Annotated in this window: 53 protein-coding genes; 37 read left to right on the forward strand and 16 right to left on the reverse strand. The window is 37.4% G+C overall.

Features of this window, described 5'->3' with window-relative positions:
• Window positions 1–137: 137 nt before the first annotated feature.
• Window positions 138–809 carry a LytTR family DNA-binding domain-containing protein gene (locus B3D94_RS00830; RefSeq protein WP_291753585.1) on the reverse strand — a complete coding sequence of 224 codons (672 nt, stop codon included), beginning with the start codon at window positions 807–809 and terminating at the stop codon, window positions 138–140.
• Window positions 810–1,023: 214 nt separating this feature from the next.
• Between B3D94_RS00830 and aceA the strand changes: the two genes are divergently transcribed.
• Entirely contained in the window at window positions 1,024–2,307 is a 1,284-nt protein-coding gene (gene aceA / locus B3D94_RS00835) for an isocitrate lyase (protein ID WP_291753591.1), read from the forward strand.
• 103 nt (window positions 2,308–2,410) lie between these two features.
• Window positions 2,411–4,009: a malate synthase A gene (gene aceB, locus B3D94_RS00840; protein WP_291753849.1), complete on the forward strand. Its 1,599-nt coding sequence runs from the start codon at window positions 2,411–2,413 to the stop codon at window positions 4,007–4,009.
• Window positions 4,010–4,233: 224 nt separating this feature from the next.
• Here aceB and B3D94_RS00845 read toward each other — a convergent pair whose 3' ends face one another.
• The gene (locus B3D94_RS00845; protein WP_291753594.1) at window positions 4,234–4,899 is read right to left on the reverse strand and encodes an O-methyltransferase; all 666 of its coding nucleotides are present in this window, start codon (window positions 4,897–4,899) and stop codon (window positions 4,234–4,236) included.
• Window positions 4,900–5,029: 130 nt separating this feature from the next.
• Between B3D94_RS00845 and B3D94_RS00850 the strand changes: the two genes are divergently transcribed.
• The 6 genes from B3D94_RS00850 (at window position 5,030) to B3D94_RS00875 (ending at window position 10,081) form a co-directional block, all read left to right on the forward strand.
• Window positions 5,030–5,920: a LysR family transcriptional regulator gene (locus B3D94_RS00850; RefSeq protein ID WP_291753851.1), complete on the forward strand. Its 891-nt coding sequence runs from the start codon at window positions 5,030–5,032 to the stop codon at window positions 5,918–5,920.
• A gap of 73 nt (window positions 5,921–5,993) precedes the next feature.
• Window positions 5,994–6,389: a GntR family transcriptional regulator gene (locus B3D94_RS00855; RefSeq protein WP_193833549.1), complete on the forward strand. Its 396-nt coding sequence runs from the start codon at window positions 5,994–5,996 to the stop codon at window positions 6,387–6,389.
• A 4-nt stretch (window positions 6,390–6,393) separates the two neighbouring features.
• Complete coding sequence (locus tag B3D94_RS00860) at window positions 6,394–7,488, forward strand: DUF1648 domain-containing protein (RefSeq protein ID WP_069479689.1); 1,095 nt, start codon at window positions 6,394–6,396, stop codon at window positions 7,486–7,488.
• A 73-nt stretch (window positions 7,489–7,561) separates the two neighbouring features.
• Window positions 7,562–8,233: a response regulator transcription factor gene (locus B3D94_RS00865; RefSeq protein WP_069479690.1), complete on the forward strand. Its 672-nt coding sequence runs from the start codon at window positions 7,562–7,564 to the stop codon at window positions 8,231–8,233.
• A complete protein-coding gene (locus B3D94_RS00870; RefSeq protein WP_291753605.1) occupies window positions 8,230–9,603 on the forward strand; it encodes a HAMP domain-containing sensor histidine kinase in 1,374 nt (457 codons plus the stop codon). The genes B3D94_RS00865 and B3D94_RS00870 overlap by 4 nt, the downstream gene beginning before the upstream one ends.
• A gap of 73 nt (window positions 9,604–9,676) precedes the next feature.
• Window positions 9,677–10,081, forward strand: coding sequence for a hypothetical protein (locus tag B3D94_RS00875; protein WP_069479692.1), 405 nt, complete (start codon window positions 9,677–9,679; stop codon window positions 10,079–10,081).
• Between the two features lie 52 nt (window positions 10,082–10,133).
• Here the strand turns inward: B3D94_RS00875 and B3D94_RS00880 are convergent, their stop codons facing one another.
• Entirely contained in the window at window positions 10,134–12,053 is a 1,920-nt protein-coding gene (locus B3D94_RS00880; protein WP_291753608.1) for an SEL1-like repeat protein, read from the reverse strand.
• A 166-nt stretch (window positions 12,054–12,219) separates the two neighbouring features.
• Here B3D94_RS00880 and B3D94_RS00885 point away from each other — a divergent pair, with 166 nt between their 5' ends.
• The 4 genes from B3D94_RS00885 to B3D94_RS00900 all read left to right on the forward strand — a co-directional run bounded on the left by B3D94_RS00885 (window position 12,220) and on the right by B3D94_RS00900 (window position 16,027).
• Window positions 12,220–12,927 carry a glycosyltransferase family 2 protein gene (locus B3D94_RS00885; RefSeq protein WP_069479693.1) on the forward strand — a complete coding sequence of 236 codons (708 nt, stop codon included), beginning with the start codon at window positions 12,220–12,222 and terminating at the stop codon, window positions 12,925–12,927.
• Between the two features lie 92 nt (window positions 12,928–13,019).
• Window positions 13,020–13,280, forward strand: a complete 261-nt coding sequence (locus B3D94_RS00890; RefSeq protein WP_004233098.1) for a metal-sensitive transcriptional regulator — start codon at window positions 13,020–13,022, stop codon at window positions 13,278–13,280.
• Window positions 13,281–13,497: 217 nt separating this feature from the next.
• Window positions 13,498–14,637 (forward strand): transglutaminase domain-containing protein, encoded by a 1,140-nt coding sequence (locus B3D94_RS00895; protein WP_291753658.1) that lies wholly within the window; start codon window positions 13,498–13,500, stop codon window positions 14,635–14,637.
• A gap of 85 nt (window positions 14,638–14,722) precedes the next feature.
• Entirely contained in the window at window positions 14,723–16,027 is a 1,305-nt protein-coding gene (locus tag B3D94_RS00900) for a transglutaminase domain-containing protein (protein WP_254664211.1), read from the forward strand.
• 25 nt (window positions 16,028–16,052) lie between these two features.
• Here B3D94_RS00900 and B3D94_RS00905 read toward each other — a convergent pair whose 3' ends face one another.
• The 7 genes from B3D94_RS00905 to B3D94_RS00935 form a co-directional block, all read right to left on the reverse strand.
• Window positions 16,053–17,000: an N-acetylglucosamine kinase gene (locus B3D94_RS00905; RefSeq protein WP_291753662.1), complete on the reverse strand. Its 948-nt coding sequence runs from the start codon at window positions 16,998–17,000 to the stop codon at window positions 16,053–16,055.
• A complete protein-coding gene (gene argH / locus B3D94_RS00910) occupies window positions 16,997–18,511 on the reverse strand; it encodes an argininosuccinate lyase (protein WP_069479697.1) in 1,515 nt (504 codons plus the stop codon). The genes B3D94_RS00905 and argH overlap by 4 nt, the downstream gene beginning before the upstream one ends.
• A gap of 27 nt (window positions 18,512–18,538) precedes the next feature.
• A complete protein-coding gene (locus B3D94_RS00915) occupies window positions 18,539–20,260 on the reverse strand; it encodes an ABC transporter permease (RefSeq protein WP_291753665.1) in 1,722 nt (573 codons plus the stop codon).
• Window positions 20,261–20,272: 12 nt separating this feature from the next.
• Window positions 20,273–21,343: an ABC transporter ATP-binding protein gene (locus B3D94_RS00920; protein WP_291753667.1), complete on the reverse strand. Its 1,071-nt coding sequence runs from the start codon at window positions 21,341–21,343 to the stop codon at window positions 20,273–20,275.
• 95 nt (window positions 21,344–21,438) lie between these two features.
• Complete coding sequence (locus B3D94_RS00925) at window positions 21,439–22,545, reverse strand: extracellular solute-binding protein (RefSeq protein WP_069479700.1); 1,107 nt, start codon at window positions 22,543–22,545, stop codon at window positions 21,439–21,441.
• 199 nt (window positions 22,546–22,744) lie between these two features.
• The gene (locus B3D94_RS00930; protein ID WP_291753671.1) at window positions 22,745–23,659 is read right to left on the reverse strand and encodes an EamA family transporter; all 915 of its coding nucleotides are present in this window, start codon (window positions 23,657–23,659) and stop codon (window positions 22,745–22,747) included.
• Between the two features lie 18 nt (window positions 23,660–23,677).
• The gene (locus tag B3D94_RS00935) at window positions 23,678–24,241 is read right to left on the reverse strand and encodes a GNAT family N-acetyltransferase (RefSeq protein WP_069479702.1); all 564 of its coding nucleotides are present in this window, start codon (window positions 24,239–24,241) and stop codon (window positions 23,678–23,680) included.
• Between the two features lie 145 nt (window positions 24,242–24,386).
• On the opposite strand from B3D94_RS00935, the gene B3D94_RS00940 reads away from it, so the two are divergent.
• From B3D94_RS00940 to B3D94_RS00960, 5 genes are all read left to right on the forward strand, one after another.
• Window positions 24,387–25,334: a carbohydrate kinase family protein gene (locus tag B3D94_RS00940; RefSeq protein ID WP_291753675.1), complete on the forward strand. Its 948-nt coding sequence runs from the start codon at window positions 24,387–24,389 to the stop codon at window positions 25,332–25,334.
• Window positions 25,335–25,354: 20 nt separating this feature from the next.
• Window positions 25,355–25,786, forward strand: a complete 432-nt coding sequence (locus tag B3D94_RS00945; RefSeq protein ID WP_291753677.1) for a protein-tyrosine phosphatase family protein — start codon at window positions 25,355–25,357, stop codon at window positions 25,784–25,786.
• Window positions 25,787–26,015: 229 nt separating this feature from the next.
• Window positions 26,016–26,219, forward strand: a complete 204-nt coding sequence (locus tag B3D94_RS00950) for a PLD nuclease N-terminal domain-containing protein (RefSeq protein WP_083244583.1) — start codon at window positions 26,016–26,018, stop codon at window positions 26,217–26,219.
• A complete protein-coding gene (locus tag B3D94_RS00955) occupies window positions 26,216–27,100 on the forward strand; it encodes an ABC transporter ATP-binding protein (RefSeq protein ID WP_069479705.1) in 885 nt (294 codons plus the stop codon). Before B3D94_RS00950 ends, B3D94_RS00955 begins: the two co-directional genes overlap by 4 nt.
• Window positions 27,097–27,879, forward strand: coding sequence for an ABC transporter permease (locus tag B3D94_RS00960; protein WP_069479706.1), 783 nt, complete (start codon window positions 27,097–27,099; stop codon window positions 27,877–27,879). Before B3D94_RS00955 ends, B3D94_RS00960 begins: the two co-directional genes overlap by 4 nt.
• A gap of 250 nt (window positions 27,880–28,129) precedes the next feature.
• Here B3D94_RS00960 and B3D94_RS00965 read toward each other — a convergent pair whose 3' ends face one another.
• Window positions 28,130–28,489, reverse strand: a complete 360-nt coding sequence (locus B3D94_RS00965) for a GNAT family N-acetyltransferase (RefSeq protein WP_254664348.1) — start codon at window positions 28,487–28,489, stop codon at window positions 28,130–28,132.
• A gap of 1,133 nt (window positions 28,490–29,622) precedes the next feature.
• Window positions 29,623–30,342: a hypothetical protein gene (locus tag B3D94_RS00970; protein ID WP_291753682.1), complete on the reverse strand. Its 720-nt coding sequence runs from the start codon at window positions 30,340–30,342 to the stop codon at window positions 29,623–29,625.
• A gap of 991 nt (window positions 30,343–31,333) precedes the next feature.
• On the opposite strand from B3D94_RS00970, the gene B3D94_RS00975 reads away from it, so the two are divergent.
• Window positions 31,334–32,038, forward strand: coding sequence for a CBS domain-containing protein (locus B3D94_RS00975; RefSeq protein ID WP_069479708.1), 705 nt, complete (start codon window positions 31,334–31,336; stop codon window positions 32,036–32,038).
• Window positions 32,039–32,056: 18 nt separating this feature from the next.
• Here the strand turns inward: B3D94_RS00975 and B3D94_RS00980 are convergent, their stop codons facing one another.
• Window positions 32,057–32,776, reverse strand: coding sequence for a DUF421 domain-containing protein (locus tag B3D94_RS00980; protein ID WP_083244584.1), 720 nt, complete (start codon window positions 32,774–32,776; stop codon window positions 32,057–32,059).
• A 105-nt stretch (window positions 32,777–32,881) separates the two neighbouring features.
• On the opposite strand from B3D94_RS00980, the gene B3D94_RS00985 reads away from it, so the two are divergent.
• Window positions 32,882–34,087 (forward strand): MFS transporter, encoded by a 1,206-nt coding sequence (locus tag B3D94_RS00985; protein ID WP_069479709.1) that lies wholly within the window; start codon window positions 32,882–32,884, stop codon window positions 34,085–34,087.
• A gap of 176 nt (window positions 34,088–34,263) precedes the next feature.
• On the opposite strand, the gene B3D94_RS00990 is transcribed toward B3D94_RS00985, so the two are convergent.
• Window positions 34,264–34,950 (reverse strand): universal stress protein, encoded by a 687-nt coding sequence (locus tag B3D94_RS00990; protein WP_012292434.1) that lies wholly within the window; start codon window positions 34,948–34,950, stop codon window positions 34,264–34,266.
• 565 nt (window positions 34,951–35,515) lie between these two features.
• Here B3D94_RS00990 and B3D94_RS00995 point away from each other — a divergent pair.
• From B3D94_RS00995 to B3D94_RS01040, 10 genes are all read left to right on the forward strand, one after another.
• Window positions 35,516–37,927 carry a Na+/H+ antiporter subunit A gene (locus B3D94_RS00995; RefSeq protein ID WP_291753692.1) on the forward strand — a complete coding sequence of 804 codons (2,412 nt, stop codon included), beginning with the start codon at window positions 35,516–35,518 and terminating at the stop codon, window positions 37,925–37,927.
• On the forward strand, window positions 37,917–38,339 hold the full coding sequence (locus tag B3D94_RS01000; protein ID WP_069479711.1) for a Na(+)/H(+) antiporter subunit B: 423 nt from the start codon (window positions 37,917–37,919) through the stop codon (window positions 38,337–38,339). The genes B3D94_RS00995 and B3D94_RS01000 overlap by 11 nt, the downstream gene beginning before the upstream one ends.
• A gap of 3 nt (window positions 38,340–38,342) precedes the next feature.
• Entirely contained in the window at window positions 38,343–38,681 is a 339-nt protein-coding gene (locus tag B3D94_RS01005) for a Na(+)/H(+) antiporter subunit C (protein ID WP_291753696.1), read from the forward strand.
• Window positions 38,674–40,179: a Na+/H+ antiporter subunit D gene (locus B3D94_RS01010; protein ID WP_069479712.1), complete on the forward strand. Its 1,506-nt coding sequence runs from the start codon at window positions 38,674–38,676 to the stop codon at window positions 40,177–40,179. The genes B3D94_RS01005 and B3D94_RS01010 overlap by 8 nt, the downstream gene beginning before the upstream one ends.
• Window positions 40,179–40,661 carry a Na+/H+ antiporter subunit E gene (locus B3D94_RS01015; RefSeq protein WP_069479713.1) on the forward strand — a complete coding sequence of 161 codons (483 nt, stop codon included), beginning with the start codon at window positions 40,179–40,181 and terminating at the stop codon, window positions 40,659–40,661. Before B3D94_RS01010 ends, B3D94_RS01015 begins: the two co-directional genes overlap by 1 nt.
• On the forward strand, window positions 40,661–40,945 hold the full coding sequence (locus B3D94_RS01020) for a Na(+)/H(+) antiporter subunit F1 (protein ID WP_025116881.1): 285 nt from the start codon (window positions 40,661–40,663) through the stop codon (window positions 40,943–40,945). Before B3D94_RS01015 ends, B3D94_RS01020 begins: the two co-directional genes overlap by 1 nt.
• The gene (locus B3D94_RS01025) at window positions 40,923–41,282 is read left to right on the forward strand and encodes a Na+/H+ antiporter subunit G (protein ID WP_036122161.1); all 360 of its coding nucleotides are present in this window, start codon (window positions 40,923–40,925) and stop codon (window positions 41,280–41,282) included. The genes B3D94_RS01020 and B3D94_RS01025 overlap by 23 nt, the downstream gene beginning before the upstream one ends.
• Before the next feature lie 313 nt (window positions 41,283–41,595).
• Window positions 41,596–42,393: a transporter substrate-binding domain-containing protein gene (locus B3D94_RS01030; RefSeq protein WP_193833793.1), complete on the forward strand. Its 798-nt coding sequence runs from the start codon at window positions 41,596–41,598 to the stop codon at window positions 42,391–42,393.
• A 200-nt stretch (window positions 42,394–42,593) separates the two neighbouring features.
• A complete protein-coding gene (locus B3D94_RS01035) occupies window positions 42,594–43,253 on the forward strand; it encodes an amino acid ABC transporter permease (protein ID WP_031418079.1) in 660 nt (219 codons plus the stop codon).
• Entirely contained in the window at window positions 43,246–43,968 is a 723-nt protein-coding gene (locus B3D94_RS01040) for an amino acid ABC transporter ATP-binding protein (protein ID WP_069479714.1), read from the forward strand. Before B3D94_RS01035 ends, B3D94_RS01040 begins: the two co-directional genes overlap by 8 nt.
• A gap of 75 nt (window positions 43,969–44,043) precedes the next feature.
• On the opposite strand, the gene B3D94_RS01045 is transcribed toward B3D94_RS01040, so the two are convergent.
• Together B3D94_RS01045 and B3D94_RS01050 are read right to left on the reverse strand one after the other, a co-directional pair.
• The gene (locus B3D94_RS01045; protein ID WP_291753712.1) at window positions 44,044–45,114 is read right to left on the reverse strand and encodes a saccharopine dehydrogenase NADP-binding domain-containing protein; all 1,071 of its coding nucleotides are present in this window, start codon (window positions 45,112–45,114) and stop codon (window positions 44,044–44,046) included.
• Entirely contained in the window at window positions 45,111–45,815 is a 705-nt protein-coding gene (locus tag B3D94_RS01050) for a class I SAM-dependent methyltransferase (RefSeq protein ID WP_291753714.1), read from the reverse strand. The genes B3D94_RS01045 and B3D94_RS01050 overlap by 4 nt, the downstream gene beginning before the upstream one ends.
• A gap of 96 nt (window positions 45,816–45,911) precedes the next feature.
• On the opposite strand from B3D94_RS01050, the gene B3D94_RS01055 reads away from it, so the two are divergent.
• The 8 genes from B3D94_RS01055 to B3D94_RS01090 form a co-directional block, all read left to right on the forward strand.
• Entirely contained in the window at window positions 45,912–46,958 is a 1,047-nt protein-coding gene (locus B3D94_RS01055; protein ID WP_291753717.1) for a helix-turn-helix transcriptional regulator, read from the forward strand.
• Window positions 46,959–47,238: 280 nt separating this feature from the next.
• On the forward strand, window positions 47,239–48,378 hold the full coding sequence (locus tag B3D94_RS01060; protein WP_291753719.1) for a hypothetical protein: 1,140 nt from the start codon (window positions 47,239–47,241) through the stop codon (window positions 48,376–48,378).
• 1 nt (window position 48,379) lies between these two features.
• Window positions 48,380–48,775, forward strand: a complete 396-nt coding sequence (locus B3D94_RS01065; RefSeq protein WP_291753722.1) for a hypothetical protein — start codon at window positions 48,380–48,382, stop codon at window positions 48,773–48,775.
• 17 nt (window positions 48,776–48,792) lie between these two features.
• Window positions 48,793–49,257, forward strand: coding sequence for a GNAT family N-acetyltransferase (locus tag B3D94_RS01070; protein WP_291753724.1), 465 nt, complete (start codon window positions 48,793–48,795; stop codon window positions 49,255–49,257).
• An 18-nt stretch (window positions 49,258–49,275) separates the two neighbouring features.
• Window positions 49,276–49,788: a phage tail protein gene (locus tag B3D94_RS01075; protein WP_291753726.1), complete on the forward strand. Its 513-nt coding sequence runs from the start codon at window positions 49,276–49,278 to the stop codon at window positions 49,786–49,788.
• Between the two features lie 16 nt (window positions 49,789–49,804).
• Entirely contained in the window at window positions 49,805–50,305 is a 501-nt protein-coding gene (locus tag B3D94_RS01080; RefSeq protein ID WP_291753728.1) for a phage tail protein, read from the forward strand.
• A gap of 14 nt (window positions 50,306–50,319) precedes the next feature.
• Window positions 50,320–50,862, forward strand: coding sequence for a phage tail protein (locus B3D94_RS01085; RefSeq protein WP_291753732.1), 543 nt, complete (start codon window positions 50,320–50,322; stop codon window positions 50,860–50,862).
• Window positions 50,863–50,867: 5 nt separating this feature from the next.
• Window positions 50,868–52,100: InlB B-repeat-containing protein (locus B3D94_RS01090; RefSeq protein WP_291753735.1), on the forward strand; the 1,233-nt coding region annotated here is incomplete at its 3' end.

Here is a 52,100-nt window from a genome sequence, read left to right on the forward strand (position 1 = left end):
GCCGATGGTAGTTGGGGGCTTCCCCCTGTGAGAGTATGACGTCGCTAGGCAATAGAAAGACCAGAGAATTTTTTCTCTGGTCTTTTTTCATTTTCAACAGAAAAATCAAAGCTGCCCTCTTAAGACAGCTAATATATTTAAAACTCAAGCGCATTTCTCAAGTTATTGATATATGATTGACTCACTGGTAATTCACTACCATCCACTAATGTAATAATAAAGTTTGATGTCAAATCACGCGCCATTTTTTTTATAAAATAAATATTTACGATATAGGATCTATGAATACGAATAAAGTATGATGGTAATCTTATTTGAAGTTCTTTAAGGGTGATATTCGTTTTAAATTGTTCGCGCTCTACATAAAACCATGTCTTTTTTTGAAGACTTTCGATATGCGATACTTTATTAATGGCTACAGGATTCCATTCTTCATCTTGTTTTCCTGTTATAAACTCAAATGGTTCTGTCTTTTTAATAGAGAAAGTAGATGGCAGTATGACTACTAGAGCTGCTGGTTCATCTTGAATGAGTATCGGATAGCCGATACCGTAAAAGGGTATATCGAATGACAAATTATCTAAAATTGTTTCTGTTTTTTTCTGTGTACGCAATACTTGATCGGCAATACTTCCAGGTAACACTTGTTGACCCATTTCTAAATGGATACTAGGATGCCCTGATTGAATAAAGATATAAGAATTATCAACGGCAATTGCAATGGATGAATCAGTAGGAATCCAATCGCTCAACATTGAAATATATTGTTCTGAAATATCTTTTGTGCAAGAATTTAACTCATTATTCATTGTGAATATCCCCCTTGTTTGTAAATAACCATCCAAATTTCGTCGCAAAAAAGAATAGCTTTGTCATGAAAATTTGGTCTTTTATCAAAAAATAATGAAAATTCAAATACTCTGTTATATATTAATTTACAACAAATAAACCTGTTATGGAACAGTGATTTAAAAGTTTTTTAACAGAGTATATTGTACACAAAGGGGAAGGTGGAATTTCAATATGTCAACTCGTCAAGAAAGAATCGGAGCATTAGAGAAACAATGGACTGAAAACCCACGCTGGGCTGGTATTGAACGCACATATTCGGCTGAAGAGGTTATTAAATTACAAGGTACTGTAGTAATTGAACAAACTTTGGCAAAAAAAGGTGCTACTCGACTATGGAATTCATTACATGAGGAGCCGTTTATTAATGCATTGGGGGCATTAACCGGTAATCAGGCGGTACAGCAAGTTAAAGCTGGACTCAAAGCTATCTATCTATCAGGCTGGCAAGTAGCTGCGGATGCAAACCTTTCGGGTCAAATGTATCCAGATCAATCACTATACCCAGCCAATTCTGTACCAGCAGTAGTTAAACGAATTAATCAAGCACTTCAACGCGCAGATCAAATTGATCATGCTGAAGGACGTGTCGATCAATTTGACTGGTTTGCTCCAATTGTAGCAGATGCAGAGGCAGGTTTCGGAGGACCTCTTAATGTATTTGAGCTTGTTAAAGGCATGGTTGAAGCAGGAGCAGCTGGTGTTCACCTTGAAGATCAGTTAGCTTCAGAGAAGAAATGTGGTCATCTAGGCGGTAAAGTTTTACTTCCAACACAAAATGCTGTTCGTAATTTGGTAGCTGCGAGATTAGCAGCTGACGTTATGGGTGTTGATACAATTCTAATTGCTCGTACAGATGCTGATGCTGCAGATATGGTTACTTCAGATATCGACCCACGTGATGCAGAGTTTATTACTGGCGAACGTACTCCTGAAGGTTTCTTCCGTACAAAGGCAGGCATCAAACAAGCAATTGCTCGGGGCTTAGCTTACGCACCATACGCTGATTTAATTTGGTGTGAAACTTCTAAACCATCTCTTGAGGAAGCTCGAGAATTTGCAGAAGCTATTCATGCAGAATTCCCAGGTAAAATGCTTGCATACAACTGTTCACCTTCATTTAACTGGAAAGCAAATCTTTCAGAAGAGGAAATTGCAGAGTATCAGCGTGAGCTTGGTAAGCTAGGTTATAAATTCCAGTTTGTTACTTTAGCAGGATTCCATGCATTAAACCACTCTATGTTTGAGTTGGCACATGATTATAAAGATAATGGTATGGCTGCATATTCTAAGCTACAGCAAGCTGAGTTTGCTTCGGAATCTAAAGGCTATACAGCGACACGCCATCAACGTGAGGTAGGTACTGGATACTTTGATGAAATTTCTCAAGTTATTTCAGGTGGTACTTCTTCAACAACGGCAATGGCCGGATCGACAGAAACTGAACAGTTCGTATAAAAAATTCGTGTTTTCCTAAATTCATAATCATAGAGTAGTCTCCTCCGCTCCTCCTAAAGCGGAGGAAGACAAAATGAAAATCGCAAAGGTGGGTAAACAACTAATGAAACAAGCAACGACAGGTAAGCTTAAAATTGTTGGAGAACAAAATGAGCATACAAATGAAATTTTAACGCCTGAAGCTCTTGAGTTTGTTCTTGCCCTGCACGAGAAATTTGATGCTCGCCGTAAAGAGTTATTGAATGCTCGTCAGAAACGCCAAAAGCGTCTAGATGCTGGAGAGAAACTAGATTTCTTACCTGAAACAAAGCATATTCGTGAAGGTGATTGGTCAATTGCACCTCTTCCACAAGATTTGCAGGATCGGCGTGTTGAAATTACAGGGCCGGTTGACCGTAAAATGGTTATTAATGCGTTAAACTCTGGAGCAAAGATGTTTATGGCTTGCTTTGAGGATGCTTCTTCTCCAACATGGGAAAATATGATTGGTGGTCAAATTAATATGCGTGATGCTATTAATAAGACGATTGAGTTTACACAAGCATCCAATGGAAAAACGTATAAACTAAATGCTGAAACAGCCGTGTTACTAGTTCGTCCTAGAGGCTTACACCTGCTTGAAAAGCATGTACTTGTTCATGATGAACCGATTTCTGGAAGTTTCTTCGACTTTGGTTTATATCTATTCCATAATGCAAAAAATGCACTGGCAAAAGGAACGGGGCCGTACTTTTATCTACCGAAGCTTGAAAGCCATTTAGAGGCTCGTCTATGGAATGATATCTTTGTATTTGCCCAAGATTATATTGGCATTCCACAGGGCACTATAAAAGCTACTGTATTGATCGAAACCATTTTGGCGGCATTTGAAATGGATGAAATTTTATATGAGCTACGTGAACATTCAGCTGGTCTGAATTGTGGACGTTGGGATTATATTTTCAGTTATATTAAACGCCTTCGCAATCAAGCAGATGTCATTTTACCAGACCGAGGTCAAGTTACAATGACCGTTCCATTCATGAAGGCTTATACATCTTTATGTATTCAAACTTGTCATAAGCGGAACGCACCAGCAATGGGCGGGATGGCTGCCCAAATTCCTGTTAAAAATGATGATGAAGCGAATGCGGTGGCATTTGCAAAGGTTGCTGAAGATAAGCGACGTGAAGCAACAGAGGGACATGATGGTACATGGGTAGCGCATCCAGGTATGGTGGCAACAGCAATGGAGCAATTTGATGCCATTATGACGACCCCAAACCAAATTCATAAGAAGCGTGAGGATGTAGAAGTTACTGCGGAAGATTTAGTAGCTGTACCTGATGGCACAATTACTCTTGAGGGACTTCGTGTTAACTGTAGTGTTGGTGTACAATATATGGCTTCATGGCTTCGTGGTAATGGTGCTGCACCAATTAACAATTTAATGGAGGATGCTGCGACAGCAGAAATCTCTCGTACACAAGTGTGGCAGTGGATTCGACATCCAAAAGGTATTTTAGATGATGGGCGCGGTATTACTTTAGCGTTTGTCCTTGAAATTCTGGAAGAAGAGCTTGTGAAAATTAAAGAGGCTGTTGGGGAACAAGCCTATAACAGTGGTCGCTTTGAAGAAGCTGCAGAACTGTTTAAATCTTTAATTGAGCAAGATGAATTCGCGGAATTCTTGACACTTCCAGGCTATGAAAAATTAGCGTAAATGCAAATCTACTAAAAACATATTCAACTTTCCTACTAATAAAATGTGACGGGGTCTGTTCCCCGGTTACTAAAGAGATGAGCACAATTGTACTAAAGGGGTCTACTTATAAAAGTAATTTAGAGGAAAAAGATGTTTTACGAGCTTAGATGGGGAGCTTATAAGACATCTTTTTTAATTAATCCGCGTAACTGTTTTTCCAGGCTACGCGGATTTTTTCTATATTAGCTGACTATGGCTAGGATAAAGCCATCATAGCCCTTGACGCCAACCGTTTGTATAGCTGTTGCTTCAATACGGGGTTCCTCTTTTAGCAGATCTATAAATTGCTGTACGCCTCTAACACTTTCGTCCACCTTATTTATATCTGTGATAGCACCATTCCGCACTACATTATCCGCAATAATAACAGCACCTGAATTCGCTAGCTTTAATGCCCACTTTAAATATTCAGGATTATTGGGCTTATCTGCATCAATAAAAATGACATCAAAAAATTGCCCCTTTTTTTTCAAGTCTGGCAATGTATCCAATGCATGACCGACGATAATTTCAATCTTTTCCTCTAAGCCTGCATGTCGTATATTTTGAAGAGCGACAGAGGCATAGTCTTCATTAATTTCTAAAGTCACCACTTTGCCTTCTTTTGAGAGAGCTTGAGCTAAGCAAATACTGCTATACCCACCAAGTGTGCCAATCTCTAAAACATTAACGGCTCCTTTCAATTTAGTTAGTAAATACAAAAATCTCCCTTGGGTTGGGGATACATCAATTTCAGGTATACCTGCAGCTTTATTTGCCAGTAGTGCAGCGGTAAGACAGCTGTTATCTGGTAGAAGCTTATCCGTAAAATAATTATCTACATTATGCCAAACATTTAACTCTGTCATCGTACAGCCCTCATTTCTATGTCGTTTAAAAAGTGCAAGCTTGCATATAGAGTGTATGATAAAATGAATCATAAAAAAAATATATTATAATTATTCATATATAACTAAATGTTATGGATAGGAGAAAATGATGAATATTCATGGCTTAAAATTGTTTTATCATGTTGCTTCTACTGGTAGTTTCACAAAAGCGGCAGAATTATTATGTATTAGCCAGCCTGCTGTTTCGAGCCAAATTAAACGATTTGAGCATGAAATAGGTGTACAACTTTTTAAGCAGCAGGGGCGAGGGGTCGTACTTACGGAGTTTGGCATATCTCTAGCTGAGAAAGCTCTACATTTGATGGCCCTTGAACAGCATATAGAAACATTTATAGAAGAATACCGCCTTGCCAAAGCAGGAACTTTACATATAGTAGCTACTTACCTACCAGCCAATTTTTTAATTCCCAAATGGGCGGCAACTTTTAAGGCTGCTAATGAACATGTAAATTTAATGATTACAACTACCAATACCAAGGATGCCTTTGAGCAACTAATACACTATAAAGCCGACATTGCCATTTATGGCGGAGGAATTTCTGAAAGACCTCAAGAAATAGGGTGGGAGGAACTATATGAGGATGAATTATGGTTTGTCGTGTCACCCCATCATAGGTATGCTCATCAAACTATTACTTTAATTGAAATGTTTCAGGAGCCATTTATTATGAGAGAGAAAGGGAGCTCGATGAGAGAGCATCTTTTTTCCTTATGTCAAACGTACCAAGTAGAGCCACCAAAAATTGCGTTACAATTTAATGGGATCAATGAGACAATACGTTCTGTTATAGCGGGATATGGTGCAAATTTTATTTCATCCCTTGCAGTTAGGGAATATGTTGAGAGTGGGCAATTGGCAAGAGTCTATATTAAAGATATACATCCCGTTAAACATAAAATTTCCATTTGTACGAGAAAAAATGAAAAGCCAAATTTACTGGTGCAAAATTTTATCGAGACGATTAAGCGCTCACTATAAATAGTTCGTACTCCATGTACATTTGAAAAATATTTGTTATACTAAACATATAACAAATATGGAGCTGATAAACATGTTTATTCAAATAGAGCCGCAATCTGACGTTCCCATCTATGAGCAAGTGTCACGTCAAATCATTGAAGGGATAGCAAGAGGCGATATGAAGCAAGGAGAGACCTTGCCATCTGTTCGGAGTTTAGCTGCTGATTTAGGTGTTAATATGCATACAGTTAATAAAAGCTATCATGAATTAGAGGCTAAAGGAATAATAGTTATACGTGCTAAATCAGGAGCCATTATACGCTCAACAGAGGAGAGGGCTTTGACGCCAGAACAACTACGACAAATTGAAAAGAATTTAAAGCCTGTTGTGGCAGAAGGTATGGTGCTCGGCGCAACAGTAGAACAAATTGAGCACATGATGAAAAAAGTGTTTGCAGACTTGCATATTCCAGCAGAGGGAGTGTAGCAAAATGCTACTTGGTATTTTTATATCTATTTACATCATGACATTAGTTTTACAAATGATCGTTCCTTTTATTGTACGTGAGACCATTGTTTTTGGGGTCACTGTGCCAGATCAAAATATTAAGCATCCTGCCTTAGCCAATGTGAAAAAACGTTATGCCCAAATAGTCGGAGTCACAGGTGTTGTGTTTTTAATTGTTATGATTATTAGTTACAACTTACTTACCTCTGAATCCATTCAAGGTATGTTTTTACTCGGGTGTTTATGGAGCATGCTTACCGTGAGTATGGGGCTATACTGGGTATATCACCAAAAGATAACAACCTTAAAAAGGCAGGAACAGTGGGGCGTAAATCTTAAACAGGTACGTGCAGTCGATCTCACAGCACGAAGCCGTGATGAGATGCTTCCTTGGTCATTCTTTGCTGTGCCTTTGGTGATATCAGGATTTTTAATTATTTATACAATCCTTCATTACGATCAAATGCCAGCTAATATAGCCGTACATTGGGGACCAAGTGGAGTGGCAGATGCTTGGAGAAACAAGACGTATTTAACAGCCATTTCATTGCCTCTTATTATGCTAATGATACAATTCATGATGTGGGGCATTACTGATTCTATAAAACGTTCTGCCATCAAAATAGCGGTAAATCGCAAGGAGGAGTCGTTGGAGGATCAGCTAAAAACGCGAAAGTTTATGAGTTGGCAAATTTTATTGGTAAGCTATGCTATAACCGTGTTATTAACGGTACTACAACTTAGTAATATTTATCCTGCCATGACTGTGGGCTATAAGCTATTACCGCTATTTGTTTTATTTTTAGTTGTTGTAGTCGGTTCCCTTTTAATTTATGTTGTGAAAAAGCGCAAATATAGAGTTCGCTATGAAAAAAATATTGACTCACAGGTCATGGATGTGGATGAAGATCGTTATTGGAAGGGCGGCTTAATTTATATGAATCGTCAAGATCCTTCTGTTTTTGTAGAGAAAAGATTTGGGGTAGGGTGGACGATGAACCTTGCCAATCCAAGAGGATATATTGTCATTGGGTTACCTTTTCTCTTATTGCTGTTGATTTCTATACTTTCGTTATAAAATAATAGGGATCTATGATGAAAAATTCGTTCCAAGTGAGCGAATTTTTTTCATATTGACTGGAGGTAAGCAGATGAGAATTCTTGTTGTCGATGACGATGTGCATATTTTACAGCTAATAAATATTTATTTAACAAGAGAGGGCTTTCAAGTGTTACGTGCGGAAAATGCTCAGCAGGCACTAGCATTACTTAACGGGAATCTACCCGATTTAGCAGTTGTAGATGTGATGATGCCAGGTATGGATGGATTCACACTGACCGAGACTTTAACACAAGATTATGATATCCCTGTTTTATTATTAACAGCAAAGGGTGAGCTTGAAGATAAAGAGCGAGGTTTTTTAGCCGGCTCAGATGATTATGTTGTGAAGCCCTTTGAGCCGAAGGAATTATTGTTTCGTATAGCCGCTATATTACGTAGATTGGATAAGAAAAATCAAATAACCATCCAAGTGGGCCAACTAGTAATTGATCGTCGTAGCTTCGAGGTTATTATTGGAGAAGAGACACTTATCTTACCTTTAAAGGAATTTGAATTGCTGGCGTTATTGGCATCACGTCCTAACCAGGTATTTACAAGGAGCTTTATAATGGAGCAAGTATGGGGCTATGACTATAATGGAGACGAGCAAACACTGAATACGCATGTGAAGCGGGTTCGAGAAAGATTAAATCGTTTTGATACGGCTGTTGAAATTATAACGGTAAGAGGTGTTGGCTATAAGTTAGAGGCAACGTCATGAAGACTTTATATAGTAAATTTGTAATGACCACATTGTTAGTGATGGTTGGGAGCTTGTGTCTTGGTTTTTTAGCGACGAATACCTACTATCATCAAGTCGTAAAAGAAAAAAATGATACAAAAAACGTTGTCATCGCACAGGAGATTGTGCAATATATTGAGACTGCTAAGCCAGAGGATTTAAATAATTATTTCATGACACTTGGCGAAATTGGCTATCAAATATATGTAACAGCTGGCGAGGAAGGGCACTTTTTTGGTGGTGATTATCGGGATAAGACTTTGTCTGAATCCGTTGTAAAGCATGTTTTAAATGGTGAGGTCTATCATGGTATGCGAGATTTCCCAAAAGAAACATTTGTAACAGGCTTTTTTGCTAATGAGTTAATTAATACAATTGGTGTGCCATTTACGTATGAAAATAGATCATATGCATTGTTCGTAAGACCAGATATTCGCTTATTGTTTTCGGAGGTACATACATTGCTTGGTGGATTAATGCTCGTCATGATAGTGCTCAGTTTACTGGCTATGCTACTATTTGCTAAAGCATTAATTCGTCCCATTACAAAGCTAACAGCAGCGACTCAACAGCTTGCACATGAAAAGTTTGATACCGTCTTGGACATTGACCGTAATGATGAATTAGGCCAATTAGCTACTAGTTTTAATATAATGACAGAAAAATTACAGGAGAATGATCGCGTGCGAAAGGAATTTATAAGTAATGTATCGCATGATTTTCAATCCCCTTTATTAAATATTCAAGGATATGTTGACTTACTAAAAAACCCTTTGCTGAAGGAGAAGGAAAGACAGGAGTACGCAGCCATTATCGAATTGGAAACAAAACGTTTATCAACTTTAACGAAGCAATTATTGTTATTAACATCGCTTGATCAATCGACACGAATAGTCAAACGTGAGCGTTACCAATTAGATGAACAGCTAAAGGAAAGCGTACGAAAATATCGCTGGCAAATGGAAGAGGCTCAGCTCCAAATCACATACAAAATGGAGCAAGTTATTTTTAATGGGGATGCAGGGCTTCTACAAAATGTTTGGGACAACTTGCTGACAAATGCGATTAAGTACAATGTGGAGGGAGGTCAAATACATCTAGATTTACAGCAAAAACCTGCTTCGCTTGCAATACTTGTTGAGGATAATGGAATAGGTATGACTGCAGATCAATTAGCAAAAGTTTATGACCGTTTTTATCGAGCAGACACTTCTAGAACGAAGCAAGGGACTGGATTGGGGCTAGCAATCGTCAAGCAAATCGTAGAGCTACATGGAGGCACTGTCCATATAGAAAGCGCAGTCAATGAGGGGACAAAGGTATATATAGATCTCCCCATTTTGTCATGAGGAGTTCATGTAAAGTTCATGTTCTCCCGATAAACTGCTACTTAGTTGAAACAAACTAAGGGGGAGTTTTCGTATGGAACAGAAGTGGAGCATACGCCTTATTCGATTGGCTGCTATTTTTGCTTTAATCGGAACCTATCTAGGTTCACATATGACCGGTTCAGGTAGCTACGAATATAGACCGATACATGCACATATTTTACTTGTTGGTTGGCTGAGTATGTTTGCGTGGGGTATTTTTTATAGAGCTTTTAAAGTCAAATCACAAAAATTAGTGATTATACATGGTTGGACAGCTATTCTTGGTGTTTTTGGCTTAACATTAGGGATGTGGTTTTACAATATCAATCCATTTAATTTTGGCAGCACATTTACTTTAGTGTTCTTTATTGTAGGTGGAACTACGTTATTAATTAGCTTTGCTTTGTTCATTGTAGTAACATTTATGATTAAACAACAAGAAGATATGAAAAATTAGAAAAACTTACCGTGTTACATAGTCAACGTAACGCGGTAGGTTTTTTCATGTGTTATTGAATATCTTCAAGTGATTTTTTCAGCCATTTTGTGGCTTCTTGATAATCTGGGGCAACACCCTGCCCTTTTTTATAGAGCAGACCGAGTTGGAATTGTGCCTTTTGATGCCCCTGATTAGCAGCTAATCTATAGAGTTGGGCAGCTTTAGCAAAGTCCTTTGGAACGCCTTGCCCATGACTGTACATTTGAGCTAATTGATATTGTGCTTTTATATGCCCTTGTGACGCAGCTTGCTCAATCCATTTGGCAGCTTCTGTGTAATCCTGTGTAACACCCTTGCCTTTATCAAATAAATTTCCGAGCTGGTATTGAGCACCCGCATGTCCTTGAATCGCAGCTAATCGATAGCAGCGGCGTGCCTCTTCCAGATCCAGAGAAACCCCTAATCCTTGCTCATATAATAGGCCTAATTGATATTCAGCCTGAATATGTGACTGATCAGTTGCAGCTCTCCACCATTGCACGGCTTCCGGATAATTAACAGGAACACCAGCTCCTGCAGTTAATAAAAGTCCGAGCTCGTATTGAGCATCCACATAACCCTTTTCAGCTGCAGCCTTTAAATAGGGTAGAGCTTTATCTGGTTGTTGAAGTTGATAAACATATAGACGCCCAAGCTCGAAGCCAGCACTAATATGTCCTTCTTTAGCAGCTAGGAGTAGCCATTTCTCAGCTAAAACGATATCCTGTTCTTTTTTATAGAGAAGACCAAGGTAATATTGAGCATGTAAATGTCCTTTATGTGCCGCTAGCTTAAACCATTTCAACGCCTCAATATGGTCCTTGTCTATGCCTTGGCCAGTATTGTAAAGCACAGCAATTTGAAATTCTGCATTCATATGGTCTTGTAAAGCGGCCATGTGAAACCATTTGGCTGCCCCTGCAAAGTTTTGTGGAATACCACGACCTTTCAAATGCATATAACCTAGATTATATTGCGCACTTGCATCTCCGGCTAAGGCAGCCATTTCAAAATAAGTGCTGGCCTTCGCATAACTTTGCTCTACACCTGTTCCATTATGATAAAGAAATCCTAAATTGTTTTGTGCACTGGTATTCCCTTGATCCGCGGCTAAGGTGTACCATTTGGCTGCCTCATTGAAATCTTGAGATATGCCAAGCCCTTGATTATAAAGCACACCAAGATTATACTGAGCATCTGCATTTCCTAAATCAGCTGCTATTTGGTAGTGATGAGCGGCCTTCCCATAATTTTGTTCCGTACCTTGTCCTAGATGATAGAGTACACCGAGACTATAGTGTGCATTGGGATCGTTTTGAGCTGCGGCTCGTTCATACCACATTTTCGCAAGCGTATAATCTTTTTTAACCCCTTGCCCATGGTTGTAAAGTGCCCCTAAATTATATTGCGCACTTGCATCACCATTTTGGGCCGCAATTTCGAACCAATCAACTGCATGTTTATAAGCATCGGTTGAATGGTCCCGCTGATATAGGTTGTTTTCCAACATGAAAATTTCCTCTTCAGCTACATTCGATTTAATGCTACGATCATAGCGCTTCATAAACCATTCAACAATATCACTTATATAATCAAGAACTATTTTGGCCGCCTTTGCCTCCACAAGTTCATTACTAGTATGGCTCGTCATTTTATAGACGAGATTCATTAATAGGAAAATTCGCCGAGGATGAATCTGGGCTGTAAAGCTACGATTATTTAACAGCATGCGGACATTTTTTAATTTGGGCATAGTACGCATTTCCAATTGATAAACCTCATATAAAATCTCTTCTAATACTAGCAGTGATTTTTGTAAAGAAACTAGAGGGTTCGAAATGGCGAAAAAACTAGCTTCCTGTAAATTTTTAGCTAATGTTGCGAAGGAAAATTGCCTTAACTTGTGACATTGTTCTTCAAGAATTTCGTAATGTATGACGATAGTACTCACCCACTTTCATGGTATTCTCTTTTTTCATATATCGGAGAAATATCGATATTATTGATATGTTTTCATGGGATTCATCAGTTGAATTGTTGCTGTTACATGATACTATTTGATATAAGGGGAATTCATAAATATGAAGAGCCTGACAGCCTATAGGTGGAGGATAGACATGAAAAATATTGCAGCTATTATTCCAGCATATAATCCGCAACAATCACTCATTACCTATGTACATCAATTACTTGCAACGACCATTACACAAATTATTATTGTCAATGATGGAAGTGATCAGAAATATAAAGGAATTTTTGACAACCTAAAAAAAATAGAAGGTTGCCAAGTCCTTCAGCATCGAGACAATATTGGAAAAGGTGGTGCACTAAAAACAGCCTTTACATATATACGAGAGCAAAAAAGAATATTTCATGGGGTACTCACAATAGGGGCACATGGTCAGCACACATTACAAGATGTAAAGCTTGTTTTAACGATGACGAAGGTCTTTTCAGAAGGTATTGTGCTAGGCGTGCGAAACTTCCATTCGTTTGATAGTACCTTTCTTTCGTATTGGGGAAATCGTGCAACAAGTCTCTTTTTTGAGCTGTTATATCACCGGAAATTGATGGATACTCAAACGGGTTTACGTTATATTTCGATAAATGAATTACCATGGCTAATGAAGGTAAAAGGTGAACGCTATGATTATGATACAAATATGCTAATTGCTGCTCTTAAAAGAAAGTGCCCTATTTTCGAGGTAGAGATTGGGCAATTACGAATAAAAAAGAACTCCATTATTCAGTATGATGAAATAACAAATGCAAGCTCCATTATAACGAGAATGCTTATGAATTATTTACGACCAAGAAAACAATGATAATTAAGGTTTAAAATTGAAATAAAGAGCTAGGATAAAGGATAACAATTACTCAATAGAACGTAGCGAGTATAGAAAGAAGGAGCATGTTTATGGAATATTCAGATCAAGTAAAAAATCGTGTGAAACGGATGGAAGGTCAGCTACGTGGTATTTTGAAGATGATGGAGGAGGAAAAAGACTGTAAGGCAGTGATTACGCAGCTATCAGCCGTCCGCTCGGCTGTAGACCGAACAGTTGGTGTGATTGTTAGTACAAATTTATTGGAATGTGTGCAAAATGCGGAAGGGGATGGCGAAAAGATGAATGAGGCCATTCAGGAAGCGGTTAACCTAGTAGTAAAGAGTCGTTAATTGTCGTAAAACTCACTGGAATGTAGTGAGTTTTATTTTTTTACAATTTAATAGTTATAATCGACCCCTATATTCTATTTTTAGGTAATTTATATTATGAGGATCATTTTATTTTTTTAGTTGAAAGTCTTAGTTGGGGCACTTGTCTCATAGCCTAGTAGTCACTTTCTTTGTTATGCTAACTAATAATGATAGCGTAAAGGGAAGGTGATCGTGTATGAAGAAATGGTTATTATGTGGCGCTACTTTACTTATGTTAAGCCCGACTGCGGTTTATGCACAACAAAAAGAAACTAATTCCGTAATAAATCCTGTTGTAGCAAATTCAACAGTTACAACTTGGGAGCAGTTTACAAAAGAACTAATAAAGAAAATTAATAGTTTTGAAACAGATATAAAAATTACATATACTGGGCCGATGGGTGACTTCAAAGAAGAGATTATGGATGCATTTGATCAAGCTAAAAAGCAGGCTGTATACGCAAGCGGACATATGGAAAGCACTACAATTTCCGCAGACTCTTTAGGTAATGTATCCTATAAAATAAAGTACCTGACAAACCAAACACAAGAAGCAGCCGTACAAAAAAAGATTGATCAAGTATTGAAAAATATTATAAAACCCACTATGACTGAATTCGATAAAGTAAAGGCTATTAATGATTATATTGTATCAAATACTAGTTATGGTACTAAAACAAAGGCAAGCCCCCATAGTGCCTATGCTTTGCTATTTGAAGGACAAGCTGTTTGCCAAGGCTATGCCTTAACTGCACAAGCAATGCTGTCACAGAGTGGAATTGAAACAAAATATGTTGTGGGATTTGTGAATGGAAATGAGGCCCATACCTGGAACTTGGTAAAGGTAGACGGCAAATGGTACCATTTGGATACAACATGGAATGATCCATTGCCAAATCGTATTGGTGCTGCATCATATGATTACTTTTTAGTGACGGATGAAGTGCTTAAGAAGGATCATTCTTGGATTCAGACAGATTATCCTGCTGCCTCAAGCACTAACTATAGCTTTATGCATAATGTTCATTTTGCATATCAATTAAATAATGTCGTCTATTTTAGTAATACGGCTGATCACGATAAATTATATAAGCTAGAAATGGCAACTGGTAAAAAAACAAAAGTGTTGGATAAACGAGCGTTGTATATTACTGGAATGGGTCAAAATCTATATTATAGTGATTATAGCAACAGCGGTTATTTAACAAAACTAAATCTGAAAACATTAAAGGCTGAGGTGTTGGTCAAACAGCCTGTAACAAATCTAAGGATTAGTGAAAATTATCTAATCTATAACATGAATGCCAAAGAGCATAAACTTACATTAAGTCAATAAACAATTATTAACAGGCATAAAAGGACTCTGAACGGGTTCTTTGTGCTTGTTTTTGTATATAATGAATAGAAGAAGACGGTTGGAGGTGAGGAGTTTGTGGAAGAAATTAGCCATTATTGTGATCATCATAATTTTCATTGACCCCATTTATACGGCAGGTAAAACAGTTGTCCGGCAGGTAGCGGAATGGACAAATAATGATGAGATAGAAACAATGCTTCTTTCAACAAAGGAAAAAATCGTTGATGTAACCGCTAGACTTTCAGACAATGCCTCAATAGAAACGGCCATACCTATAGAAGACATGCATGATATGGAGGTAGCACCTACTGCTCAAGCAATTCAGAAGCCAGAGACAAAGTTAGTTGTGACAAACGTTAAGGAAATGACTGATGCAATGTATGCGTATTATAGTAGTTTCTCACCGAAATTTGAAATTCAATATAAAGGGAATACACAACGAATTGAACAAATTGTAGAAGAGGCCTATAACAATGCCATCGAAAGAGACGATTATGTGTATGGCCATATTAGTAAACATTCAATTCGTTTTGAATATGGAAGAAATCAGGCAACAATATTTGGGGAGCAAAGCTATTTAATGACGCCAGAACAGGCTGCCTACGTGGAGATGAATGTCCAAGAAATCATTTCCAAAATCAGTAATACATCTATGTCAGACGTAGAAAAGGTACGAGCAGTTAATGACTATATTGTGGCGAATACGGCTTATACCGATCAAACAAATTCTAGTCCGCATAGCGCCTATACCGTTCTTGCAGAGCACGGAGGGGTATGTCAGGGCTATGCTTTACTTGCACACTCCATGTTACAAAAACTTGGGATTGAGACGAAATATATTGTAGGATATGTAGGTCAAGAAGGACATGCGTGGAATTTAGTGAAGTTAGGTGGACAATGGTATCACCTTGATACGACCTGGAATGATCCAGTACCAGATCGTAAAGGGGCGATTCGTTACCAATACTTTTTAGTTGATGACCGCACAATGGCAAAAGACCACTCATGGATTGCTGAAGATTATCCAAAAGCTACAAGTACTCTCTATAGCTACTATCATGATATAGACTTCCCAGCACAGGTTGACAATCAGTTATATTTTAGCAACATCTCTGATGACAATAAGCTATATGTGCTGGATATGAAGACAGGGAAGACGAAACGAGTAACAAATTCCCGTGTACAATACGTCGTTTATGCAGATGGATGGCTCTATTACAGTAATTATTCGCGAGGCGCTTATTTAACAAAGATTCGTCCAGATGGTAGTGGGGAACAGTCCCTAAACCGAGAAGATACGAAGGATTTATTTGTGAAAGATGGCTATCTTTATTTCACAACGAATGAGTTGAAGAAAATGGCCCTATAAATGGGGACAACAAAAAGGGCATGACTTATAAACAGTCATAGGCCCTTTTTGTTCGTTCAATTAAATAAGCAATTGGTTGCTGCTCACAAAGTGAAATGGAAATCTGCGGATACGTTACTGCTAATATATTTGTAAATGTTTTTAAAATTAGTGGATTATATTTGATGGCACCTCCATTACAATAAAGAGGAAACGGTCCATTCTGATAGCCTACCTTTTTTAACACGGCTCTTGCTAAAAGAGCCAATTCTTGAGCTGCCTGTTGTGATATTTGAATGGCACAAGTATCTTGTTGTTCAACTGCTTGAGCAACAAATGACCCCATTTTGGCCAACTGTGCATTTGTATAGGATGGCTGAAATAACCATTCAGCGAGCTCGTTTACATTTTGTATACCTAAGGAATGATAGACAGCCTCTTTTAAAATAGTGGTCTCACCTCGACCATCTTCCATTTTAAAGATGGATCTTACCACCTCTTGCCCTAGCCAATAACCACTACCCTCATCTCCAGCTCGGTGTCCCCAGCCTCCAGCCCGAACGATTTGCTGTCCATCATAGGCGTAAGCGATTGCTCCTGTTCCAGCAATGAGTAATGCACCTGCCTGTCCAGCAGTCACACCAAGTAGTGTGGCTTCAGCGTCATTTTCAATAATAAAAGTAGCAATAGAAAGCTGTGTGGCTGATAGGGCATTTTCAACAATGGCTGTAACCATTTCTTTGTCTTTTGGAGAATCAATCCCAGCTAAGGCAAAGGTAGCTACAGCAATTTGAGAGCAGGGATACTTTTGCAAAAAATTTTCTACCTTTGCTAAAAGCTCATGTAATATCACTGTAGCTGCTTCCATACCAATGGCTTGATAGTTGGAGCCCTTTGTTGAAGCTGAATATTCCATAACACCAGTTTCCGCGTGAACGACTGCGCATGCCGTTTTTGTCGCACCGCCATCAATAACTAGAAGCCATTTCATCATTGGCTCCATTCCTCAAGAAAAATCGTTAATTCTTTCTCCGCTTCAATAATGGAACTTTCCTTTAATTGAATCCATTCATAAAGACTTTTCGTATTCATTTTGGCATGTTCAAGCGCTGCTTTCATTGTGGCAGGAGCTGGGCCACCTGGTAGTGTTCGAACACCAACAAAAGACTCTGGCTGTAAGGTTTTATAAAAATCCTCTTCTGAAATATTTAATTCTTTTCCCGTAATCAATTTAGATTGAGTATTCACGAGTCCCCATGTAAGGCTTGCTAGTGATTCCTCACTATGAGCAAGTAGTACTTTAATGCATTTACTAACAATGCTATGTGCTTGGCGGAAGGAAATATCCTCTGAACGTACTAATGTATCCGCCAGCTCAGTAACATTGGCAAAGCTGTTCTCTGCACGATTTCTTAATTTTTTCTTGTTCACATCCATTGTGACAACAAGTGAGCCAAATAATTTATAAATCCCAACTAAGCGGTCGATGGCACGCCATAAATAGGGTTGCATATCATCCTCAGTATCGACGATATCTCCAAACGGTGTATTATGTACCATCTGTAACACTGTGCTTGCATCTCCAACAACGGCCGATAGTAACGAACGCGTATGTTCAATTGAAACAGGGTTACGCTTTTGGGGCATAATAGAGCTTATTTGAACATATGGACTTGCGAGTGTGAAGGCATTGAACTCCTGGGTAGCCCATAATAAAAAATCTTGAGAGGTACGGCCAAGATTGAGTGCAGCAAGCTGTACAATACTTGCTGCTTCAGCAATATAGTCTGCTCCTGCCACAGCATCCCAAGCATTTTCGATAATATCGTCGAATGCCAACAAATCACGCATCCGTTCTCGATTTATATTAAATCCTGTTGTAGTTAAGGCTGCAGCCCCCATACTGCTACGATTAACAGTTTTATAGACATGCTGCATGCGCTCAAAATCTCGTTCAAGCTGGTCAATGACAGCCTTTAAATAATGGGCAAAGGTTGTAGGCTGAGCCTGTTGAGTATGCGTGTAGCCAATCATAATAGTATCTACATGCTCCTCAGCAGCTGCGATCAAATCATCTCGCAATGTTAGTAGCTCTCGCATTAATAACAGTAATTTTTGCCTTAGTGTCATACGATAAATGGCGATGCCCATATCATTACGACTTCGTCCAATATGAAGATTTCCAGCAACGTCGCCAGCAAGCTCTATTAATTTATTTTCAATGCGGAAAAATAAATCTTCGTATTGGGGGCTATAATCTTCTATACGATAATAATTTAAATCTATTTTCTTTAGTGCAGCCCCAATTTGTTTCGCTTCCTCTTTTTTTACAAGTCCTTGTTCTTCTAACATTTTTAAATGAGCTATATTAATTTGTAGCATAATAGTTAGAAAATTTTTCTTTGCCTCTTCATAGGCTGGCTGTAACACAATTTTCCGATAGATGTTAGAAGGGAAAATCATCCCATCTTCCTGCTGCGTTTTGTTGCGAAAATCTTCAAACATTATCATGGCCTCCTAATAGATTAGCAGTTAAATAGCTGTACCAGCACTGCCTTTTGATAGTTTTTCAGAAATAATAAGGACAACTAAAATTAAGCAAATTTGCAAGACACCATAGGCACACGCGGTCCCAAATTTAAATGCATATAATTTTTGGAATATAGCAACAGACAATGGAATAGTAGATGTACTGTATATAAGAATGGATGCAACAAATTCACCAAAGCTTTGTACTAGGGCCAATAGTGTCCCCGCTAATATTCCGGTGAATGTTAAAGGTACGACGATTCGTCTAAATGTATACCACCAATTGGCGCCTAATCCTCGTGATGCTTCTTCAATTGACGGATCTAGTTGGACAAGAGAGGCAGATGTTGACCGAAAAACAAGCGGTAAATGTCGGATAAAATAGGCTAATGGTAAAATCCAAAATGTCCCGATTAATACTTGATTAAAGGCAAAGATGTTTTCCGTGCTAAAGGCGGCAATTAAATTGACTGCTACCACTGTCCCTGGTAAAGCCCAAGGTACCATTATTAAAATATCGAGTAATGTTTTTCCTTTAAAATTTAAACGGACCATCGCATAAGCGGCGGCAACACCAAAGATAATATTGCCAAATGTTGCGACGACACCCATCTGTATAGAATTCCAAATAGGTCGCCATGTACGCTCATCAGTAAAGAGAGCCATATAATGATCCAGTGTATAGTTTGTAGGGAGTATTTGAGTTTTCCATGCCCCATCAACAGAAAAGGATATTAATATCAGCACTAATATCGGTAAAATCAAAATCAACGTGCCGATAAAGGAGGCAATAGTTGCCGCTATTTTTATTTTCTTGGAGGATACCTCCGAGCGATGGACACTTATCCCTTTACTGAGATTTTGATAATTTCGGCGATTTTGATACCAACGCATCATCATTAAAAATGTAATAGAGACAAAGGACAGTATCATCGACTGAGTTGCGGCCATCTCAAGATTTCCATTAGTACGCGATAAGTAGATTTGCATGGTCATAGTTCGTTCTACACCAAACATTAAGGGTGCCGTGTAAGAGGCCATAGATATCATAAACACTAATAAGGAGGAAGCAACAATGGAAGGGGTCAGCATGGGTAAAATAACCTTTGTCCACACGCGAATACGCCCTGCACCTAAACTAGTTGCAGCTTCTTCAAGAGCAGGATCTAGCCCCTTGATGGCAGCTGATGCGGTTAAATAAAAATAAGTATACATGGTGAAAGTATGAACAACGATGACTCCCCAAATCCCTTTCAATGAAAAGGGTACATGATCTAAGCCAAATAAATGCTGAAAGATTCTAGGGAAAATGCCACTATCTCCGTACAAAAAGGAAAAGGATAGCACACCGACTAGGGGGGGAAGTGCCATAGGGACTAATACTAAAATAGAAAGTATTCGTCTCCCAGGGAAATTATAGCGTTCAAGTAAAAAAGCCATAGTTACTCCAACGATAGCGCAGCAAAGGACGCTAATAATGGAAATATAAATACTGGTCCACAAAGCCTCTAAATTTGCTGGGCTTGCTAGATTGAAAAATTTTTTATAGTGAAGGAATGGCTCATCACCAGCAAAGCTTTGAGTAAATGTTTGATAGAAGGGATAGACGACATAGGCGAACAACACTAAAAATAATGGCGATATTAAAATATAGATGAACCAATTGGAATGAAAAATTCGTGTCCATATACTTTCTTGAGAAGCATTGACAGTTTGCTTTTCCATATTGGCTTCCTCCTATTCCCCTAAAAAATACAGCGAGTCATGTGTTATATGAATGGTAATATCCTCGCCAATCTTTTTTATTTGGTCATAAGAATTAATAAGCATTACTTTAAGTGAAAAGGCGTTACAATCTACAATATAATTGACGCTAATGCCTGTGAATTCAACAAAGGTTATTTTTCCTGTTAATGTATTATCTCCAGTCCCAAAATGAATAGATTCTGGACGAATTGAAATAAATACTTTGTCTCCAATCATATGCGTTAATGCTGGAGAGCTCTGTTGCTTTCGCCCAGTAAAAATATGCCCATTTGCTGTTTTCACTTGTATTTCTTCGCCTTCAATTGCTTCTAATATGCCCTCAATTAAATTGGTTTCGCCAATAAAGTTAGCTACAAAGCGATCTACAGGCCGGTGATATATTTCCTGAGGAGTCCCAATTTGCTTAATATAGCCGTTTTCCATGACCATGATTCGGTCAGACATCGCCATGGCCTCCATTTGATCATGGGTAACATAAATCGTCGTGACACCTAGCTCAGATTGAATCCGTTTGATTTCAATACGTGTTTCCTCACGTAACTTTGCATCTAAATTGGATAATGGTTCATCAAGTAATAAAATATCTGGCTCAATTACTAGTGCTCGAGCCAAAGCCACACGTTGCTGTTGCCCACCAGAAAGCTCATTTATTTTTCTGTTTCCGTAATTTGACAGATGTACTTGTCCTCTAATTCGATCAACCTTGCGCTGAATCTCAGTTTTAGAAAATTTACGAACCTGTAAACCAAATGCGATGTTTTCATCTACTGTCATATGGGGAAAAAGGGCATAGTTTTGAAATACCATACCGATATTGCGTTTATTTGGCTGAAGCCGAGTGACATCTTGTTCATCAAATAGAATCTTACCTTTAGTAGGGTAATAAAAACCGGCAATCATTCTCAAAGTAGTTGTCTTGCCACAGCCACTAGGCCCAAGAAAAGTGAAGAATTCACCAGCCTTTATTTCGAGATCTACATCTTTCACACCATACAACTGACCAAATTGCTTCGAGACATTTTCGATTGTGACTCTTTTCAACAAAAAACTCCTCTCCAACAAAGGATTCATAGCTATATAGGGGATAAGATAGTAAGGTGAAAATCCACTAAAAAAGCTGGATTTTCACCCGGATACTATTTACCGCGGCCTTTAATATTGTTATCCCAGTATTCCATCCATTCAGCCTCTTTGTCAGACATTTGCTGCCAGTCTATATCGAATGTTTTTAAATCTAATTCTTGATACCACTCTGGCATGGAGGCCTTATCGATATCAGATCGTGTAGGAATTTGATAATAATCATTTGCTAACTGTGTCACCATCTCTTTTTCGAATAAAAATTCGACAAATAGTTTGGCATTCTCTAGATTTTTCGCATTGTTGACAACTGCAACACCATCTACCAAAATAGGTGCTCCGCTTTTTGGATAAATATAATCAAAGGGATAATCAGTTGTATATTTCTTTAATAAAATATCTTGTAGATTCCATAAGGAGACACTGCCTTCTTGTCGTGTTAGCTTTAAGTACAAAGCATTAGGATCTTGCGTATATTCCTTCGTATTAGCGTCTAATTGTAATAGCCATTCATAGCCTTTATCAGGAGAGTTCGCATCTTGTCGTACAATCATAGAGGAATATATGGTGCGCATTGTTCCTGAAGCCAGCACACCCCTAATTAAAATTTGATCCTTCCATTTAGGGTCAAGAAGGTCATCCCAGTCCTGTGGCCCATTTTCTTTTGTTAATAAATCACTATTGATCATAATGACTTCTGGTAGCAGCATCTCTCCAAACCAGCGGCCATCTACATCTTTATGTGTAGCATCAATAGAGTCAATAAAGCTAGGCTGCCAGGCATGTAATAAGTCTTCATTTGCCCCAACAATGAGCGCTGATTGTGTGCCGCCCCACCAAAAGTCTGCCTGAGGATTAGCCTTTTCGCCACGTAAACGTTCTAAAATTTGCTGAGCTCCCATTGTTAAAAACTCTACTTCAATATCTGGATATTTTTTATTAAACTGGTCGATTACATTTTGCACCATTTCTTCGTCACGCCCTGTGTAAATAACAAGCTTACCGGATGGCGTTGTTGCCGCTACTTCCGTTTTGTCGCCATCTGTCGTTTTATCGTTATTGGCAGCATCATTAGTAGTTTTTTGGTCATCGTTTCCACTACATGCAGCTAAAACAAACAGTATGAACACAAGGAAAAAACTAAGAATACGTGTTTTTTTCATCAACTTCCCCTTTCTTAAAGTAAGGTACTTACATATTGCAGTATAATACGAAGGGGTAACATTCATGTTAGAATTATTAAAAAATTACATTTCCCTTCATCATAGCGAAGTGCCAATCCATTAGCAACGGCATTTCATTGAAGTTCAAAAAAACTCCTTAAAAAGGAATATTTCCATTTTCAAGGAGTTTTCTATCTGTTTAATTTTGTGCATCCAATAGGGTATCATTTTGTCGGCGTTGCGCAATAATTGTCGGCAATAACATACCGACTATCACTAGACCAATGCCCATAATTTGCAATGCAGTTAAAGGTTCATGTAGGACAATAACGGAAACGGTAACTGCAACAGGTAATTCAATAGCGCTTAAGATGGAAGCGAGTGCACCACCAATTTTCGGAATAGCAATGGAGAATAAGTATATAGGTAAAATGATACCGAATAGACCGAGGGCTAATCCATACTTCCATAAGCCTTCCATAAACAATTTGCCGTTCCAAATCACTTCAGGACTTAAGAAAATACTGATCATAATAAGGGCTACAAAGGAAACGATAAATACCCTTGAAGTGGTTGTAACACCCTCCACTGGTCGAGAGTTAAATTGAATGAAGCAGGCAAAGGTAACGGCAGCAGCAAAGCCGAATAACCACCCTTGGAGAGGAATTCCACTTAAATCTACATTTAAAACACCTGCAGCTAAAATTGTTCCTACAAATAAGATAATAATAGAAATTACTTCAGGTCGACTTGGTAATCTTTTATGTAGAGCACAATCAATTAACAAACCAATCCATGTAAATTGAAACAGCATCACTACCGCGAGAGAAGCGGGTAAATACTTGAGAGATTCTCCGTACACTATACCTGTCGTCCCGGTAAAAATACCAGCGCATAATAATATAAGTATGCCCTTTTTGGATGGCTTAGGTAATTTTCTGTCTGTCAACATAAAAATAACTAAAACGAGTATAAAGCCAATAATATATTGGCTCGATACAGCCTCTGCAGATGTAAAGCCATGCTGCATCGCTACTTTGACAATAGTCGACAAAATTCCGTAGCTACTAGAGGCAATGACGATCAAAAGAGGATAAATTAAATTTGTTTTCATGAATACAATCTTCACTTCCTAAAACTGTTTCACCATATGATGAAAAGGTTCATCGATAATGGACCATGGCTCAGTTATAACAAAGCCTAAACGTTCATAAAGTCGACGAGCATCTTCTTTTTGAGTTTCTACATTTAAAGATAACTTTGTATAGCCATGCTGCTTTGTCAGTTCTTCGGCATATTGTAAAAGCAATGTGCCAATTCCTTTACCGCGCGCTTCAGGTGTTACACAAACTGTATCGATATAAGCCTCATCTTCGTGGGCCTCTTGATCGATGATGATGGATGGAGCATTTTTAGCCTCTAACCATTTCACAAGGTTAGCATCCATAGCAATGGCATGTGCGCCATAATAATAAACGAGAATCCCTACTATTTGCCCATCCTCCGTAGCGACATAGGTATTTAAATAAGAATGTCGATTGTCGTCACGCTGAAAAAGGGTTGTCAGTTCTTGACGAACAGCTTCGGTCGATTGCTCGCCAGTTAAACGATTAGCAATCTCACCAATCGCATCAATAATTAAAGGCACAACGGCATGGGCATCTTGTGGTTGCGCTTGTCGAATTGTAATACTCATCTTGAAAATCCCTACCTTTCTATAGGCAAGTATAACAAAGTTAGTGGATGACACAAATTTTCAGGCATGCTCTAAAAAGTTAAACCTTTATAGAATGACAATTTTCGTGTTAATCTATAATGACTAGACTTTCAGGAGGACAATCATGACGAAGGAAGATAAGGATTTTATTTTAGTCTATGGAGATGCATTTATTGACTATATTGCTGATGATGTAACAAACACATCATTTACAAAATATATGGGTGGTGCAACAGTAAATGTTGCAGCAGGTATTAGCCGAATTGGGGCACCATCTGCCCTAATTACAATTACAGGGGATGATGAGGGTTCTCAGTTTGTACGTGATGGGCTTGTAGAGGAAGGTGTCAAGCTTGACTATGCCATATTTGACCCAGCTAAACGAGTAAGTGGTGTTTATGTGCATCTGACAGAAGCCTGTGAACGAATTTTTAAAGATTATGTGGATGAAACACCTGATTTACAAGTGGAGCCACTACAGTTAAATGAAGCAGCATTTAAACATGCATCTGCTTTAACGGTATGCTCAGGGACCATGTTCCATCCGACGGCTCTAGCTACAACTCGAGCTGCCGTAGAAATGGCGAAGGACAAGGGTGCGATCATTGCGATGGATGCAAATATTCGTCCATTACGCTGGAGTAGTGAAGAAATTTGTCGAGAAACGATTACGTCCTTTTTTGAGGATGTAGATATTTTAAAGGTAACAGATGATGAGTTATTCTTCCTGACGGAAACGACTAGTTTAGAAGAAGGAATTGAACAACTAAGTAGCTATTTAGTGCCTATTATTTTAGTAACAGTAGGAGAAAATGGCACTTATGCTGTGTTGAATGGGGAGGTTATCCACGTACCAACTGAAAAGGTGATACCTGTAGATACAACTGGTGCAGGGGATGCATTTATGGCGGGGGTATTACGTGATGTTCATTACAATGGCTTACCTACAACAAAAGAAGAGCTTGTTCGCTGTACAAGCTTCGGCAATAAATTAGGAGCATTTGCAGCAACAAAAGCAGGAGCTTTAACGGCTTTACCCTATTACGAGGATATTAAGCATTTACTGAAATAATCCTATGGAGTGTGACCAATATGGAAAAAAACTATGATGTTTTAGTAAAGGATCAAATATTCTTTGGCGGTGCAAAAGATGCGGAGGCGGCTTTTGAGCAAGAAGCTGTAGATATTGTAATAGATGTTCGTGTGCAGGGACTTACTTCAGAAGAGCAAGAGACTGTTTCTTATTCGTATAAGCATATGCCAATTGCAGATGAAGATATTGCGGTAGCATCATCTATTCAGCATGTAGCTAAGGAAATTGCTTCGTCCTATGAGGCAGGACAGAAGGTATATGTTCACTGTGGAAGTGGCGGTGGTCGTGCTGGAGTAGCAGCTACTGCGGTGTTAATAGAGCTAGGGCTGGCTCATTCTCTAGAGGAAGCGGAGGCAGCGGTCAAAAAGGCTCGTCCACAAGTAACGATTCGTCCTAAAATGGAAGACGCTCTACAACAACTTTATAAATAAAGGAAAAGGTGTACTGATTAAGGTACATCTTTTTTTGTTTTATAAATGAAGCAGGGCGTATAGATGGTGAAACAGGGGACTATCTTAAACATGACATCTTATCCTATGAAAATGGTGCAGAATATTTGGAAGAGCTATTTGTGGATTTGAAAAAAACATCAATTTTGTTCTATACATGTTAGAACAAAATTGTTATAGTTAATGTATAACAACTAATGAGGTGATCTGTATGATGGAGGAATTAGCAAAAGTTCCATGGGCAGTGATAGCACCGCTCATCGTCGTTCAATTAATATTAATGATCGTAGCACTTATTGATTTGCGTAAAACACATGCAACGAATGGGCCTAAAATTTTATGGGTATTTATTATTTTATTTACAAATATAATAGGGTCAATTGCGTACTTTTTAGTTGGGAGAAAGCAGTCATGACAACATTACTTCAAGTAACTGGTTTGACCAAACGATTTGCAGAGCACAATGTTGTAGATAATGTTCAATTTATTCTAGAGGAAAAGACTTCAACGGCGTTAATAGGGCCAAATGGCGCGGGTAAGACAACAACATTGTCCATGTTAACGGGGCTCTTAACGCCGACTGCCGGAAGTGTAGAAATGCTAAATGGGGATTTACGTGAAAATATAGGGTTTTTACCCCAATATCCACAGTTCCATCCTTGGCTAAGCGCGTTAGAATTTACGGAGATGGCTGCGCGGCTAAATGGTGTATCAGTAAAAAATGCTAAATTAGAAGCCCAAAAAACATTAGAGTTTGTGGGGTTAGGAAATGTCCAACATAAAAAAATAGATACTTTTTCTGGTGGGATGAGGCAGCGCCTTGGTATTTCCCAGGCAATTGTGCATAAGCCCAAATTGCTGTTATTAGACGAACCTGTTTCAGCATTAGACCCTGTTGGTCGTAGGGAAGTTCTTGATTTATTAAAAGGTTTACAACAAGAGACAACTATTTTATATTCAACCCATATTTTAAACGATGCGGAAGAAATGACGGATCAATTATTATTCTTACAAAACGGAAAACTAGTAGAGCAAGGAACATTACGAGAGGTACGACAACGTTTTGATGAGCAAAATTATATAGTCGAGTTTTCCAGTGAGGAAGAGGCAAAGCTTTTTGCAAGCTCGACTGATCATGTAATAGGTTGTTATGTATATATCGAGATATTAAATGAGGAGCCTACGATGAAGGAGCTACTTCATCGTTTAAGTAATTGTCCTTATACCATAAGAAAAGTAGAACGACAAACAGCATCGTTGGAAGAAATTTTCATGAAGGTGGCGAAAAAAGCATGAGAGGATTCAACGTACTTCTACAAAAGGAATTTAGAGAGGCATGGCGAAGCTGGAAATTTTTGTGGATACCTCTTGTGTTTGCCTTGCTGGGAATGAATGATCCCCTGATCAATTATTATATTATGGATATTTTAAATGCTGTTGGAAATGTGCCAGAAGGTTTTGAAATGTTGATGCCCGAATTAATGCCCGTTGACCTGTTACAGGCCTCTATAGGGCAGTTTCAAACGATAGGGTTATTGGTGATAATGGCTTCTTTTGTGGGGATTATAAGTAAAGAACGTGCAAGTGGTATGGCTACTTTATTATATGTAAGACCTATATCTTTTGGAGCCTATTTTATGAGTAAATTTATTGTTATGAGTGCAGTTTGTTTTGTGAGTATTTTAGCAGGCTTTGCAGCCAGTGTGTATTACACTAGTATTCTATACGGAACTTTAGAAATTGGACCACTGCTTGCGAGCTTTTGTACGTATTATGTTTGGCTAATATTTGTAATTGCTGTCACATTAATGATGAGTGCTAGTTTTAAAACGATTATAGCTACTACATGTGCCTTTACGGTTATCTTTGTCGGACAAATAGTCGATATGGCAGTAGGTCTATTCTGGACTATATCCCCTTGGAAGCTAGCAAGCTATGGACCTTTACTAGTTCGTGGAACAATGGAGATGTCTGATTACTGGTGGAGTTTAATTATGACAATAGCGCTGATAATTCTTTGTATTTGTATTGGAATCATAATGATGAAAAGAAATGCGGCTATGACCAAAATTTAAAAAATATAGGACGGAAAATCTAATTTGTATAGATTTTACCGTCCTTTTGTTTTAAAGCATTCCACCATTGATAAGCAGGATGAGCCCAACAAAGAACATGATCCACGAAAGGGCTGGTTGTTTTTAAATAAAGTTTAATCAAATGATACTAATAACGTTGATAAAGATCATAGAAAAGAGCGTATTTTGAAAAATGATTGATCAAATTTACTTTAAAAAGACTATTAGTCATTGTGGTAAATTCAAGTGCTTACAAGGAATACTTAGCTAATTGTTCTCCCCAAGATGATAATTCAGTCTCAATAAATCCTGCTCTTTTATAGGCAAATTTTGCTGTAAGATTTTTAGGATCATATCCAATCATGATAAAAGGAATGTTTGCATGATTACTATTCCTTATCTCTTCTATAACCAGATATATAGCTTGTTTGCCTATACCTTTACCTTGAAATTCTTCGTCAATCATTAGTCTATAAATCCAATAATTATTGTCATCAGGGTCTATTCCAAACATAGTAAATCCTATCATTTTATTATTAAGATAAATACCTTTTGCAAAGAAATTATCTAGAAACTGAACTTCTGCTATAGAATAAAGGTTGGATGCAATAAATGCTTGTTGTTCCTCTTTAACAGATTATCTAATTGCTTCTTCCCAATTACTTTTGTCAATAGGCTTTAAACAAATTTCCTTCAATTTGGTACTCTCCCTTTGAAGGGAAACACGTAGTTTATGGGCTATTGAAACGCTATCTCCTTGTTTTTATGCCCAATCAAGTATAAATAATTTCTCATCGACAACGCCTCCTTAAAAGTACAAAACTGCCAATTCTTCCGATCGAAAAATCTCTCTTACTCATAATTCAGATACGCTATATGGGGGAAGCCTCACACCCCTTACCAGCCTCCACTCTAACTTAATAAATTTTTGATTATTACATTACTCCGATTATGAGCTGAAGATCTAAGCGTAAAATTGATGGAATGATTTACGATGCTAACAACTGTTATGTGAGCAAAAAGACGCTCTCTAAGCAGCTATAGGCATTATAAAAATTCCCTTTATTGGAAAATTAAGTGCGTGAAAAGAACCAAGCACAACGACAGTAGGGACAACAGATTGTCCCTACTGTCTTTAGATCTTTGAACCTATTTTTTCTTCTTTTCTGTTGGTTTTATAATTGCGACTCGTCAGCAAGAAGAAGTAGTACCGAAGAAAAAAAAAGCCTATTTTGCACAAGAGTGTGAGCAAATCGTAGCCAAGTTACGCGAACTTTAATTCAAATGAGGAATGGTAAAAACCATACCTCTAGTTTGCTATACTTATTTTTTGCCTTTTAATTATTTTTTTCGGATTTCTTTTTCTCCAAATAAAATAAAAAGAAGAAACCTACAAAGCTAATTAGTAACAATATTAATGATGTAGTTGACTTATAATTAATTATTATTGCTATTAATATGACTAAACACATTACTAAATAATAATAAGGTAGTTTAAAAATTTTCATTTTAATCTCAACCTCCTTTTACATTACCATATCAATTTCATGTTCTTTACTACTAAAATTTAAAAATTTATTTAAAAAAACAGGTATCTAACAAAAAATCTCTCTGTACTGTTAATTTTTATGTAACTGATTGACACACGAAATATATGATTAGAAGAGCTAAAGACTAAGAGACTGTCTTTAAGGCAGTCTCTTAGTCTTTAAACGTTTTTGCAGTGATGCTTTATAATAGACTTTAATCGAAAAGATCATCTATTACAGGTTTACATGCACCAACTGTAGCAGTAACACCAAAAATTTCTTTTAATAAATCATTTGCTTCTGAAGCAAGTTTCTCTTTGTCTACAACATCCTTAATAGCTTTAGATAACGAATTTTTAACAGAGTTTAGTAAAGCTCGGTGATATTTATAATTTGTATAAGTCATGTCTACAGTTCTAGTTATTCCACCTAATGCATTAAAAATAGTCTTTAGTTTTGTAACTTTCGAGAAAGGCAAGGCTGCCAATCCAGCCGTTCCAATGCAAGTTGCAACTTCACCCACCGAAGCTCTGGCAAGCACAAGTGATGTTTCTGACGAACTAGTATTGTCTATTAATAAAGACATTTCTTTTTGAATAGAAGGAAATATGAAATTATCATATTCATCAACTAAAATTTCAACACCAGATTCTGCAGATAACCATTCAGCAGATTTTTTAGCTCCTTGTATTTCTATATCGTAAGGGAGCTTTTCAAGAGCCAAAAAGAAATTATAAACTTCATTATGTATACTTACTTCATTATGTATACTCATTTCATTTGAAAATAGTGTGGTTTCATTTGTTAAATTACTATTACTAGTATCTTGTGCATTTGCAGTACTTGGATTTACAGCTAAAACAGACATTCCTAATAAAAATGTAGAACAACAAGCTATCAACAAAGGTTTCTTAAAATACTTAATCACATTCAAAACAAATACCTCCTAATACTTGGGTTTGTTACCATATAAATGGATAACTCATATAAATAATAAAAATAAAAAGTATAATAAACCATAAATTAACTATAAATAAAACTTTGTAACTAATAACTGGGTTGAAATTATTATCGAATATATTTTTTTGCAAAAAAACTATTATTTTATGAGGAGAGGGAAAGCACTGAGGAAAGAGGATATACATTTTTTATATAAAAAAAAGCAACCGAAAGGATGCTTTACTTTGAATGCTATCCACATTTTCTACTAATTTTTTAGCTTTTTCTTGAAATTCAAAGAATGTAAATTCCCTCCTCAAATAACTATTTTTTGAACAATGTAACATTGTAACATAATATTTAGGCCCTATCCTCTACCAATTATAAAAAGGAACTGTTGTTTTTTGATTAAGCTCGAATAAACGCTCTAGCTCAAATAAAATTTAGCTTGCTGAATTAAAGAGTCAGCCCGTTCTTTCGTAATACCGATTGGAACTATGGTAAATTTTCTATATTCTTCAAGCCCTTTGATAATAGTAATCGCTTTTTCTCGATTTTCTTCGTCATTCAAATTTACATACTTGAATACATCATCAAAGTCAAAGACAGTTTCTATGAGTGCACTTAATTCTTTTCCTTTGCTCCACTACAAGAAAAGTAACATGTTGATCTAAGCTTGCCTCCCACTCCCATGTATTATTAAGAAGCGCTTGAATTTCCTTATTTCCTTTAATTTGAATCCTAATGTTTAAATTTAATTCATTCTCACTGTAAATCCTATGTCCATCATTTGTCTTACTTGCTGGGAAAAATAGTCCAATTCCTCATAATAACGTAACTTTCAAGGGAGAATGTAAAAATAAATGACAGCAAAAATTACATTCTTGGAATATCCATTACTTAGGAATATAATGGTGGTGTAACTCGAAATTTGTCAAATAACTCGGAAAATACATAAAGTTACTAGAGAAAGAGGGTACGTAAAGGTGGAGACTGAAAATTCCGATCGTTTCCTGACAGCATTTAATCGAATAGACCATAGATTACGAGATATTGTAGGCATTAAGGATTTTACGCCCTTTTATCGGCTCATTGATCAAGCGAAGAAAAAAGAGGTATTGGTGAAAAAATACGAAGACGATTTACGGTCATACGCCGATTTGCGAAATGCAATTGTCCATCATCGTACTTCTATTCACTATGTAATTGCAGAACCACATACAGATGTAGTCGAAAGAATTGAATACATAGATGCTACGCTCGCTAGGCCTATGCTTGTCGGGCAAATGTTCCGAAAGAGAGTACTTGTTTTTCAAGAGAGTGATTCCCTCAAACATGTGTTAAAGGTTATTCACCAACGAAAATATACGCAGTTTCCCGTCTATTTTAATAAACAATTTAGAGGGCTTATTACAACTGTAGGAATCACCAATTGGCTTGCCTCTAAAATGGGTGGCGGCTATTTACCTAAAGGGATTCCTACGTTGCATGATATTTTAATGCATGAGAAAAATAGGGTGAATTACAAATTTGTTAGCAGATACATAACGATATATGAAGCCGAAGAAATTTTTAAACAAGGTGTGGAAAGAGGTAGGCGCTTTGAGGCATTACTAATCACAGAGCATGGCAAACCACATCAAAAATTAATAGGGATCATTACACCGTTAGATATTGTAAAAATTGATTAAAAAAAACGAGACAAGCATTTATGGGCTTGAATGTCTCGCTTTATCTTTTAGGCTAATGTATAAGGACCCATTTGTTTGAACTTGTGCAAAAAAGACATCTTCAACGGAATGCACATTTTGTTTTTTCAGCTTCTTCATTACCCAGTCCTCTGTTAATTCGAGCTCAACAATATTTTCCTTGATGAGTTGTCCATCTGAAACAACCTCTGTAGGCAAATAAGTAGGTGGGGAAACATCAGCTTTAACATCCTGCTTCGTGGCAACTTGTTCGGAGGTTTTTTGCAGGACACTTAGTTTTCCGTTTGTTTCAAGTAACGCGTATTGTATATCTTGTACAGAAAAGATGGCTTGCTCACGTAGCATCATTGTTAGCTCGTCCATATGCAAACGATTTTTTCTTAAGGCAGATTCTAAAATAAGACCATTTTGTACGACAATCGTAGGCTTGTCATCAATAAGTACACGAGCCTTTTTTGATTTAATCGTAATAATTGTCATTAAGTAGGTTAAAGCACTCCACCAGATAAGGGATATTACGCCATCTAAAAAGGGTGTTTCCTCTTGTGAGGCGATTTCTGAGGCAATCGATCCAAATGTAATACCAGTAATATAATGGAAAAATGTTAGTTGGCCCAATTGTTTCTTTCCAAGAATACGCGCCAAAATAAGTAATATGAAGAATGAAAGTGTTGTTCGAAGAATCATTTCCCAAAAATTGGCATGAATAAAGCTTTCCATGCATACATCAACTCCTTTTACAGCTGTCGAAACATAGCTTGTGCAAAATGGTTGATAGTATGCGACAATCGTCAATAACAAAAACTAAAAGAGCGAGGTGGCAACATGAATAATCAAATAAACATCGCAAATCCAATCTATCCCATCATGATTTTAATAGGTGTTGCTCACCTGATCAATGATACGATGCAAGCTGTTATTCCAGCTATGTTTCCAATCTTTAAAAGTGAGTTAGGACTGACCTTCACACAAATTGGCCTCATATCATTTGTCTTAAATATTTTTGCGTCTGCATTACAGCCTATTGTTGGTTTTGTTAGCGATAAAAAGCCAATGCCCTATGCATTACCAATAGGAATGATAAGTTCTTTTATTGCTATTACAATTATTGCTTTTACTACTCAATATTGGATTATTCTTATTGCTGTATTATTTTTAGGCTTCGGTTCAGCAATATTTCACCCTGAGGGTTCTAGAGTATCCTTTATGGCAGCAGGTTCTAAAAGAGGGCTTGCTCAATCGATTTACCAAGTTGGGGGAAACTCAGGACAAGCTCTTGCCCCATTAATTAGTGCCTATATTTTTGATATTTTCGGCCAGCGTGGTGCAGCGATTGTATTAGTAGCGGCAACATTCGGTATTATTCTATTAACTAAGATTGCAAAATGGTATAAAAATCAATTAGAGCAGGAGCGCACAGCGAAGAAAAAACGTGTGTTGATTTCGACATTACCACCATTAACAAAGAAGCAGGTAGGGGTAGCTTTAACCTTACTATTTACGATTATTTTTGCACGATCATTTTATACAACAAATATAACTAGCTTTTATGTATTTTATTTAATGGATCATTATGATGTGAATCTTCGGCTAGGACAAATCCTTATTTTCCTATTCATGGCATTTGGGGTAGTGGGGACATTTTTTGGAGGCTCTCTGTCGGACCGAATTGGAAGAAAAAATGTCATTATTCTTTCCGTTGTAGTACCAATGCCGTTTTGCCTAGCATTGCCTTATGTACCGCTATGGGCTGCTATGATATTTTTAGTGATTATTGGTACATTGATCATGATTAGCTTCTCTGTAACAGTGGTATACGCGCAAGAGCTAGTTCCTTCTAAAATTGGCACAATGGCCGGCTTAACAACTGGCTTTGCTTTTGGTATGGGGGCTATTGGAGCAATGGTTATTGGTGTGTTAATGGACCACAAAGGTATTGATTTTACAATGATGGTTGTTTCATTATTGCCGTTATTATTACTAATAGCTTTTTTCCTACCGAAGGATAAACCAGCAACTTCAGCGGCATAGAAAAAACGCATCAGGACTGTAGGCAAACTCAAAAAACTTGGGTTTGCCTACAGTTTTTTTACAATGAAATAAAGTTTTCAACTAAGGTCGGAGTGCAGTTGATATCAGTCCAGAGAGTTAAAATAAAATGACAAAAGCCATCGAGAGATACTTCCCGACGGCTTTTATCAACATTATTATTGTCTTAATGGGGATAAAAATTCTGCAGGAAGCTTCTCTTGATCGATCACATAGCCCTCTGAAATATGAACCTCATGCATTTTATCATTGTAAGTAAATTTAAAGACACCGTTGTCAAAATCCGTGCCGATTTCCTTGAAGAAGATACCTTCGATGGATACATATTTCGGACATGTAAATGCTACTTTAAAGTTCTCCTGTTCTTTAATTAAGTAAGCACGAACACCTTTTTCGTATGTCTCGTTAGCATCATCATCAGTAGGACGTTGAACAGCTACAATATGAAAATCTACAAATGGAACTTCTTTTAACAGTACATTAAGGAAGGATCCTTTAGTGATTTCTTCCCAACGACTTTGTGCGCTTTGTCCTACAATAATTTGTGAAATGCCATAGTTTTTCGCGACTTCTGCAATGACTTTCTGAATGGGGCGTTTTTCATTATCTTGCAAAATGAATTTTTCGACCTCAAGTTCGTCTGATAACTTTTCCCATTGCTCAATATAACTAGATTTCTCAGCGTCAAATGCATCAAGGGGTTGCGAATCAACTGAAAGAATATAGAGTGGGCAATCTAGCATTGTTGCCATTTTGTGCCCTCTACGTATCAAACGTTCACCATTTAAGCCATAGTAAACACAAACTAATATACTTTCGTCTAAACGCCCTTTTACATGCCTCATAAAAAATGTACACCTCTTATCTGTTGGTATTTTGTTAATTTCACTGTTGATTTCGAAAAAATTATCCTAAAACAGCTAAAATCGATGCTGTTACAGTGCATTATGCTCATTTATATTGTATACTTAAAAATGTATAAAAGTTAACGGAAATATATTGGAAAACCCTTGAAGGAATAAGCTTATATCAATAATTTAAAGTTATTTAATTTATGCATTGCGTGCATCTAAGCTAAATTGATTTCATATGCCACACTATTATGCAGTGTGTTAAATAGATAGTCAAGTGTCTTTATAATGCTGATATAATTGAGTTGTAACTGTATAAATTATCTGATTTTCCACAAGTTATTTAGGCTTGCATCGGGTTAGAGGTGACTAAATAACTAAACATTCCATTTTCAATGAATGACAAGACACTTTAACACCCCATCACTTTCCATTTGCAAAATTTCAAGAATATATCTGATATGTTACTTAGCTTAAACAAATTGCTATAGTTTTAGCACTTACCATTCCAATCACCACAAAAATTTGCTTGATGATTTTGATAGTAGGAGGTTTTCATTTGGTTACAGTTCTTATCGCGATACTTTTGCCATTTGTCTGTGCTGCACTTATCCCATTGCTGTATAGGCGACTAAGGCGTATAACACATCTTGGCTGGTTTGTTTTTTCTGTTCCATTCATCTTGTTTCTTTTACTTGCGCGCTATATTCCTCAAATTGCCGGAGGTAAAACATTTATCCATACATATGAGTGGATTCCCTCTTTTAATATAAATATTACAACTTACCTAGATGGGCTCAGTATGATTTTTGGCTTGCTGATTACAGGTGTAGGTAGTTTAGTCATTTTATATTCTATTTTCTATTTGTCAACGAAAGAATCACTTCACCATTTTTACTGCTATTTATTACTATTCATGGGCGCTATGCTTGGCGTTGTTTTTTCAGATAACCTAATGGTATTATACACATTTTGGGAATTAACAAGTGTGTCATCATTCCTATTAATTGCATTTTGGCATCATAGAAAGGCCTCACGTGCAGGTGCTAAAAAAGCAATGATGATCACAGTATTTGGTGGTCTCTCTATGCTTGCAGGTTTCCTGATGCTCTATGTAGCTGCTGATACATTCAGTATTCGTGAAATTGTAGCTCATGTAGAGGTTATCCGTGATCATGCCCTATTTACTCCAGCATTAATCTTAATTTTACTAGGGGCTTTTACAAAATCTGCACAATTTCCATTTCATATTTGGCTACCGGACGCCATGGAAGCGCCAACACCGGTTAGTGCATACTTACACTCAGCCACAATGGTAAAGGCAGGAATTTATTTAGTTGCCCGTTTTTCACCAGTCTTTGGCGGAGAAGCGATTTGGTTTTGGCTTGTAAGTGTTATTGGTCTTGTTACACTCTTCTGGGGGTCATTTAATGCAGTTCGACAAACAGATTTAAAGGCGCTCTTAGCCTTTTCAACGATAAGTCAGCTAGGCTTAATTATGAGCCTATTCGGTCTAGGGTCTGTTGGCCATTACTATGGCTACACGAAAGACTCTATTATATATACACAAGCAAGTTTTGCGGCTCTGTTTCATCTCATCAACCACTCCACATTTAAAGGAGCCTTATTCATGATGGTTGGAATTGTCGACCATGAAGTGGGAACTCGGGATATTCGTCGTTTAGGTGGTTTAATGTCCTTAATGCCTATTACATTTACTATCGCAGTTATTGGCAGTTTTTCTATGGCAGGATTACCACCATTTAATGGTTTCTTGAGTAAAGAAATGTTTTTTTCAGCGGTCTTGGCTATACGGGATGTAGAGGCCTTTTCCATTGCTGATTTAGGGTTATTTTTCCCTTTAGTAGCGTGGGTAGCCAGTATCTTTACCTTTGTCTACAGCTTAATTTTAATTAGTCGAACATTTTTGGGTAAACTACAGCCTGAGAAGATAGATAGAAAACCACATGAAGCTCCATTGGGTATGCTAATATCACCCATTATTTTATGCCTGTTAGTAGTCGGTATCTTTTTCTTCCCGAACGTGTTAGGCCATTATATTTTAGAACCAGCCATGGCAAGTATTTATCCTACATTCCCATTAGCCAATGAATTAACACCACATATTTCTGCTTGGCATGGAATAAATGCGGAATTGTTAATGACGTTAGGTGTCATTGTGCTCGGGATCATCTTATTCAAAACATTGAAAAGCTGGAAGCCGATGTATCGCATTTTTTCACAAAAATATACGTTTAATACTTACTACAATCGATTGATAGAAATAAGTGAAAGTGGTTCAGAGAAGCTTACTCGCAAATATATGACAGGTAATTTAACCCATTATTTTGTCTATATATATGTATTTTTTGTGGCACTTATCGCTGGTTATTTTATTTATTCAGACGCAATGATCTTTAATTTTGATATGGACTCTACGATTGAGTCATACGAATTAATTCTTGTATTTGTTATGGTATTCGCTGCAGTTTGGATGATTTTTGCAAAGGGCCGCGTTACAGCCATGCTATTAAATGGCGTATTAGGCTATTCAATTGCCTTCTTCTTTGTCATTTTCCGTGCACCAGATTTAGCGTTAACACAATTAGTTGTAGAATCAGTAACAACTGCATTATTCCTTTTATGCTTTAAGTATTTACCAGATTTAATGCCTGAGGCACCTCGCAAAAGGGTGCAATGGTCGAAAGCCATGATCTCTATTTTTGTCGGGGCAACAGTAACAATGGTTGGTCTAGCTGTAGTGCACTACGAGCAATTTGAGCCAGTATCGACTTATTTTAACGATGCCTATGAGCTAGCAGGTGGTTCCAACATTGTTAATACAATTCTAGGGGATTTTCGTGCCTTTGATACAATGCTTGAGGTAGTTGTGCTTCTGATTGCTGGCTTAGGGGTTTATACACTAACAAAGCTTAAGCCTCGGAAGGAGGAAGCAGATCATGAAAATTAATGATGTGATATTACGGACAGTCACTAAGGCAGTCGTCTTCATTATTTTAACACTTGGAGTTTATTTGTTCTTTGCGGGACACCATGCTCCGGGTGGTGGCTTTATTGGCGGCCTCGTGTTAGCTTCTGGCATTGTTTTATTGTATCTTGCTTACGATATAGAGACTGTGCATAAGGGAATGCCGTTTGACTTTAAAAAGGTTGCGGCTCTTGGTGTTTTGCTTGCAACAGGTACGGCAATTGGTTCTTTGTTTTTTGATATACCATTTCTAACGCAGGCTTATACGTATATAAATGTCCCGATTTTCGGGAAAATGGGTTTTTCAACCGTAACCATTTTTGAAGCAGGAGTAGCTTTGACGGTGGTGGGTGTTGTCGTGACAATTATTTTAAGCATAAGTGAGGATGAGTAGCCGATGGAATCTTTAATACTTGTTTTAGTAGGTATATTAGTAGCTGTTGCGACGTACTTAATCCTCTCTAAACAGTTATTACGTGTTATTTTAGGCACCGCTGTTTTATCACATGCTGCCCACTTGCTGATTCTAACAATGGGAGGTCTTAAAAAAGGGGATGTACCATTATTAGGTGAATCAGAGGGGCCTTATACAGATGCATTGCCGCAAGCCCTAATTCTAACAGCTATCGTTATTAGCTTTGCTGTGACTGCGTTTGTTCTCGTTTTAGGTTATCGAGCGTACAAAACAAATGGTTCAGGGGATTTTGATGAATTGAGGGGTACGCCGGATGAGTAATATGATTGTTTTACCATTAATAGTACCAGTAATTACAGCTATTTTACTGGTGTTTTTAAAAGAGCATGTCTTTTTACAACGGATTATTAGTTTATTGACATTAAGCTTTATCGTTATTATTAGCGTGATTTTATTAGTAGAAATTCAAGAACAAGGGATACTGCGCATTGACTTTAGTGGTTGGGCACCGCCTTTTGGTATCTCATTTGTGGCAGATTCCTTCGCTACGCTGCTCGTGTTAATAGCAAATCTTGTAGCAGTTATTTGTATGCTATATGCAATTTTTACAATGGAGTTAAGGTATGAAAAGATGTATTTTTATCCGTTTACCTTACTAATGATAGCTGGTGTTAACGGTTCATTTTTGACAGGAGATATCTTTAACTTATTTGTATGCTTTGAAGTGATGTTGCTGGCTTCATATGCACTTATTAGCCTAGGTGGAGAAAAGATTCAGCTGCGTGAAGCATTAAAATATGTGCTTATTAATATTGTTGCATCTTGGATTTTCTTAGTGGCATTGGCCTTTCTCTATGGAACAGTCGGTACATTAAATATGGCCCATATTTCTGTGCGTGTGATGGAAGCGGGGGCAAATCCACTTATTACAACAGTGGCACTCATTTTCTTAATTGTCTTTAGCTTAAAGGCCGGACTGTTATTATTCTTTTGGCTCCCTGGCTCTTATAGTGTACCTCCCACTGCCATTGCCGCTTTATTCGCAGCATTATTAACAAAGGTTGGGATTTATGCACTTGTAAGAACATTTACATTGCTTTTCCCAAATAATACTGAAGTCACACATATGGCACTTGGTATTATGGCAGGTATTACAATTATAGCAGGCTGTATCGGTGCTCTTTCAGGGCGTGATGTTAGAACTATTGCTTCTTATAATGTATTAATTGGTGTTGGGTTTATAGTAGCTGGTCTAGCGATTGGTACAGAGTCTGCTTTACAGGGCGTTGTCTATTATTTAATGCATGATATGGTGGCAAAGGCTATGTTATTTGTAGCTGTCGGTATGATGATTTATGTAACTGGGGAAACGGTCATAGATAAAATGAGTGGGCTTATTCGGAACTATCCGTTCTTTGGATGGCTATTCTTTGTAGCCATGTGTTCATTAGCTGGTATCCCGCCATTGAGTGGCTTTTTAGGGAAGGTTTTAATTGGACAAGGTGCGATAGAGGGCGGTAATTTTGTTCTATTAGGTCTAGGATTTTTCTCTAGTTTAATTGTTTTGTATTCATTACTGCGGATATTTCTCTCCTCCTTTTTTGGCGAGACCATTATTAGTTTAGAGGATGAAAAGCCTTTACCCAAACGTGTAATACTGCCGTTAACTTTACTGGCTGCTTGTACAATTAGTTTAGGAATAGGGGCTGAGAAATTGGCACCCTTTGTAACCGATGCAGCAGAAACGTTATATACACCATCTATCTATATAGACGCTGTTCTAGATGGTGAACAATGGCAAGGTGAGGTGAATAAATAATGGCGATGCAGTTTATTTTAAACTTATTTATCGCAGCACTTTGGTTACTCTTGCAAGATGAAGTGACTCCACAATTTTCAACGTTTTTAATGGGGTTTATCGTAGGAATGGGTATATTATATGCGATGCACCGCTTTTATGGGACCCAATTTTACTTGCGCCGAGTCTTTTCGATTATCAAGTTATTATGGCTATTTAATTGGGAGCTATTTTTATCAAGTTATAGCGTATTAAAACAAATTACTACACCAAAGCTAAACATTACGCCAGGTATTTTTACTTATAAAACCGTACTCGAGGGTGATTGGGAAATTACGGCGCTAGCATTATTGCTAACTTTAACACCTGGCTCTGTCGTCATGGAAGTTTCTGAAGAGGGCGATGTCTTTTATATTCATGCGATGGACATTGAGCAGTCTAAGGATGCTGTCATTCGCTCTATTGGAAAGTTTGAACAAGCAATAATGGAGGTGACGCGTTAATGATAGAGAACATTTTACTTCTGGCTCTCGCCTTCTTTAGTATTTCCATCGCGCTGTCGTTGTATCGGGTTATCCGAGGCCCATCTATGCCTGACCGAGCCATTGCTCTCGATACAATTGGTGTAAATCTTTTATCCGCTATTGCGATTGTTTCGATCATATTAAAAACAAAGGCTTACTTAGAAGCCATTCTTATACTAGGTATTTTAGCGTTTATTGGGACCATTGCCTTTACAAAATATATTGAAAGAGGTGTGATTGTTGAACGTAAATCAAATGATTGAATGGGCGGCAGTCATCCTCATTTTGATCGGTTCGATTGTGAGTGTTATTAGCGCATTTGGCATGATTCGTTTACCAGATGTCTATACGCGATCACATGCTGCTACGAAAAGCTCCACATTATCCGTGTTAACTTGCTTATTAGGTGCATTTATATACTTTTGGGTGCACGATGGTTATGTCAGTGTCCGATTAATTTTAGGTATTCTATTCGTCTTTGTTACAGCTCCAGTTGCCGGACATTTAATATGTCGTGCGGCATATCGTTCTCATGTTCCATTAGCGGAAGGCTCTGGCGAGGACGAATTAAAAGATAAATTATTTACGGAAGACAAATAAGCAAGAGACCTCCAAATGGGGGTCTTTTTTATTTCCACAGAAATTTTGATAAAGAATGAAGGGATAATTATTAAGCTTTCGGAAAATAGTAAGGAAAGCGAACTCGAAAATAATAAATTGACTTATCTGAAAATTTTGTATATAATATTTCGCTAAAAATTTTCTAGTTTATCTTGATTATTATTTCAAAAGAGTATATCTTAATTAGCAGATAGTTTTTTTATTCTCAAACATGAATAAATATCCAATCGAATATTTTCGAGAAATGTATTCTCATACACAATACATTATAAATAAAAGGAGATGCTTAATGATGAAGAATAAGTTATTCATGATAATTCTTGTCCTAGCTATTGGCGTACTATCAGCTTGTGGAGCTAAAGAGGATAATGCAGATAATTCTGGCTCTAATGCTGATGGTAGTACAGACAAACAAGTATTAAAAGTTGGTACTTCAGCAGACTATGCGCCATTTGAATATGTTGACGCTGCAAAAGGTGAAGAAATTATTGGATTTGATATTGATTTAATTAAATTGGTTGGGGAAAAAATAGATGTAGATATGCAAGTGCAAGATATGGACTTCAACAGTCTTGTACCAGCGTTACAAGCAGGGAAAATTGATGTAGTAATTTCTGGTATGACACCAAACCCTGATCGTGAAAAGGTAGTAGATTTTTCTGATCAATATAATGAAACAGAGCAAGTAATCATTGTTAAAAAGGATAGCGGTATTAAAAAGGAAGCTGATTTAGCTGGTAAAAAAGTCGGTGTGCAAACAGCCTCTATTCAAGAAAATTTAGGTAATGAAATTGCTAAAAAAGTGGATGTTTCAGTTGAAGGACGTACACGAATTCCTGAAATTATTCAAGATATGATGTCTAAGCGTTTAGACGCAGGTATTTTAGAGGGTGGCGTTGCGAAAGGTTATTTAAAAACAAATGATCAATTAGCAGCCTTCCCTGTAGAAGAACAGCCCGAGGATTTCAAAGCGATTGCTGTGCCAAAAGGCAGTGATCTAAAAGAAAAAATAAACAAGGCATTAAAAGAACTAGCTGAAGAAGGTAAAATTCAAGAGCTAGAAGAAAAATGGTTAGAAAAAGTTGAATAATACATGCATGCGATAGCTCTTATTTGAGCTATCGCTTATGCATTTCAGTTCAAACTAATACGCTTCGGCATGAGTACGTCTAGATTTTTTCGAGTGTGCTAGAAAAGCCACACTCCAATATCTGTGACATCAAGCTTCTGTATTTGTTGTTTCGTTTTCGGTACAGCTGAATCAAGATGAAAAAGAAAGGAGGGAGCGCTGTGAATTTGGATTTTACAGCTATCGTTCCCTCTATTCCTTATATTTTAAAAGGGATAGGTGTTACACTTCAAATTGCAATAGGTGCATCCATCATTGGTTTTATCGTCGGTATATTACTAGCCTTATGTAAAATTGGAAAGGTAAAAGTTTTACGCTGGTTTGCTGATTTTTATACGTCGATTTTCCGTGGTACACCACTAGTATTACAATTATTAATTATTTATTATGCGGTACCACAATTATTAGATATTCAAATCGAGCCTATTCCAACGGCCATTATTGCATTTGGATTAAATTCGGGTGCTTATATTTCAGAAATTATTCGTGCAGGTATTAATGCTGTGGATAAAGGGCAAATGGAGGCAGCACAAGCTCTTGGCATTCCTTATGCAAAGATGATGAAGGATATTATTATTCCGCAGGCAGTAAAAAATATTTTGCCCTCTCTAGTTAATGAATTTATTACACTAAATAAAGAAACAGCAGTTGTCACAGTAATTAGTGCCCTTGATATAATGCGTCGTGCTTATATCGTAGGCGGTTCGACCTACCGATATCTTGAGCCTTTACTATTTGCTGGTATTATCTATTACCTCATGACACTTGTTTTAACGTTCCTTGGTAAACGAATCGAGAAAGGAATGAGAAAAAGTGATTAAAATTGAAGATTTACACAAATCATATGGACAGAATGAAGTACTAAAAGGTATTTCAACCGAAGTTAAAGAAAAAGAAGTAATTGCTATTATCGGACCTTCAGGATCTGGCAAATCAACATTCCTTCGTTGCCTTAACTTATTAGAAATCCCTACGAGTGGAAAGGTAACAATTGCTGGGGATGTTCTTACAGATAAAGGGACAAATATTATGAAAATACGGGAAGAAGTAGGGATGGTATTTCAGCATTTCCACCTTTTCCCACATAAAACAGTGTTAGAAAATTTAACGTACGCTCCAATTAATGTAAAAGGAATGGATAAGGCGGTTGCGATAAAAAGTGCAGAAGAGTTACTTAAGAAAGTAGGTCTCTTTGAAAAGCGCCAAGAGTATCCAAACCGTTTATCTGGTGGACAAAAACAACGTGTTGCCATTGCCCGAGCACTAGCGATGGATCCAAAGGTCATATTATTTGATGAACCAACGTCAGCACTTGATCCAGAAATGGTTAAAGAAGTATTGGCTGTTATGAAAAACCTAGCGGATAGTGGCATGACAATGTTAATTGTTACACATGAGATGGGCTTTGCACGTGAAGTTGCTGACCGTATACTCTTCTTAGATGGTGGCAAGCTTATTGAGGATGCCCCTCCCGAGCAGTTTTTTACAGCACCTTCAACACAGCGAGCAAAGGATTTCTTAGAAAAGGTTTTATAAATAATCAAACGCAGTAATTTCTCTCTGAGAAGGGAACTTACTGCGTTTTTTTATTCAGAACGCAAAAATATAAGGTTATGCCTTTTGTGATGTAATGAATTGAGAGAAAGAAGATGCATCAAATTGATTTTGTAATGTTTCGAATGTAAATAATTCCTCAATATGATAAGTCCCTGCTGGATATTTGTTATCTAAGAGTTCTCTAGCAATTGCCGCTGCAACTTTTGCTGTCACAAGTGATTCATCACGATCTTTAAAGTCTAGTGTCACAGTCGCTTCTTTATGTTGTATCTTACCAATGGCTTCAATTTGTATGGAGCACACATCTGTACCCATTTTTATTTTTTGAACGAGGGAGGCAAGCATGGATTGTATTCCTTTAAATTTCAATAAATAGGAAATACGACTTTTTTGTAAGAAGGCGACAAACCAATTAAGTGATTCGACATCAAAGCCTAATCTCGTCACGATGGGAACACTAGGAAAATAATTAGCTAATGTGTGCTGATCTGAAAAGTTGAATTGGTACACACTACGTTTTCCAATACCTCTAAATTGCACAGATCTCTTACTAGTGAAGTTAGTAATAATCTGATTTTCGTAATGGTAATACGGAATATTTAATTGTTGCAAAATCCAGAGAATAGCTGCAGTGCCATGGGTATCTCCTGCTCCAAGTAAAATAGAAATGTGGAGTTTCTCGATAGTGGTTAAAGGCTTGGTCGCATGCATGGCCATTATATTAGTTAATCCCGGAGCCATACCGACACTGAATATGGCAGTTGAACGATACTCTATAGCTGTCGTATGAAGATTTTTTAATTGTTTGAGGAAGGTATGGCTAGCTGTAATATCAATATACTTAATCCCTTCTTTCAAGCAGGTTTCTGCAAATGCAGTATCTTGTTGTTCCAAACACATAATGACCAAGGCTACATTGGCTAATTGCTGTGGATGTACAGTTTTAGATACATCCATTTGTAAAGGTGTCGCAAGACCATTGAGCTGTGCGCAAAACTGTTTGGCTTTTTCTAAATGCCTTCCGGCGATACATACATTATTTGGGTAGCTAGAGAGTAGTATTTTTGCAATTTTACGTCCAACTTCACCATAGCCACCAACGATTAATATATTGTCTCTTGTCATTTGTTTACCTCTTCTTTAATGGCTAATAAGGCTTCAACCATATGTGATTTAAAATATGGAATAACCTTTGAAAATCCGACTTTTTGTAGGAGGTCAGTTAGCAATTCAAGTGTAATTGGATAGGTAGAAGAGCCAAAGGATTGCTCAAAGCGAAGCCAGTGTTCTTCAGACAAATTATTTTGCAGCATAGAGCTTCGCCAATACTTGAGTTGGTGTTGGAATGATACAGCTGACATGTCTGCATTAATGGATGATATAAATAAAATTCCGCTATCCTGTAAGCTATCCGCCATTTTTTGTAGTAGAGCTTTCTTTTGTTCAAGTTCCTCAATAAAATGTAAAACTAAGTGACAGGAAGCCACTTCAAACTGATGGTCAAACACTACCGAAAGTAAATCTTCCTCATACCACTCAATATGAAGAGGGTGTTCCAATTTCTCTATATGTTTACGGGCAGCCTGTAGCATAATTTTAGAAGTATCAACGGCTGTAAAGTGAGAGAAGGGGAAAGCTTCCCCTAGAGAAGAGAGTTCCTGACCGCCACCAGCTCCAACTATAAGCATGTTATCAATAGTCGGGTAACTTTGAAGAATATCGGTCATCATGTCATAGATAAGGTCGTAACCAATAATTTTTTGTCGAATAGTATTTTGGTAGTTAGAGACATTGAAATTGTGCCAGTCATGTTGTGGATTTTTCATTTTTACCTCCTTGTTGTACAATTTAATTAAGAATTATTCTCAATTATAAATACTTATGGAAAATGTGCTATCCCATAATTCTGGGGGAGGAATTTCATGCAAGATACTCATTACTGGAAAAGAAGGTCAGAAATCCACTTAAGAAATAGCCAGACTTCAGTTCAATACCGACAAAAGATGATAGAAGAATTGCGAAATTTTATTAGTTTTGATGCATATTGTTGTACCATGACAGATACCCAAACCCTTTTTTCTATAGGAGCTGTTACAGAGCAATCAATAGAGGATATTCATCAGCAAATAATGTCTTTGGAATATGGCTCAGATGATATAAATAGCTATGTATATCTCGTGGAGAGTGGCCAATACATCGGTAAACTTAGTGATGTGAGTAGTCAGAGTAAACGTTATAGAGAGGTGCTAAAACCTAATGGATTCAGTGATGAAATTCGAGCTGCATTGATGTTTCAGGGGCAATGCTATGGTTTTTTAACACTGTTTAAAACGATAGAAAACGGACAGCGCTATTTCCAAGATGCTGAGGTAAATCAAGTGAAAATACTCATGCCTGTTATGGCTGAGGCATTAATGGGGTTTTACCATACGATTATAGAAGAGCGGCTCTTCATCAAAGAGGAACAGAGTGGAATTATGATTCTGGATAAAGAGTATCGTATTATTTCCACTAACACAATGGCTGCTCAATTGTTAACACTTTTAAGAAACAATGAAGGCTTGCTTGATTGGCAAATACCTAAACCAATTCAGTCGTTTTGTGCAAAGCTACAGGCTAACAAATTGAACAGCCAAACTTCGTTATTAGTGCCGATTAATAACACGGGTTATGTAACAGTCCAAGCATCAGTTCTCATGACAGCAGATTCACAGCAGCAAATAGCCATACTATTAAATGAAGCATCACCTAAAGAAATGTTAACCTATTTACTGAAAGCCTATCATCTTACACCTAGAGAAAAGGAAGTAGTAGTAGAAGTAATGAAGGGGATGCCAACAAAAATTATTGCACAAAACCTTAGGATTTCTAGTTATACCGTTCAAGATCATTTAAAGCTAATTTTTCAAAAGGTAGATGTTGGAGATCGAAATGAATTAGTATGGAAACTCTTTACGCGTTTTAATTGAATAAATAAGCCTTACTTCAATCTGTTTATGTTCATTCATGGAGCATGAGCAGATTTTTTTGATTCTTTGACAAAATAATAGGTCGAAAGGTTAAGAAAAATTAACCTAAAAAATGGAATTATTCCGTAGAAGAAAATAGGGAAGTTGTAATATAATAAAAAACAGTAAGAGAGTCCTAAGAAAAATACAATGCTCGACACCAATTTTAGGTAGTAAGAGATAGAAAATAAAATACATCCGCTTTAATTATTCGGAAAATTCAGATAAAAAGGAGGAAAAAATGATGACGTGGACTTTTTATTTAAATGTCACAAATGACACAGATCGAGATTTAGAGTTAGTAGAATCGCAGTTACATTGGGGTTATTGGAATACAGATGGTGAAGAGGATAAAAAACCTCAATCGATTAAGGCAGGGGAAACGATTCAAGCAGTTGGAGCCAAATCAGCCTTTGGGCCAAATGGCTATGAGTTTTCTTGCTCCTGGAAAGATAAAAATAATACAACACAAGCACCATATGGAGTAGTAAGCCTTTATGTAAATGTTCCCTATAATGACCCAAACGAAGCTAGATGTCTAGCAAATGGATATTTTGAAGTAGCGGAGTGGAAAGACATTCCACACGACGGTCATAACTTTGTTCGAAATATACGAATCTCTAATAAAATGGATAAATTGAAACAAAAAGAAACAAGAAATAATTTATTTACGGACTGGTCCAAAATCAAAACTTTAAACGAAATTGAAGATGCTCGAGAAATTGATTTGAACCAATCGATTCCGAGTGGTGTTCATTTTGAAAAAATGCCATTATTTCGGACACCTCTCTTCAACATTTCTAAAAAATTATGGGACGGGGTCAATGATTTAGAGTTTGATAGCCTTTATTTAAAGCAGCGAGAAGCACAACAGTATTTTTCTGTAGAGGTAACTTGCTTAAGAGGAGATGCTTCTAAAATTGAAACGGTTACTAAAAAGGGAAAAATTACAGTAATAGATGAGTATGGATTATCTACTGCTAGTAAGGTAGTAGAGGAAAAGGTTTGTACGATTGAAACAGCCTTTAAATTTACTGAAAAGGTATCTGTATCAGATGAAAAAGTAGTGAAAGCGAGCGTAGCACAGGAACTACAGGCTGAATTAAAGGCGAAGTTTAATATATTAAATGCTGTTACAAAAGAGCAACATCGAACAGAGAAAAATTCAAAGACAAGAGTTTTTGAAGCTCCCTCTGATAAGGATATGGACGTTGTGCCATGGATTTTTAGTAAAATGATTCTTCTTTACCGAACAGACAATCATAATATCACAACACTCATTGGCGCATCTGAATGGGATTATGCAGTCTTACACCGTACGCATGTATACGATGTGATGGATAACGCGAAGAAAAAAGTACCGACAGGAGGAGCGTACTAAAATGGCGACTTGGACATTTTCATTAATGATTACAAATGCAACAGACCGTGAGCTTGAAGTGTTTCAATCACAGTTGGAATGGGGAATCTGGAACACCCAAGATGAGGAGGACAAGAAGCCAGTTAGTATCCCGCCAAATACAACATTGCAAGCATTGGGCATAAAAGCATCTACTGGTCCAAATGGCTATGAATGCTCTTGTTCGTGGCGTGACAAGGTTCAGCCAGGTGAAAAATCCTATGGCACTATCTCGCTTTTCCTGGACGTACCCCAAAAAAGTAAGAATCGATCTGAATGCTTAGCTGATCATCAATTGAACATGGATAGTTGGGAAGACTTGCCTGAAAAAGGACATAACTTTGTAAGATCTATCATTGTGACCAATAAGAATGCTTAGAAGAAAGTGGAACAAATATGATGAAGATAGACCTTAAATCTATAACAAAGGAAGATGAAGCATTTCTCTATGAAATCTATGCCTCTACAAGAAAGCAAGAAGTAGATTCATGGGGATGGTCGGCTGAACAAATGGCGCTTTTTTTAGAAATGCAATGGCGTGCACAGCAAGCCTCCTATAATCAGCGATTTCCAAGAGCAAGTCATTGGAAAATTGTTGTAGATGCTGAGCGTGTGGGTAGGTTCCTCACGGAAGAACAACCTGAATTCCACCATCTTATAGATATAGCTTTATTGCCGAATTATCAAGGGAAAGGCATAGGGACACATCTTATTGTTCAACTTCAGAAAATGGCGAAGGAACAACGCAAAGCAGTTGTATTACAAGTTCTTAAAACTAATTCTGCAAGAGACCTTTATGAAAGACTAGGATTCCAAGTCTTTCAGGAGGATGAGATTTATATGAAAATGCTGTGGAAATAAAAAAAGGAGAGTGTTGATATGTCAGAGGCGTATCTAGGTGAGATTCGTATGTTTAGTGGTCAGTTTGCTCCGATGGATTGGGCACTTTGTAATGGACAACTGTTATTGATTAATCAGTATCAGGCTCTTTATTCATTAATAGGAAATAGGTATGGAGGGGATGGAATAACAAATTTTGCTTTACCAGACTTACGTGGAAGAATCCCCATTCATCTAAGCTCGCAATATCCTATTGCGAGTTATGGTGGAACGGAAAAAGTAACACTGACAGAAGCGAATTTACCATCCCATACTCATATGGTTTCAGCAAATAAAGAAAAAACGGATACAACAGAAAGCTCACCAGCTAATAATGTGTGGGGAAAAGCTGATTTAAAAAATTATCAAACAAATTTAGCTAGTGATATTGTGCAGATGAATACAGCTTTAGTGACGTCTGTGGGTGGCAATCAACCTCATGAGAATATGATGCCATCATTGGCCATTAATTTTATTATTGCAACGCAGGGTCTTTACCCTGATTTTTCTTAAAAGGGGGGAGAGTATATTGGCAGAACCATTCTTAGGAGAAGTGCGGCTATTTAGTTTCGACAAAATACCTCAAAATTGGTTACCGTGTGATGGCCGGCTGTTACTAATAAGACAGCATACAGCACTTTATTCTTTAATAGGAAACCGCTACGGAGGAGATGGTAAAACAAATTTTGCTCTACCTGATTTGCAAGGAAGAGTACCACTTCATAAAAGTGATCAAATTGCCTATGCGTCGATAGGTGGTGAGGCAACACATTCATTGACAACAAATGAAATGCCTAGTCACACGCATGAAGTTTATGCTGATGAGGGCGTAACAAATAAACCATCCCCAATGAATAATGTATGGGGAAAATTTGATGGAAATCCTATGTTTTCTAGTAATATAAATACTCAAATGAGTTCAACGGCGATGACAGTTACAGGACAAAGTCAGGCGCATAATAATATGCAACCATATCTAGTAGTATCGTTTTGTATTGCAATAAATGGAATTTATCCGCCTAGAAGCTAAGGAGGGACAAAAAAATGGCAGATGCCTATACAGGAGAGATTCGAATATTTGCTGGAAATTATGCACCAAGAGATTGGGCTTTTTGTGATGGCAGTACATTACTTATTCAACAATATGCCGTGTTATATTCCATTATTGGTAATAGATTTGGTGGGGATGGCAAAACAGATTTTAAGTTACCAGATTTAAGAGGTAAGGCGCCCTTGCACTATGGAACTGGCACAGGACTTACAACAAGAGAATTTGCCAAAGAAGTAGGGGTAGAAAGTGTGACATTAAGTAATGAGCAGATTCCTGCCCATAAACATGTCTTACAAGGAAGCTCGAAAACAACTGGTGGAGATAGTAGTCCAGAAGGTGCTGTTTGGAGTGCAATTGGAGGACTAAATCCGAAGAAATTATATAAAGAGTTTACAGCAAATACAAAAGTAAATATGCATCAGCAAGCGATTGGTACAACTGGAGGGAATTTGCCACACAATAACATGCAGCCCTATGTAGCGTTGAATTATATTATTTGTTTGTATGGAGAATACTACCCAGTGAATGAAGGGTGAAGGAAATGAAAAGTTATAAACAGGTAAATGTTGCATTAATGTTGATGTTGGTTGCAATGTTGCTTATAATTGTGCAACCATTTTTAGAATTACAAGTTGCGAGGGCAGCAGTGACAACTATTTCCCCTAGTAAGATTGTAACGGGAACTGTCTATCAAGGAATACCAAATAGTGTTGATATTTTAGAAGAAATTGCTGGAGTTGGGGGTTATGATTCAGGTGATCAGACAAACACGGCTTATGTAAAATTTAACTTACCATCAAACTATGATTATTCTAATGCAAAATTAAGTCTTACACCTATTCCTGGTTCGGATAGTGGTGGAGATATATCCAATTTGACAATTAATATTGGCAGCTCGGACGATTGGGAAGTTACTGACGGGAATACATATCCTCTAACTTCTTTGCCAAGTAAAAGGGGCGGAATTGAGAAGGATTTTTCAAAACCAACTTATAATTTTAATAATTTCGATTCCCCTATTTTATTACCTATCGGTGATTTACTTACGGAACAAAATATTAATGATATAGGTAGTAGTAATATTATTACACTAATTCTTTCCTCACCTAATATGAAAGATGACTATGCTGTTTTTAATAACATATCATTAGTCGGCTTTAACACCTCACCTCAAGTGAAACATACAGTCAGTTTTGAAACAGATGGAGGAAGTGCGGTACCAAGTCAATCTGTTGTTAATGGCGGTATAGCAACGATGCCGGAGGTAGAGCCAACGAAAGCAGGCTATACATTTGGAGGCTGGTATAAAGACGCTGTCCTTACACAGGTCTATGATTTCACTAGTGTCATCACAGAGGCTACGACAATTTACGCCAAGTGGAATGCACAGATGTATACCGTGAGTTTTAATACGGACGGAGGAAGCGCAGTATCCAACCAATCAGTACCACACGGTGGAAAGGTAACAATACCAGAGGTAGAGCCGACGAAAGTGGGCTATACATTTGGAGGCTGGTATAAAGATATCGGGCATACAGAGACCTATGATTTTACTAGTGTCATCACAGAAAACACGACAATTTATGCTAAGTGGAATGCACAGATGTATAATGTAAGTTTTAATACGAACGGAGGAAGTGCAGTATCCAATCAATTCGTAGCCCATGGAGAAAAGGCAAGTGAACCAACCCCAGCACCTACAAAAGTAGGCTTTACATTTGAAGGCTGGTATAAAGACGTTGGTTATACACAGACCTATGATTTTACTAGTGTC

It is taken from the genome of Lysinibacillus sp. UBA5990 (assembly GCF_002429815.1).
GTDB classification, from domain to species: domain Bacteria; phylum Bacillota; class Bacilli; order Bacillales_A; family Planococcaceae; genus Lysinibacillus; species Lysinibacillus fusiformis.

What these genes read in the sequence shown, in the direction of transcription:
- B3D94_RS01055 (WP_291753717.1), top strand. Translation starts at nt 45,912, where the DNA reads ATGCAAGATACTCATTACTGGAAAAGAAGGTCAGAAATCCACTTAAGA.
- B3D94_RS00890 (WP_004233098.1), top strand. Translation starts at nt 13,020, where the DNA reads ATGGAATATTCAGATCAAGTAAAAAATCGTGTGAAACGGATGGAAGGT.
- B3D94_RS00905 (WP_291753662.1), bottom strand. Translation starts at nt 17,000, where the DNA reads ATGATGAAATGGCTTCTAGTTATTGATGGCGGTGCGACAAAAACGGCA.
- B3D94_RS00925 (WP_069479700.1), bottom strand. Translation starts at nt 22,545, where the DNA reads ATGAAAAAAACACGTATTCTTAGTTTTTTCCTTGTGTTCATACTGTTT.
- B3D94_RS00885 (WP_069479693.1), top strand. Translation starts at nt 12,220, where the DNA reads ATGAAAAATATTGCAGCTATTATTCCAGCATATAATCCGCAACAATCA.
- B3D94_RS00985 (WP_069479709.1), top strand. Translation starts at nt 32,882, where the DNA reads ATGAATAATCAAATAAACATCGCAAATCCAATCTATCCCATCATGATT.
- aceA (WP_291753591.1), top strand. Translation starts at nt 1,024, where the DNA reads ATGTCAACTCGTCAAGAAAGAATCGGAGCATTAGAGAAACAATGGACT.
- argH (WP_069479697.1), bottom strand. Translation starts at nt 18,511, where the DNA reads ATGTTTGAAGATTTTCGCAACAAAACGCAGCAGGAAGATGGGATGATT.
- B3D94_RS01070 (WP_291753724.1), top strand. Translation starts at nt 48,793, where the DNA reads ATGATGAAGATAGACCTTAAATCTATAACAAAGGAAGATGAAGCATTT.
- B3D94_RS01010 (WP_069479712.1), top strand. Translation starts at nt 38,674, where the DNA reads ATGAGTAATATGATTGTTTTACCATTAATAGTACCAGTAATTACAGCT.
- B3D94_RS00955 (WP_069479705.1), top strand. Translation starts at nt 26,216, where the DNA reads ATGACAACATTACTTCAAGTAACTGGTTTGACCAAACGATTTGCAGAG.
- B3D94_RS01060 (WP_291753719.1), top strand. Translation starts at nt 47,239, where the DNA reads ATGATGACGTGGACTTTTTATTTAAATGTCACAAATGACACAGATCGA.
- B3D94_RS01065 (WP_291753722.1), top strand. Translation starts at nt 48,380, where the DNA reads ATGGCGACTTGGACATTTTCATTAATGATTACAAATGCAACAGACCGT.
- B3D94_RS00950 (WP_083244583.1), top strand. Translation starts at nt 26,016, where the DNA reads ATGATGGAGGAATTAGCAAAAGTTCCATGGGCAGTGATAGCACCGCTC.
- B3D94_RS00930 (WP_291753671.1), bottom strand. Translation starts at nt 23,659, where the DNA reads ATGAAAACAAATTTAATTTATCCTCTTTTGATCGTCATTGCCTCTAGT.
- B3D94_RS00845 (WP_291753594.1), bottom strand. Translation starts at nt 4,899, where the DNA reads ATGACAGAGTTAAATGTTTGGCATAATGTAGATAATTATTTTACGGAT.
- B3D94_RS00945 (WP_291753677.1), top strand. Translation starts at nt 25,355, where the DNA reads ATGGAAAAAAACTATGATGTTTTAGTAAAGGATCAAATATTCTTTGGC.
- B3D94_RS01050 (WP_291753714.1), bottom strand. Translation starts at nt 45,815, where the DNA reads ATGAAAAATCCACAACATGACTGGCACAATTTCAATGTCTCTAACTAC.
- B3D94_RS00855 (WP_193833549.1), top strand. Translation starts at nt 5,994, where the DNA reads ATGTTTATTCAAATAGAGCCGCAATCTGACGTTCCCATCTATGAGCAA.
- B3D94_RS00935 (WP_069479702.1), bottom strand. Translation starts at nt 24,241, where the DNA reads ATGAGTATTACAATTCGACAAGCGCAACCACAAGATGCCCATGCCGTT.
- B3D94_RS01005 (WP_291753696.1), top strand. Translation starts at nt 38,343, where the DNA reads ATGGAATCTTTAATACTTGTTTTAGTAGGTATATTAGTAGCTGTTGCG.
- B3D94_RS00940 (WP_291753675.1), top strand. Translation starts at nt 24,387, where the DNA reads ATGACGAAGGAAGATAAGGATTTTATTTTAGTCTATGGAGATGCATTT.
- B3D94_RS00870 (WP_291753605.1), top strand. Translation starts at nt 8,230, where the DNA reads ATGAAGACTTTATATAGTAAATTTGTAATGACCACATTGTTAGTGATG.
- B3D94_RS00990 (WP_012292434.1), bottom strand. Translation starts at nt 34,950, where the DNA reads ATGAGGCATGTAAAAGGGCGTTTAGACGAAAGTATATTAGTTTGTGTT.
- B3D94_RS00895 (WP_291753658.1), top strand. Translation starts at nt 13,498, where the DNA reads ATGAAGAAATGGTTATTATGTGGCGCTACTTTACTTATGTTAAGCCCG.
- B3D94_RS01030 (WP_193833793.1), top strand. Translation starts at nt 41,596, where the DNA reads ATGAAGAATAAGTTATTCATGATAATTCTTGTCCTAGCTATTGGCGTA.
- B3D94_RS00860 (WP_069479689.1), top strand. Translation starts at nt 6,394, where the DNA reads ATGCTACTTGGTATTTTTATATCTATTTACATCATGACATTAGTTTTA.
- B3D94_RS00850 (WP_291753851.1), top strand. Translation starts at nt 5,030, where the DNA reads ATGAATATTCATGGCTTAAAATTGTTTTATCATGTTGCTTCTACTGGT.
- B3D94_RS01020 (WP_025116881.1), top strand. Translation starts at nt 40,661, where the DNA reads ATGATAGAGAACATTTTACTTCTGGCTCTCGCCTTCTTTAGTATTTCC.
- aceB (WP_291753849.1), top strand. Translation starts at nt 2,411, where the DNA reads ATGAAACAAGCAACGACAGGTAAGCTTAAAATTGTTGGAGAACAAAAT.
- B3D94_RS01045 (WP_291753712.1), bottom strand. Translation starts at nt 45,114, where the DNA reads ATGACAAGAGACAATATATTAATCGTTGGTGGCTATGGTGAAGTTGGA.
- B3D94_RS01075 (WP_291753726.1), top strand. Translation starts at nt 49,276, where the DNA reads ATGTCAGAGGCGTATCTAGGTGAGATTCGTATGTTTAGTGGTCAGTTT.
- B3D94_RS00915 (WP_291753665.1), bottom strand. Translation starts at nt 20,260, where the DNA reads ATGGAAAAGCAAACTGTCAATGCTTCTCAAGAAAGTATATGGACACGA.
- B3D94_RS00830 (WP_291753585.1), bottom strand. Translation starts at nt 809, where the DNA reads ATGAATAATGAGTTAAATTCTTGCACAAAAGATATTTCAGAACAATAT.
- B3D94_RS01015 (WP_069479713.1), top strand. Translation starts at nt 40,179, where the DNA reads ATGGCGATGCAGTTTATTTTAAACTTATTTATCGCAGCACTTTGGTTA.
- B3D94_RS00875 (WP_069479692.1), top strand. Translation starts at nt 9,677, where the DNA reads ATGGAACAGAAGTGGAGCATACGCCTTATTCGATTGGCTGCTATTTTT.
- B3D94_RS00865 (WP_069479690.1), top strand. Translation starts at nt 7,562, where the DNA reads ATGAGAATTCTTGTTGTCGATGACGATGTGCATATTTTACAGCTAATA.
- B3D94_RS01085 (WP_291753732.1), top strand. Translation starts at nt 50,320, where the DNA reads ATGGCAGATGCCTATACAGGAGAGATTCGAATATTTGCTGGAAATTAT.
- B3D94_RS01000 (WP_069479711.1), top strand. Translation starts at nt 37,917, where the DNA reads ATGAAAATTAATGATGTGATATTACGGACAGTCACTAAGGCAGTCGTC.
- B3D94_RS00960 (WP_069479706.1), top strand. Translation starts at nt 27,097, where the DNA reads ATGAGAGGATTCAACGTACTTCTACAAAAGGAATTTAGAGAGGCATGG.
- B3D94_RS00980 (WP_083244584.1), bottom strand. Translation starts at nt 32,776, where the DNA reads ATGGAAAGCTTTATTCATGCCAATTTTTGGGAAATGATTCTTCGAACA.